This window comes from Corallococcus sp. CA054B (assembly GCF_003611625.1).
GTDB lineage: Bacteria > Myxococcota > Myxococcia > Myxococcales > Myxococcaceae > Corallococcus > Corallococcus coralloides.
In genome coordinates, this window is sequence record NZ_RAVY01000032.1 from 1 (window position 1) to 56,585 (window position 56,585).

Genomic DNA, 56,585 nt, shown 5'->3' on the forward strand with positions numbered 1-56,585 from the left:
CCCCTGTCGTCGTCAGCGACGCGGACGCGCGCCGCCCCACCACCCAGGTGCCGCCGCCAGTCCCTCCGGACGACCTGATGGTGCCGCAGGAGGAGACGTCGTCCCTGCGCCGCTTCGCGCCCATCGCCGTGGGCGCGGCCGTGCTGTTCGCCGCCGTGGGCGTGGTCATCGCCACGCGCGGGGATAAAGAGACGCCTCCGCCGGTCGTCGCCGTCGCCACTCCGCCGCCGCCCGCCCCGAAGGTGGAACCCACGCCGCCCGCGCCCGAGGTCGTCGCCGCGCCCGAGCCGGAGCCCACTCCCGCGCCTGTCGTGGAGGAGCCCCCTGTCGCGAAGCCGGTGCCGCCCACCGTCAAGGCCGTGGCCGTGAAGACCGTCCGCGACGTCCCCGCGCCCAAGCGCACGGAGTCCGCGAGCGAGTCCGCCGTGCGGGCTCAGATCATGGCCGCCGTGAGCCAGGTCGAGAGCAGCCCCCTGTACGCCGACAACAAGGTCCACAAGGGGCTCACCCGGCAGGCCGCGCGCAACTACCTGGACCGGCAGCTGAAGCGGCTGGAGAACGCGGACGACGCGGCGGGCCGCACGGAAATCCTCAGCGAGATCCGCGACTGGAAGCTGCAGTACCTCAAGTAGGCTCCACGCCATGACCGCGCCCCCAGGTCCTGCGCTGCTCGCGGTGGACCTGGGCCTGCGCTGCGGGCTCGCGCGCTTCGGCGCGGACGGGCGGCTTCAGTGGTACCGCTCGCAGAACTTCGGCACGCACGCGCGGCTCAAGCGCGCGGTGCCCGCCGTGCTCCAGGATGTGTCCCCGCTCGCGTGGCTGGTGCTGGAGGGCGGTGGCCCCATCGCGGACGTCTGGGAGCGCGAGGCCCTGCGCCGCGCCCTGCCCGTGCTTCGCGTGGCCGCCGAGGACTGGCGCCACCGGCTGCTCTACGCGCGGGAGCAGCGCAGCGGCTCACAGGCCAAGGACGCCGCGGACACGCTCGCGCGGCGGGTCATCGACTGGTCCCACGCGCCCCGCCCCACTTCACTGCGCCACGACGCCGCGGAGGCCATCCTGCTGGGCCTGTGGGGCGCGCTGGAGGTGGGCTGGCTTCCGCAGGTGCCCGCGGAAGTCCGGCGCTGACCGCCCGCTACTTCACCGACAGGCACGCCACCGGCTGCGCGATGGCGTTGCGCGCGCGCTCCTCGCTCACCAGCGCGTAGCCCGCCAGGTCCTGCAACAGCATGTCGCGGTTCTGGCGGATGAGGCTCGCGTTCTTGCAGGCCCTGATGTCGCCGTAATAGCCATACGGAGGCAGCGCCAGCTGGAGTTCCGCCAGCTCCGACAGCTGGAGTTCCCCCAGCTCGCGGTGGAAGAGCTTGCGGGCCGCGTCCTCCACGCCGATGACGCCGCGCTCGAAGCGGATGATGGACAGGTCATAGGCCACGAGCTGATCCTTCTGGAAGAAGGCGTGCAGCCGGTGAGCGGCCACGGACAGCTGCAGGTCCCCTTCGATGCCCATCTCCCGCGCGATGCGGATGGCCAGGCGCCGCTCGCAGGCGCCGTCCCCGGGGGGCGCCTTGCCCAGCGTCACGCCGGCGAACAGGCGCCACGCCCACGCGCGGCCGTCCTCGCGCGGCGTCTGGAAGTAGGTGGGGCACTCCATCTGGCGGATGTAGAGCGCCACCAGGTCCTTGGGCATCCGCGAGAAGTCCGGCCGCGTGAACGTCACCGACGAGCGATCCCGGATGCCCTGGTCCATCCGGCCCGCCAGGACGCTCATCCGGTCGCCCTCGATGCGATGGCGCAGCTGGCTCTCGACGTCGAACTCGCTCTCCAGACGCGGCAGCTTGCTGGCCGTGTAGAGGTACGTGATCGGAATCACCACGCCGGCCAGGCCGACGAGGAACATGAACAGCCAGAACACGGTCTTCACGGGCAAGACTCTAGCAGGGCAGGCACGCGCCAGGAGGACGGGTTAGAAAGTCCCCATGAGCGACTGGCACACCGCCACCGTCACCGCCCGCACCCCCGCGGCGGATGGCCTCACCGATTGGGTGCTCGACATTGGAGGCACGCCGCTCGTGGGCTCGCACGCCCACCCGGGGCAGTACGTCCAGCTGCGCCTTCCCGGTGGGCAGCCGGGCATGTTCGCCATCGCCTCGCCGCCCGCACCCAATGGCACGCGGTGGGAGTTCCTGCTCAAGGACGAAGGCACGCTGCCGTCCGCGCTGCTGCACCTGCCCCTGGGCGCGCATGTCGAAGTGACGCGGCCGGCGGGCCCCGGCTTCCCCATGGAGAAGGCGCGCGGCCGCAACCTGCTGCTGTTCGCCAGCGGCTCCGGCATCTCCGCCATCCGCCCCGTCATCGCCGCCGTGCGCCAGGAGCGCGACGCGTATGGGCAGGTGACGCTGTACTTCGGCGCGCGCACGGCGAGCGGCTTCGCGTACCAGCACGAACTGCAGCAGTGGATGGCGGACGGCGTGCGCGTGCTGTGCACCGTCAGCCGCCCCGGCGCCAGCGGGTGGCAGGGCCTCACCGGCTACGTGCAGGCCCACCTGGGCGAGGAGCGGCTGGAGCACGCCATCGCCTTCGTGTGCGGCCCCTCGGACATGGTGCAGGACGTGATGGCCCAGCTGGCCCAGCGCGGCGTTCCGCGCAGCGCCGTGTTCCTCAACTACTGAGCCGCTCGCGTCTCGACGGTGGGGGACGCGTAGCGCACGCCCACCACCACTGCCGAAGGGTCACTCTCCTGGCTTCCGGTGGCCTTCTGCGGCGTCCAGGCGGCCACGCCCACCTGATGCCCTTCCGGGGAGAAGCGCACGCGCCGCACGGACCAGCCGAACTCCAGCTCGCCCTTCGCTTCCGGCGCGCCCTCGGCGAAGAGATACACGCGCCGGTCCCATCCGCCCGACACCAGCGAACGCCCATCCGGCGCGATGGCCGCGGTGGACACCACGCCGTGGTGCAGCTCCCACTTGTGCAGCACCTGCCCGGAGGCCGCGTCCACCAGCGCGCCCGCGTTCCACGGGCCCTGGGGCTCCTGGATGCCCTTGCGCTCGCGCTCATACACCGTGCGGTTGCGCTCCGCCTTCTGCTGGCTGAAGGCCACGCCCAGCCGCTTTCCCCGCGCGTCCACGGTGACGTCGTTGACGTGCGCCGGGAAGGTGAAGTCCAGGCGCGGCGTGAGCGTCCGCGCCGTCGTCGCGGTCGCCCCTTCCGGAACGCCGCCCTTGAGCGTGAGCACGGCCTCCGCCGTCGTCTCGTCGAAGACCGTGTCCACGCGCTCGGCGAAGGGCGCGCCCAGCACGCCCTGGCTGCCCTGCGGCACGCACGCGTCGCACACCGCCACGTCCACGCCCGGCAGCGTCAGCTGCTTGAAGCGCAGCGTGCGCCCGCGCGACAGCCGCGCCACGGTGCTGCCCAGCGCGCCCGGCACGGTGACGGTGTCCTTCAGGGACGTCGCGTCGATGCCGGACGCCGTGGCCGCCGCCGAGGTGAGCACCACCACCGGCGTGCGCGAGTCCAGCGCCAGCACCACCGGCGGCCCGCTGTCCACGCGGCCCTGCACCGCCGCGAACCCGCCGCGCCGCTCGAAGTGCGTGCGCGCCACGTCCGGCTTCAGCACCTGCTCCGGCGTGTCCGACGCGCGCACGTGCTTGTCCCAGCCGCCCGAGTACAGCGTCCCGTCCGCCGCGAACGCCAGCGCGCTCACCGGCCCCGCGTGCAGCCGCGCCTCCGCGCCGAACGAGAGCTCCGGCACGGACAACAGGGACACCAGGCCCTGCGCGCTGCCCACCGCCAGCCACTTGCCGTCCGGATGGAAGGCCACCGACACCAGCGGCTCCTCCGTGGCGAGCGCCCCCACCTGCGCGCCCGTCGCCGCGTCGAAGAGCTGCACCGCGCCGCTGCGGCTCACCGTGGCCACGCGCGCGCCGTCCGGCGAGAAGGTCACGCCCTCCAGGTCGTACTGCTGGATGTTGACCGACGGATCCGCGCGCATCATCGGCGCGCCGGAGCCCCCGGCCTTCGCCAGGTCCCAGATGGAGACGTGGTACGCATTGTCCCCCAGGCGCGTGTACGCCACGCGCTGGCCCTTCGGCGCGAAGTCCAGCGCCCAGATGAAGTCCTTGCGGTTGAGCACGGTGGGCTCCCCGTCGAAGCCCTCCACCGCGCCGGAGAGGAAGCCTCCGGGCGTGGACTCCAACCGGCCCTGCGTGTCCGGCGCCAGGCCTGCGGCCGTGTGCGCGCAGCCCGTGAGCGTCAGCACGCCCGCGAGCACGAAGCCCCCGGTGCGAGGGCTCATGAACCCGAGCCGCGGACGGCGGCCTTCTCCTTGTCGACGTTGATCTCGTTCACGCCCTTGTTGTCCACGGACAAGAGGAACAGCTGCTTGTCCGCTTCACGCTTGTCGTTGAACGAGGTGCGGCCGGTGGCGCCGTCGAAGTCCTTCAGCCCCGCCAGGGCCTCGCGCATCGCAGCGCGCGTGTTGGGCCGCTGCTTGTCCAGCACCTGCCGCACCATGCGCGCCGAGTCGTAGCCAATGGCCTCCAGCAGGCCCGGGTCGCGGCCCGTCTCCTTGTACGCGTCGCGGTAGCTCTTCACGAACTTCTGCGTCGCCGGCCGCTGCGAGTCCACGAAGAAGCCGTCCACGTACACCGAGCAGGTGACGAACTTGCCGCCGCGCTCCAGCAGCTCCGGCAGGCCCGAGCGGCCCTTGGGGCTGGACCACTGGTTGGTGCCGAAGAGCGTGACGGTCTTCAGGTCCTTCTTGCCCGTCGTCTTGCGGATGCGCTCCAGGTCGCGCGGGTCGCACGCGTTGGTGACGATGTCCTCCACCGCGAGCGCGGGCGTCACCAGGCTCACCCGGCGCCAGTCGTCCGGGATGAAGAGGCCCTCGAAGTCGATGATGGGCTCCACGCCGCTGCGGGCCTTCTCCATCGCCTTGCGGCGGCGGTACGCGTCCGTGATGTTCTCCCCCTGCACGTCGCGCACGGCCTCCGCGTAGTCGCCGCGGTCCTCCAGGTAGTAGCGGCCCACCAGGCGCTTGGCCTCGCTGGTGAACGTGGTCTGGTCGTAGGAGTACGACTCCGCGCCGCGCACCACGCCACCGCGCGACACCACGTCGTCCCAGAACTCGTTCGCCAGCTCCACGCCGTAGGGGATGTTCGGGTAGAGCACCGCGAAGCGCTTGTAGCCCTTCACGTTCATCGCGTAGTCCGCGATGGCGCGCGCCTGCGCGGAGTTCGTCAGCATGTTGCGGAAGACGTACGGGCCAATGTCCGTGATGCCCTCCTGACGGCTCAGCGTCAGCAGCGGCACCTGGAGTTCCTCCGCCAGCAGCGCCGCGCGCTTGGTGTCATCCACCAGCAGCGGGCCCAGGGCCGCGATGGCGCCGTCGTCGAAGGCGAGCTGCTCCATCGCCGTGCCCGTCTTGTTGACGTCGCCCTGCGTGTCCTTCACCACCAGCTCGATGTCGCTGCCCTGCAGGCCCAGCTTCACGCCGCGCAGCACCGCCTCACCGATGGGCTGGTAGCGGCCCGTCATGGGCAAGAGCACCGCCACGGTGCGCGGACGCACCTCCACACGGCGGGTGGCGCGCGCGAGCAGCTCCCTGGCCTGCGGCGCGAAGGTGCTGTTGGGCGCTTCCCGCAGGAACGTCTGGAGCGTCTCCTCCAGGCGGGTCCAGTCGCGCAGGTGGTAGTAGATGCGCGCCAGCTTGAACTGGAGCACCGGCCACGCGGGGTTGGACGTGGACAGCCCCTCCTGCACGCGGGCGATGTCAAGGAAGCTGGCGCGGCCCTCCACCAGCTGCTCCACCTTCTTCACCGCGGCGGCCTTCTCCTCCGCCGACTGCGCCTCTCCCGCCTCCTTGACAGCGGAGGACAGCGCCTGCGTGTACAGGCCCGCGCCTTCCGCCGCGCGCGCGGCCTCCTTCAGGAGCTGCTCCTTCTCCGCGCCCTCCGCGCGCTCGGCCAGGCTGGTGAGCGTCTGGTACGCGTCGCGGTAGGCGCCCACCTCCATGGCGGAGATGGCCAGCTTGTGCTTGGCGTCCTCGGCCTGGGCGTGGAGGGGGTTCTCGAAGAGCAGCTCGTTGAAGGTCTTGCGCGCGTTCGCGTAGTCCTTCGCCTCGAAGTAGAGGACGCCCGCGTTGTAGAGCGCGTCCTGGCCGGCGGTGGTGGCGGGGTACGCCTTGCGCACGGACAGGTAGGCCTCCGCGGCCTGCTTCTTGTCCGGGTTTCCTTGCGCCTGCGTGCGGGCCTGCGCGAGCGCGGCGTTCGCGGTGGCATCCTGCTTCACCTCCACGCGCGGCCGGTTGGGCTGGGTGGAGTCGCCCCCGGAGGTGTCGTCCCGGCTGTCGGTGCGGGAAGGCGTCTTGGGGCAGGCGGTCAACGTCAGGGCCAGCGCGGCGACGAGCGCGCGGCGCGATGCGGAGAGGACTTCCATGGCGAAGTGCATAGCAGCGCGGGTGAGGCTCCGTCGACACTTGAGCGGGGGGAAGATTCCCCTGGAACGTCCGCTTCAGTGCACCGCGCATGCCCGCGTGCGTCACCGAGGGGAGCCCCTGCCCTCCCCCCGCTTCGTGCGGCCCCGGAGCCACGCCTTCGCGCGGCCCAGGACGCACGCCCGGCCACCTAGCCGAAGAGCTCCTTCACCTTGTCGAAGAAGGACTTCGACTGGGGATGGGTCTCCTCGCCGGACACCTCCGCGAAGCGCTCCAGCAGCTCGCGCTGCTTGGAGGACAGCTCCGTGGGCGTTTCGATGATGACGCGCACGTGCTGATCTCCCCGCTGCTGGCTGTGCAGGTGCGGGATGCCCTTGCCGCGCAGGCGGAACACCTTGCCGGACTGGGTCCCCGCCGGGATGGTCATCTTCACCTTGCCATCCAGCGTGGGCACGTCGATCTTCGCGCCCAGCGCCGCCTGCGTGAAGGACACCGGCACCTCGCAGAAGACCTCGTACTCCTCGCGCTGGAACAGCGGGTGCTCGCGCACGATGACCGTCACGTACAGGTCGCCCGCGGGCGCGCCCCGGTCTCCCGGCTCCCCCATGCCCGCCAGCCGCACGCGCGTGCCGTTGTCCACGCCGCCCGGGATGGCGACCTCGATGACCTCTTCGGACGGCGTCTTCCCGGAGCCCCGGCACTTGGCGCACGGATCCGGAATGGTGGCGCCCGAGCCGCCGCAGTCGCCGCACGGACGGGACACCGCGAAGAAGCCCTGCGAGTAGCGCAGCTCCCCGCTGCCGCCGCACGCCGCGCACTGCCGGGGCGCCGCGCCGCTCTTGCTGCCAGAGCCGGAGCAGGTCTCGCACTTCTTCGGACGGGGGATGGTCACCTTCGGGCGGCAGCCGAACGCCGCCTCCTCGAAGCTGATCTCCAGGTTGTAGCGCAGGTCCGCGCCCCGGCTCTGCCGCTGCCGGCCACGCCCGCCGCCACCCCCGAAGATGTCGCCGAAGATCTCCCCGAAGATGTCGTTGATGTTGACGCCCTGGAAGCCGCCGCCCGCGTCCCCGAAGGGATTGCCCGCGTGCCCGAAGCGGTCGTACTTCGTGCGCCGGTCCGGATCGCTCAGGACCTCATAGGCCTCCGAGGCTTCCTTGAACTTCTCCTCGGCCTCGTGGTTCCCGGGGTTGCGGTCCGGGTGGTACTGCAACGCGACCTTCCGGAACGCGCTTTTCAGGTCCTGCGCCGTAACGTTCTTCTGGACGCCCAGGACCTCGTAGTAGTCGCGCTTCTGCCCTGCGGCCCCTGCCATTGAATCGAACCCCTGGAAATTGCTGGCGTTTTCAAGCTGCGTAGAGAATCGGAGTCACTATAACGCAGCGAAACACGCCAGCAATCCAGGCCCGGGTCCAACCCTTCGTGAAGCAGGGGTTGTGCGCTACACGGTCCAGACGCGGTTGACCGTCAGCTCCATGCGAGCAAGCCGGCGCTTGAGGGCCGGGTCCACGGGACCGTTCATGGACCACTTGGGGACCACGAAGTGCAGCTCCGCGTTGTAGAGCTTCGCGGCGCTCGCCAGCAGGCTCCAGCGGTTCTCCGCGGTCGGATCATCCACCATGCCCGGGGTGACGATCTCCAGGATGATGGGCGTGCGGGCGGAGTCGGACTGGCGACAGGTGAAGTCCGGCCGGTGATCTTCAATGGTGCCGGAGAGCACGGGCGGCGGCATGAAGCCAGGGAGCCGGGCCTTGATGTCCGAGTAACCGATGGTGCGGAAGTACTCGGCCATCAGCCAGAGCAGACGGCGACGCTCTTCGTCATCCACGACCGACTCGCAGCCGGGATTGAACAGGACTTCTTTCTCGGAGTTGGTTTCCATGGCGCATCTCAAGCTGTCCGCGTGTGTGGGATGCGGCAACGCAGGCGGGCGCGAGCGCTCCCTGACCGGCCGTGGGGCGGGCGGGCATGCACGCGCGCTTCCCACGTCCCTTTGGCTTGGACTGCACCGTCGCCTCGGTGACAGAGTGCGCCCCCTCCGTGGCACCCCGTCCCTCCGCGCACGTCTATCGCCGGCTCCTGGGCTACCTGCGCCCGTACCGCCGGTTGCTGCTCGCGGGCACGCTGGCCTCGCTCACCGCCGCGGCCGCGACCGCCGCGTACGCGTGGATCGTCGGGCCCCTGCTGCGCGCCGTCCTCACCGGCGCCCCCGTCACCGTCGCGGGGATGACCCTGGCGCCGGAGGCCCTGCTGTCCCGGCTGCCCTTGCTGGTCGTCGCGGTCGCACTGGTGAAGGCCACGGCCCAGTTCCTCCAGGGCGGCCTGATGCAGCGCTTGGGCCAGCGGGTGATGGCCGACCTGAGGGGCTTTCTCTACGGCCGGCTGCTCGCCCAGCCGCCGGCGTTCTTCGAGCAGCGGCACTCTGGAGAGCTTGTCTCCCGGTTCACCTCGGACGTACCCCTGGTGGAGTTCTCTGTCACCCAGGCGCTGTCATCGTACGTAAGGGATGGGCTGCAGATTTGCGCACTGCTGGCGACCTGCTTCCTCATCGACGCGAAACTCTTTCTCCTCACGTTCGTCGTCGTGCCCGTGACGGTGGTGCCGGTGAGCCGCTTCGCGCGGTCGCTCAAGAAGGTGGCCACCCGCTCGCAGGCGAACCTGGGCGCGCTCAGCGCCATCACCGCCGAGCAGCTGCAGAACCTCCCCGTGGTGCAGGCCTACGGCACGGTGCCCCGCGCGCTGGAGTCGTTCGACGCGGAGGCCGAGGCGTACCTGGCGGAGATGCGCCGCTCGCTCTTCATCCGCGGCGCCTTCAGCCCCACGGTGGAGCTGCTGGGCATCGTCGGCGTGGCGGTGGCGGTGGCGTGGGGCGCCCGCGCGGTGTCCATGGATCCGACGCTGGCCGGGCGGCTCTTGTCCTTCATGGCGGCGGCGCTGCTGCTCTACCAGCCGGTGAAGTCGCTGAGCGGCACGCTGTCCCAGGTGCTCACGGGGCTGGCGGCGGCGGAGCGCCTGTTCGCGCTCGCGGACTCGCCGGTGCCGCCGGACGTGGGCGCGGAGGCCCCTCCCCTGTCGCGCGCCCTGGAGCTGTCCGGCGTGCGCGCCACCTACTCGGATGGACGCGAGGCCCTGAAGGGCGTGGACCTGACGATTCCCGCGGGCGCGCGCGTGGCATTGGTGGGGCCGTCCGGCGCGGGCAAGACGACGTTGTTCTCCGTGCTGTTGGGCTTCCTGCCGCCCAGCGGCGGTGAGGTGAAGTGGGACGGCGTGCCGCTGTCCTCGCTCAAGGCGTCCAGCGTGCGCGCGCAGCTGGCGTGGGTGCCGCAGGAGCCGGTGCTCTTCTCCGGCACCGTGCGCCACAACCTGCGCCTGGGCCAGCCGGACGCGGCGGACGACGCGCTGTGGGAAGCGCTGCGGCTGGCGCACGCGGAGGACTTCGTGCGGGCGCTGCCCGGCGGCCTGGATGAACCCGTGGGCGAGCGGGGCAGCCGCCTGTCCGGAGGGCAACGCCAGCGGCTGGCCCTGGCGCGCGCCTTCCTGCGCCGCCCGTCCCTGCTGCTGTTGGATGAGCCCACGAGTGCCCTGGACGCCACCAGCGAGGCGGCGGTGGGCGCGGGGCTCCAGGCGCTGATGAAGGGCCGCACGGTGCTGGTCATCGCGCACCGGCTCAGCACCGTGCGCGACGCGGACCTCATCGCCGTGGTGGAGGGCGGGCAGGTGGTGGAGGCCGGCACGCACGAGCAGTTGCTCGCGCTGCGGGGCCGCTACGCGCGCCTGTTGGGCGAAGGCGCCGTCGCCGCCTGAACGCCGCCCCGCGGGGCCATGGCCTTCGCTCGCGAAGGGGTGTTCATGGGCCCCGTGCCCATTCGCTCCACGCCATTGCCGACCTTGCGCGACCAGGCACGCCCTGCGAGCCTTTCGCCCTGGCCCATGCCTCAGACGCCGCCCCGCGAACGAGAGCCCCTGTCGCTCAACGCGCTCCTGCTGGTGCCCGCCCTGCTGCTGGCCGCGGGCGCGTGCGTCGCGGTGGCCGCCCGGCACTTCGCGCTGGCCGCCGCGTTCACCGGCACGCTGGTGCTCGTCCCGTTCGTCTTCCGGCTGTGGACGCGGCCCTGGTACCGGGGGCTCGTGCTGCGCGGCCTGGGCCTGTTCATCGCGGGCATGCACGTGCCCATGCTCGCGGGCGGAGTGCTCGCCTACGGGCGCATCGGCTGCGAGGGCGCGGACTGCGGACAGACGCTGCTCTGGAGCATCGTGCTGGCTCCCGTGGCCGGCGCCGTCTGCTCTGTCGTGTACTGGCTCGTGGGCCGTCCCCCCGTCTGAATTACAAGGAATCACGGACCCCCTATCCTCACTGGAAATGCTTGTTCCAGTCAGACCTCACGTCGCGCCCGGGCCGTTCGTCGTGGCGTTGGCCGTCCCCACCATGGTGTGCGTGCTGGGGGGCACGCTGCCGGTGCTCCTGGGCAGTCCCGCCGGACTGGTGAGCGTGGTGACCTCCGCGGGCCCCTTCGCGGCGTTGCTGGTGCTGACGCTGGTGGTGGAGGTGCCCCTGCTGATGCTGGCGACGGGCTCCACGCTGCTGGGCCGCACGGTGCCGCTGGCGGTGATGGTGGGCATGGCGACGGTGCCGTGGACGCTGGGGCTCCTGGGCACGGAGGTGGCGCTGGAGCGGATGCAGGTGGCGCTGCCCATGGTGTCCGCCACGGACGCGGGCATCGCGTTGACGGCGGGGCTGGGCAAGGCGATGGCCCCGCGGCTGCTGGGCGCCTGGGCGAGCGCGGTGCTGCTGGGCGCGCTGTCGGTGGCGCTGGGCATGGCGCGCTACAACACCGCGCGGGCGGTGCGGGACCACACGCGCCGCAGCCTGCTGTTGGGCAGCCTGGTGTCCGCGGCGCTGGCGGGCATGGCGGTGGTGGGCACGCTGGAGGCGCACCACCTCTTCACGCTGCTGTCGCGGCTGTCGCGGGCCCCCGGCGAGCTCCGCCCGGACCTGATGGCGGAGGGCATGGCGCAGGCGGCGCGACTGCGCACGGTGCGCTGGAGCTGCTTCTCCTGCCTGCTGGTGCTGGGCTTCGCCTGGCTGATGACGTACCGCGCGGCGGAGGCCCGGCGGACCCGCGCGCTGGAGTGGGTGGGCGGCCTGGTGCTCACCGCCGCGGTGGCCGTGCTGCTGGTGCTGGACGCGCACCCGCTGCACACCACGCTGGGCCCGGAGCGCGTCACCACCGGCCGCAGGACGTCCGGCCCCGTTCCCACCGACGCGGACGTGACACACCTGATGGGCGAGCGCTCGCCCGTGCGGCTCAGCTTCCCTGAGACAGCACGAACAGCATGATGAGCCCCACCACGACGGCGAAGCCGAAGACGGCCACCATCACCAGCCCCTCCGACTTGCGCACCACCGGGGGCAGGACCTCGTTGGGCAGCGGCTGACCGTGCCGCAGCAGCACGGGCTCCGGCTCCGGGGCCGCGTGCGGCGCGGACGCTGAAGCGGGAGTGTCTTCGCGCGGCGGCGGTGCCACCGGCGTGAAGGTCACGGTCCGGGTGGCGACGGTGTCCCGCGTGCCGGGGTCGCGGCCCGGCGGCTCCGCCAGGTGCTCGGGCGACGTGACGCTGGACATCTCCAACCCCTCGCGCGCGAGCGCCAGCACGCGCTGCATGTGCAGGATGTAACGGTCCTGGCCTTCGTAGGTGGCGAGCGCCTGCGCGGCGCGCACCAGCCGCTGCGGCACCAGCTCCGGGTCCGCGCGCACCTCCGTGGACACGGGCCGCGCCTCGCCCGCTTCCACCCGGCCGGTGCGCACGCCCTGGCCGCTGGCCCAGATGCAGTGCTCATCCAGGAGCGTGAGTTCCTGGCGGCGCACCCGGCCGTCCCCGTCCACCAGCGACATCAACTCCGCGCCCTGGGGAGACAGGTGCCAGACGGTGCGCAGGCCGTTCTCCCCCAGCGGGCCTTCCACCGCGCGAGCGCGGTAGAGCTCCTGCATCGCGGACTTCAAGGGGTCGGACGAAGTTTCCACGGCCATGACTGCCGCAGAGTAGGGGCGCCGCGCCCGAAACGGAAGCTGCGCCCGCCATGGCGTGATTGCCCCGTGCGCGGATGCCCGCCTTGTGCCTACCGTCCATTCCACGATGAGCCGCTCCAAGAACAGAGCCCCCGACTTCGTCCGCCAGTTCGAGGGTGTACAGACGCTCGACGGATTGCTGGAGCTGTCTGGCAGTCCCTGCGACACCTCCGACGTGCTCGAGCGCATGCGCGAGGCGCGCACGGAAGGCGCCGATGCCAGCCAGGTGATTCCCACCCTCTTCGAGGGGGAGCCCCGCTTCCCGGACCCGGAGCTGGCGCGCCGCCTGTACCAGAACCTGCTGGGCCTCTGGGACGCGGTGCTGGAGGGAAAGGCGGTGCGGCTGGAGGACGGCCCCCGCCCGCCGCGCCCGAAGAAGGAGCGGCTGCAGCCGCCCGCGCCCTTCCATCCGGACGAGCCCTCCGGCGAATTCGTGGAGGCCGCCTGGCGTTATCTGGAGGACGACGACAAGGCGCGCACGCGGCTGATGCATGCCTTCGAGAACCGGCAGGACGGCTTGCTGGGTGCGCTTGACGCCGCTGGCCTCACGGACGAAGGTTACGGGGTCGCCCGTCACCTGCTCTTCGAGCTGCACGCCATGCTGGAGCTGGGCTGGCCGCCGGGGCTCTCGGCCGTGGATGCCAGGGCTTTGGACAGGGAACCGGATGCGCCGCCCGCGCCGGATGCCCTCCAGGAATACGTGACGGAAGCGCTGTTCGAGGCGGAGCAGGACGAGGAGCACCCCCTCGCCCCCGAGGAGCTGGCGCAGGTGCGCACCCTCGTCCGGCGGGGACTGGCGGCGCTGTGGCGCGCGCGCAAGGGGAGATGAAGATGGCCCGAGACGACAACGACGGTGGTGGCTTCACCGGCAAGCGCAACAAGTCCTACCGCGAGCTGGACGCGCAGCGCGGCAAGAGCAAGTACCACTCGCGCCAGGACGACCCGGCGCAGCAGAAGCTGGAGCGCAGCGCCAGCTACCAGAAATACAAGACGGCCGCGGACGCCCTCTTCACCGGCGGCGAGCTGCCGGAGGGGCTCGCGAAGACGTTCGACCCCGAAGGCAAGCGCAAGGCCCAGAAGGACGCCCTGCGCAAGGTGCAGGAGTCGGAGACGCGCGCGGACTGGGTGAAGGGCGTGGTGGACTACCTGGAGAAGTATCCGGACATGCCCGAGGACGCGTACTTCCTCGACAGCCTCCTGGACCACCCGCGCGAGCGCATCGTGGACAAGGCGCTGGCGAAGCTGGAGGCGCTCCACGAGGCGGGCACACTTCAGAAGAAGCTGCCCAAGAGCCTGGATCAGCGCCTGAAGTCCATCGAGCTCACCGGCCTGGACCCCGACATGCAGGGCCGCGCCAAGGCGCTGCGCGAGAAGCTGCGCACCTGATCAGCGCGCGCGCTGCTGATGGATGAGCACCACGTCGCGCTGCCCCTCCTCCTTGGAGGGCTGGTGCGAGAGCCGCAGCTCCGCGCCAGGCCGCGAGTACAGGCCGGGCTCGTCGCCGCGCTTCCACCCGGCCTTCGCCAGGGCGTCGTCGTAGAAGGCATCCACCTGCGGCCCCGTGAGCGGCACCTGGAAGGTGAGCGTGCGCGACCCTTCCGCGTTGACGCGCAGCACGCCATTCGCCCGCGGCGGCAGCGGCGCGAAGTCCCCAGCGGCTTCCGGCGGACGCGCCAGCGCGTGGTTGGCCTCCCCCAGGTACAGCGTGGTGGTGCCATCCGGCTGCGGCATCATCACCACGGTGTAGGTGATGCGCCGCTTCGGATCCAACGCGGTGAGCATGGCCGCGTTGTTCGCGTACTGCGCCTGCTCCTTGCCGGGCGGCACGTAGAGGCCGCCGTCACGGAACGCGTCCGCGAAGCGCTGCACCAGGTCCCGGATGCTCTCCTTCACGTGCACCGCGCGCAGCGCCACCGGGATGCCACCCGCCTCCACGATGTCGCTGGCCTCCACGTGGGCGATGACCTGGAGCCGGGGCCACGCGAAGCGCGGCGCGGCCTGCTGCACGCCCGCGTCCGGCACACCCGCGTCGGGAGCCCGCGCCCGGGCGGACAGGCCCAGCAGCAGCGAGAGCACCGCGCCCGCCACGCGCCCGCCCGACATCAATGCGGCACGCCTCCCAGCCATTTGTTGCGCCGGCCGTCGTTCCGGTAGGTGGGGGACAGGTTTTCCGCCACGAAGGGGGTCGTCTCCCAGACGGTCTGGTTGCCCGCGTGCGACGCGCCGATGCTCTGCTCGTAGTTGCTCTCCGCGCCGCGGAAGCTCATGAAGAACTGGTCTTCATTCACGCCGCCCGTCGCGCCCACGCCGGCCATCAGCGCGGTGCCCGCGTTCCCGCCAGCGCCGTTCTCGCGGTACACCCGTTGGACCCACCCGTAGTAGTCCACGTTCGCGCAGGGCGCTCCGGTGTTGGTGCTGAGCGGGCACTCACGGCCCTCCGCCAGGGAGGACAGGCCCCAGTCATCCAGCAGCATGAAGAAGCGCCGGGTGCAGCGCCCGCCCGACGCGCGCCCCGCGGCGCACACGCGGAACTGGTCGCTGGCGAGCCGGTGCGACACCTTGAAGAACTCCGGCTCCATGAAGTTGCCCAGCCGCTCCGCGCGCAGCGTGGTGGAGGCGTTGCAGGAGATGCCGTCGGACTGGGTGGCCATGGCCGCATCCAGCGCGCCCGTTTCGCCGGTCGTCGCGTCCTGCGGACGGGTGCCCAGGATGTCCACGGGGCTGCCCGCGGGCCGCGTCGGCTCACAGTCCACGTTCACCCGCGTGGCGCGCGCGATGGCCAACTGGAAGGTCATCGCGCCGCTGGCGTGGCTGGCCCGGCCGTCGAAGTCCTGGTAGCGCCCGGAGGCCTCCGAGGACGCCAGCGCCTCCGCGTTCGAGCGCTGGAAGACGCCGGCCTGCGGGTTGTGCATCACGTGCCCGGTGGCCTCCCACAGCGCGAAGTTGGCGGCCTCCTGCACCTTGAGCGTCAGCGCGCCCACCTCCGCGAAGTAGATGCCGAACAGGAGGATGGTGACGAACACCATGGAGCCCAGGGCCGTCTCGACGAGCGCCTGTCCCCGGCGCGACCTGGCAGCGAGCGCGCGCATCAGTACTTCCCTCCCGTGCTGCTGCCGCCCCGGTAGCCGACGTTGTCCAGCCGGCGCAGCGCGTCCGCGTGCTCGGAGAAGCCCGCCTGCTGCAGGCTGTTCGCGGGCTTGTCGTCGCGGGCGCCCTCGGTGCTCACCAGCGTGGCGCGCCAGAAGGGGTTGAGGAAGTTGGGCGGCTCCTCCCATCCGCCGCCCGCCGCCGCCGGCCGGGGCCGGTGGTAGTAGGCGAGCCCCGCGGCCAGCGCCACCTGGTTGCGCTGCACGTCCTCGCGGCCCGTGGGCTGGATGCGCCCGAGCGGCGCGGCGTTGTCGAACTCCGTCTCCTGGTTCGCGAACTTGAACGTGAACAGCAGGTTCCAGGGGTCCGGCTTCGCGCGGCGTGCGTCGCTGGCGTAGTCGCGCAGGAGCATCGCGTACAGCTTGGGCTGGCCGTAGTCGTTCTCGTCCGCGTTGCCGTGCAGCAGCCCCGCGTTGAAGCCCACCGAATAGGGCCAGATGCCGGGGCACACCACGCACGCGCCCAGCGTGTGGCGCTCGTCCACGGTGGTGTTGTTCTCCGCGCCCTGGCCCGGCGGCGGCTTGTTCGCGCCGTAGACGTGCTGGTCCTGGTGGGACTGGCGCTCGTCGGACATCACCCACGCGTCCGTCGCCACGGCGGTGATGGGGCTGCCGTCCGGGCAGGTCTCCGTGATGGCGCGGCCGTGGTCGTGTGCCCACGAGTTGCGGCCGGAGATGGTCTGGTAGGTGGAGGAGTCCATCGACGCCGCGCTGGCGTAGTGCTTGAAGCCCGGGTTGTGCGCGGCCGCGCCCGAGCCGAAGCCCGCGCTGCCGCTCGGGCGGTTGTGCACCCAGGTCCAGCCCAGGCTGCCCATGGTGGCGTTGCGCGTGGCGGTGCCCTGCCCACCACCGGTGGGCATCACCGCCCCGGAGGTGTCCGGCACCGTGCCGGTCTTCTCCTGCTGCATCAGGTCGTCGTAGCTGGAGCCGGAGGACGCGCCGCCGGACACCTCCGCCAGCGACTTGTTCGCGCCCTCGGGCGGAGCGAAGAGCTCCGGGTTGATCTCCTTGGCGATGAGGTTGGTGAGCCCCTGGTTCGCCAGGTGGGTGCCGATGAGCCGGTTGTAGATGGACAGCTCCGCGCGGAACATGGCGCCCGCGCGCCCCTGGAGCGAGATCACCTGCATGGCCGCCGCCTGGTCCAGGCCGGACCACGCCATGTCGTTCACGGGGCACGGAGACGTCTGCCGCGCGGCGTACTGCTGGCTGCCGTAGCTGATCATCGACTGCGTGCCCGCCATGGCCACCATGTGGGCGATCTGGGCGCGGTTCATCACCGCGATGGCGTTGAACGTGCGCGCCGTGGACACCGCCTGGCTGTAGGCCGCCGCGTCCGCCGCCATCTGGATTTCGACGCGCTCCTTGGCGCGCATGCCGAAGCCCAGCGTGAGCAGCACCATCAGCGTCAACAGGAGGAACGTCAGCGAGAACAGCACCAGCGCCTGACCGCGCGCGCCGGACTTCAGAAGCCGTGCAGGCTGCATCCGGCACCTCCATTGAAGTTCGACGCCTTCACCGGGGTCATCATCCGCATGGCCGCGTGGACCTGGATGGGGAACAGGTAGTGCCCCTGCGCGTTCCAGCGCAGCATCCGCTCGCCCAGGTCCCCGCCGGGCCAGTCATCCGGCCCCAGCTCCACGTCCGTGTCCGCCCACCAGTCGGACTCCTTCTGCGCCGGGTTGAGCGGGTTCGTGTTCGTGTAGTTCTTCAGGTGGAACTGGGCCAGGAACATGCGGCTCATCACCCAGTCCGCGAACGGGATGCGCATGTAGTACCAGGCGACCATGCGGATCTCGAGCGTGCGCCGCTGCATCTCCGCCGCCGAGTCCGTGGGCACGTCGAACAGCAGGTCCTCGTCGCCCGCGAGGCCGCGCACCCAGCCCACGTCCGGGGACTCGCGGACGATTTCGACCATGGGCCCTTCGGTGAAGAGCGTCCCCCGCGAGCCGCGCACGCGCAGGTAGTTGCGCTTGCGTTCATCAAAGGCGTTGGCCAGCTGCGCGGGCGTGCGCGTGTGCTCCACCGTGGGCAGCATCGTCACCAGCGCCGCGTGCGTCATCGCCTCGCAGCTGGCGTGGTTGAGGCTGCCCGCGCGCACCGCGCGGTACACCGCCACCTGCGCCAGGATGCGGCCCTGCAGCAGCATGAAGAGCTGCAGCGTGCCCAGCACCATGAACACCGCGAGCGGCATGCACAACGCCGCTTCCACGGCGGCTTGACCGGACTCGTGCTTCCGACGCTGGGGGTGGGGGAAGGCCATATGAGGGGAGGTTGCCTTCCTCCTAGATTCTCGATGATTGGGGAATCGGTCAAATGGCCGGAACGCCATGGAACCGATTCCATACTATCAGGATGGTTTGGCTCAGCGGTTGAGGGTGAACCCGCAGGCCGCGTCCAGCACCACCTTCGCCCCCGCGAGCGCCTGGAGCAGGCGTTCGTAGTGATGGCGCTCCGCGTCAACCTGGGCCTCCACCGCCTCCGGGGCCAGGCCCTGGTGGGAGAGGGAGAGGAGCAGACGGGCGGCGGCGGAGTCGCGCTCGGCCTCGATGGCGGCCCGGGCCTTCTTCGCGGACCGGCCAAGCTCCGCCTCGGCGGCGGCCTGGGCCACGGGCAGCGCGGCGTCCACGAAGGCGCCGAAGCCGGGGAAGGCCTGGTGGACCTCATCCCCCTTCAGGGCCTTGCCGTCGGCTTCCAATGCGGCCAGTACGGAAGTGTCGGCCACGGGGCCCTGGGGGCCCTCCACCACGGCCACGGGCAGGAGGGTGCGCGCCAGGAAGCGGGCCAGCTGGCGGCTGGGCACGCGGGCGCCGGGCGAGGTGTCCTGGGGCTCCGGCAGCTGGACGTGGAAGAGCAGCTCCAGGCCGCGCGCGGGCTTCTTCACACCGCGCTTCTCGATGTGGCGGAAGCCGCTGCGGCCGTAGGGGCCGTCCTTGAGGAAGCCGAACAGCGCCTCCACCAGCGGGTGGCCGGTGGCGAAGTACTCCAGCTCCTCCGCCTCCACGGCGGTGTCGCGCCAGAAGGTGCCCAGCACGGTGCGGTCCTGCATCACGTCGATGCCGGGCAGGCCTTCGACGTTGAGCGCGTGGCCGAACTGGAAGGCCACCTGGAAGGCCTCCACCTGTTCGTCGGTGTCCACGCCAATGCCCACGCGGCGCGCCAGCTCCGTGACGGTCTCCTCCAGGCGCTCGTCCAGGTCGCGCGCCACGCTCCACAGCCCGTCCTCCAGCGGCGGGGCCTCCTCGTCGGAGTCCTCGTCCCCGGGCTCCGGCGGCTCCTCGCCCATGCGCTCCTGCGCGCGCGCCACCAGCCGGGCCACGGCGGGCTTGTCGAAGCTGCGCACGTCCAGGAGCGGGTCGTACGCGCGCTTCACCTGCTCACGCGCCGCCTCCACGCGGGCCTTCAGCTCCGCGGCGTACTCCACGCGCGCCTCGCGGGGCAGCAGGGCCAGGTCCGCGATGCGGTCCTCCACCTCCTCCAGCACCGCGTCCAGGCCGCCCACCGTCTCACCGAAGACGCCCACGGCGTCCGCCAGCAGCATCAGCACGTCCGACGCGAGCGTGCCCGCGGGGTCGAAGACGTGGATCTCCACCGGGTGCGTCTGCCCGATGCGGTCCAGGCGGCCGATGCGCTGCTCCACCGTGGAGGGGCTCCACGGCAGGTCGTAGTGGACCAGGTGGTGCGCGAACTGGAAGTTGCGGCCCTCGCCGCCCACCTCCGTGCACAGCAGCACCCGGGGGCCCTCCGGGTCGCGGAAGCGCGCCACCTGCCGGTCGCGCTCCACGAGCGGCAGGTCGCCGTGGTAGCCCAGCGCCTCCACGCCCTCGCGCGACAGCTCCGACTGGAGCGAGTCCAGCGTGTCGCGGCTCTCCGTGAACACGAGCACCTTCGCGCGCGGCTCCGCCTTCCAGATGCCGCGCAGCACGCCCACGAACGCGATGAGCTTCGCGTCCCGGCCGGTCAGCTTGAGGTCCGCGCCCTTCAGCGCCGGGTTGGACTTCACCGCGCCCGTGAACGCCGCGGGGCTGGACTCCAGACGCCTGAGCACGTTGGCCAGCGGCGCGCCTCGAAGCGTGCCGTTCGCCAGCGTGGCGAGCGCCGTGTCGCGCGCCTTCAGCTCCTCCGGCGTGAGCTGCACCGGGTGCCGGTGGAGCCTGCGCGTGGAGAAGCCGCCCACCACCGCGCGCCGGTTGCGCACCAGCCGGTCCGACAGGCTGTACGTCTCCGCCAGGTGCGCGAGCAGCGCCTCCTTCTCCTTCAGCGTCTGGAGCCGCGCGTCCTCCGGGAAGCGCTTCGCCAGCGAGGCCACGGAGGCCTTCGCGTCCTTGCCCTCCATCAGCGCGCGCACCGCGGTGGACAGCTCCTCCTGGCGCTGGAGCCGCGCCTCGAAGCCCTTCACGGACGGCGCGGTGGTCGCATCGATGAGGGTGAGCAGGCCGTGGTACTCCGCAGGGTCCAGCTGCATGGGCGTGGCGGTGAGCAGCAATAGCCCCCACGAGTTCGCGGCCAGCCCCTTCGCGGCGGCGAAGGCCTTCTCGCCCTTGAGGTGGTGCGCCTCGTCGATGATGACCAGGTCCCAGAAGGCGTCCTCGGCGGCCACCTCTTCGCGGTGCTCGCGGGTGCGGCTGAGCAGCTCCAGGCTCGTCACCACCAGCGGGAAGCGCGCCCACGGAGAGACGTCCGGCGCCTCCTTCAGCGACTGCTCGTAGCGGTCCGAGTCCATCAGCGTGAAGAGCTGGTTGAACTTGTGGAACAGCTCCACCAGCCACTGCACGGTGAGGTGGCTGGGCGCCACCACCAGACACCGCCGCGCCAGGCCCACCAGCCGCAGCGCGCTGAACACCATGCCCGCTTCAATCGTCTTGCCCAGGCCCACTTCGTCCGCCAGCACGAAGCGAGGCCGGCGCGCGGACAGCACGCGCTGCACCACGCCCACCTGGTGCGGCTTCACCATCACCCGGCTGGCCAAGAGCGCGCCCAGCGCGTCACCCCGGCGCTCGTCGTCCAGCACCAGCGCCTGCTTGCGCAGCATGAACGCCTTCGCGTCCCCCACCCGCCCGTCGCGCAGCGTGGACAAGAGGTCGGAGCGCGGCGCCAGCGCGCGGACCTCGGACTCCGGCAGCTCGTCCTCCTCGCCCGTGTCCTCGAAGCGCACCACGTAGCGGCGCAGTCCGCGCGCGCCCGGCTCCTCGCCCAGGATGGTGGCCTTGCGTCCCTTCGGCGTCTGGATGGGCTCACCCTTGGGCAGCTGGTACGGCACCAGCGCACCGCCGCGCGTGGACACCAGCACCGGCGCATCCTCGCGGGACGGGAAGGCGATGAGGGCCTTGGCCCCCTGCTCCTGCAGCGACACCAGATGCCCCACACCCCATTCGGGCTGCGGGAGGTAGCGGACCTTCAGACCTTCGACGAGAGACGCCATATGCCGTGCGACACCTGGGTGACGAGGAGGGGGGGGCGCTGCATAACGTCCCAACGCCCGGAAGGCCATTTCGCAGGCACCTCCATCCCTTCCAACCCCTTGAATCCAGGCCCGAGTTCCCAGAAAGGCGCCGGGCAGCGTCCACCATCCGACAGCCCCGCCGCGTCCTGCCCGCCAGGAATTTCCCATCCTCGCGGGTAGGGTCCATGATTCCATGACAAACAGGTAAAAACAGGGTTATAGGATACCCTGCCCGACAGTGCGATGTCGCTCACCCCACCTTTTCGGTGATGTTGAGCGTCCTTCTGCACAGAAGCGCTCGGTGCCGTCGGGGGGGAGTGCCACATGCTGCGACGTTGGACCTTCGCTCAGCGGGTCGGGGCAGGTCTGTCCGCGTGCCTTCTGGCCGGACTCATCCTGCTTGCCACCCTGGTGTCCACGGCCCACACGCTCAGGGTGGACGACGGGGCCCTCGGCCATCACATCGCCGACATCCTCGCGGGCCTGCTGGGCCTGGGCGCCCTGGTCGCGCTGGTGATGGTGCTGCGCAACGCGCTGGGCCCCATGCACGCGGAAGCGGTGCGGAGCGAGCAGCGGCTGCACCTGTTCATGGATGGCGTGAGCGACTACGCGCTGTGCTTCCTGGAGCCGGATGGCACGGTGTCCTGCTGGAGCACGGGCGCGGAGCGGCTCACCGGGTGGACGTCCTCCGACATCGTGGGCCAGCGCGTGGAGGTGCTGCACGTGCCGGATGCCGTCACGCACGGGCTGCCCGCCTCCCACCGCGAGCGGGCCGCGCGCGAGCGGCGCCTGCAGTCGGAGGGCTGGCGGATGCGCAAGGACGGCTCGCGCTTCTGGGCGGAGACGCTGCTCACCGCGCTCTACGCGGAAGGCGGCACGCTGCAGGGCTTCGCGGAGGTGACGCGCGACATCACCGAGCGCAAGCGCACCGAGCGCATGCAGGCGCTGCTCGCGGAGGCCGGCCGCGTGCTGCAGCCGCAGGCCGGCGCCAAGGAGCTGGGCAACGCGCTCACCCGCCTGTGCGTGCCGGAAGTCGCGGACGCGTGCGTGCTCTACCTGCCGGACGGCCAGGCCGGGGTGCGCCCCGGCGCGGTGGCGTGCGCGGACGCGGCCACCCAGGCGCGGCTGTGGGAGCCGCTGATGCGCAGGCCGTCCCTGGACGAGCCCGGCCCCGCGCGCGTCATGCACACCGGCCGCGCCGAGCGCTTCGCGGAGGTGGACCCCGGCCGGCTGCCCTCCTCCGTCAGCGACAGCAGCTGCGCGGAGCTGTGGCGCGCGCTGGGCGTGCGCTCCGCGCTGAGCGTGCCGCTGGTCGTGGACAACCGCGTGCTGGGCGCGCTGTGCCTGCTGTCCACGCGGCCGCACCGCCACTACGGCGCGGTGGACCAGGCCTTCATCGAAGAGCTGTCCGCGCGCGCCGCGCTGGCGCTGGACAACGCCCGCCTGCTGGCGGCGACGCAGAACGCGCTGGAGCTCATTGGCGTGGCGGCGCACGACCTGGGCACCCCGCTGAGCTCCCTGCAGCTGCGCCTGCGCCGCGTGCGCCTGCAGTGCGCGCCCGCGCACGCGGAGGACCCGCGCCTGCGCGAGGGGCTGCTGCTGGCCGAGGACGAGACGAAGCGGCTGGGGCAGCTGGTGCACAACCTGCTGGACCTGTCGCGCCTGTCCGGCGGCCGGCTGGTGCTGGAGTCCCGCCCCATGGACCTGGCGGAGCTGGCGCACGAGGTGGCCGCCCGCCACGAGGACCAGGCCGCCGCCGCCGGCTGCGCCCTCACCGTCCACGCCCGGAACGCGGCCCGCGGCCGCTGGGACCGCCAGCGCCTGGACCGCGTCCTCACCAACCTGGTCAGCAACGCCCTCAAGTTCGGCCGGGGCCAGCCGGTGGAGGTGCATGTGAACGTGGATGAGGACTCACACCGGATCCAGATGTCGGTGCGGGACCACGGCGCCGGCATCCCCGCGGAAGCCCAGCAGCGCCTGTTCACCCGCTTCGAGCGGGTCACGACGGACAGCCGCGCGCCGGGCTTCGGCCTGGGCCTCTACATCGTCCGCCAGCTCGTCGAAGCCCACGGCGGCACCATCCGCGTCCACTCGCGGCTGGGGGAAGGCTCGGAGTTCACTGTCGAACTCCCGTTCACCCAGGAAGCACAGGAGGAAGTGGGAAACACGATTCGAATCTGACCCTCCCGGGTGGGTTGCGCCCCACAGCCCCTTCCCATCCAGTCACGAACAATCCGAGTTCGCCTCTGAGTAGAATTATTCTCAGAAGTTGAATCGCTCTGTTGATTGTGGATATTCTCCGTGTGGCTAGAACTGCTCGTTTCCGGCAAAAGCCGGATTTGAGAGTGACCCTCCGCCAGCGTCCCCCCGACGCAAGGGCACCCGGGTCCACTGGCCGCGACGCTGCTCCGGCAGCTGTCCGCACATACGCGTTCGGAGGAGTCCCCTCATGGGTGGAGCTGTCACGATTCGGGAGCGGTGTTCTCGCACTTCCCCCCGCCTGTTCACGGCGGGCCGCGCGAGCCTGCTGGCCACCCTGGCCAGCCTGACGGTGGCGTGCGGTGGTCCGGAGTCCACGGAGCTGGCGCCCTCCGCCGTCGAGGAGTCCCCTGTCGAGCCGCAGCTCGCGGTCCAGGGCCAGGACCTGTCGCTGGGCGACATCCTGGGTGGCGGCAACCGCGCGCCGGCCGTGGGCCTGGCGCTGGAAGTCGACAACGGCAAGGGCGTGCCCATCAAGGTGAAGGCCGGGCAGACCTTCTGGGTGAACCAGATTGACCTGCGCGCCTCCATCACCGCGTCCAAGGACGAGGGCGTGGACGGCCTGCGTCAGAACAGCGACTTCCTGGCCATCGGGTGGGCAGGTGTGCGCCTGGCGGACCAGGAGTTCGTGGGCCTGTCGAACCCGGACGGCACCTTCACCCGCCGCCGTTTCTACCGTGACGCCGCGTGGATGAAGGCGACCAGCCTCTTCACGGTGGAGCCGGTGGACGCGCGCGGCGTGCTGACGGGCGCCCCGGTGCTCCTGAACATCGGCAGCGACGACACCCGCCGCACGGAGCGTGACGACTTCTTCATCCGCCGCATGCGCGCCATCCAGTGGACGCGCGACTGCCGCTCGCTCACGGACTGCAACGGCGCCACGGCCTATGAGGAAGAGGCCCTGGTGGAGCTGCGCAACGCGTACGAGCACGCGAAGAAGCAGACCATCACCTTCAACTCCCGCACGGCCGGTCTGCGCCTGCGCTGGAGCCTGCGCCCGTTCGCCCCCTACTACATCCCCGTCACCCAGGTGTCCCAGCCGGAGTTCAGCTACGGGTTCGGCATCGACATCAAGCCCCTGACGGCGCCCCGCAAGGACGGCACGTATGCCCCCGGGTCGCAGGTCACCTTCCAGATGACCCTGAAGGACGGCAAGGGCAAGCGCCTGCACAAGGCCGGGAGCCTCCCAACCTACAATGAGGTCGCACCTCCGGGCGCTCCCGGCAGCCCGGCGGGGATCCAGTACTATCAGGCCTTCTTCAACCCCACGACGACCTACTATCGCCGCAAGCACCAGGAACGGATGATGATGACCCAGCTCATCGGGCCGGCGCAGGACATCCAGCCCATCCGGACCATCGTCGACCTGGAGGCCTTCCTGGACGACTCGCAGGACGTGCAGACCATCGCCACCCCGGCGCGCGACGGCGTCTATGCGCAGTTCATGACCTTCCCCCCCTCCAACAAGCTGTTCGGCGGCGCCTTCTTCCCCAACGACGGCCGCTGGGACGCGCCCGTGAGCGACACCTGGACCTACACCCTGCCCGCGGACGTGAAGCCCGGCACCTACCTGGTGACCGCCAAGGCGCGCCGCAATTACCTGGGCGAGGACGTCCCGGCGTCGCGCACCATCGAAATCCAGGTGGGGACGAAGACGCACACCAGCGCGGCCCTGACCACGGGTCCGTGCAACACCTGCCACAGCAAGGGCGGCGAGCTGGGTGAAGTCCTGCATGCGAACGACAACCGCGCGGCGTGCGCGTCGTGCCATGCTCCGCTGGGCTTCGAACTGGAAGGCCCCATCTTCGTGCGCACGCACTTCATCCACTCGCGCTCCAACCGCTTCGACGCGCCCCTGGAGAAGTGCTCGTCCTGCCACCTGAAGCAGGAGACCACGCAGCGCACCAGCAAGGCCGCATGCCTGTCGTGCCACAAGAGCTACCCTGAGAGCCACGTGGAGAAGTTCGGCCCCATCGAGAGCATGTACGTCGGCGGGGGCCGCGAGTCGTTCCAGCAGTGCACCGGCAGTTGTCACAAGACACACCCCGGCGCCGGCTTCTAGCCGCCGCCGGTTCGCACGGAGGTCCTCATGGCGCACGTGAAGATGCAGACGGCTCGTTCCACCCTCACGGATCCGGTCGCCGTCGCCGAGGACCTCCTGCGCCAGTTGCACGGCCCGCCGCCGAAGCTGGTGACGCTGTTCGCGGCCCGCCAGCGAGACCAGCGCGCGCTCAACCGCGCGGTGCGCGAGCGGCTGCCCAAGGACACCCGGCTGGTGGGCGCCACCACCGCCGGAGAGCTGGACAACAACGGCATCCACGAGAACAGCGTGGTGCTGGGCGCGCTCTCCGGCGACTTCGAGGTGGGCCTGGGCCTGGGGAGCGGCCTCACCGGGGACGCCATCGCCGCGGGCGCGCAGGCCATCAAGCGCGCGTGCGAGGAGCTGGGCGTGCGCCAGCAGGACCTGGACGCGCGCCGGTACGTGGGCCTCGTGATTGACGACGGCTTCCGTTACAAGAAGGAAGAGCTGCTGCTGGGCATCCTGGAGAAGAACCAGACCCTGGTGCTCGTGGGCGGCGGCGCCAGCGACGCGGAGACGGACCCCGCGCGCCAGTCCGCCCTCATCCACGTGGACGGAGAGGTCGCCGGCGACGGCGTGCTGGTGGCCCTGTTCAAGACGAACGCGCCCTGGGCCGCGCTGCGCTCGCACTGGTACGTGCCCACCGGTGAGCGCATGACCATCACCAAGGTGGACGAGACGCACACGCGCGCCCTGGAGATCGACGGCCAGCCCGCCGCCCGGCGCTACGCGGACATCCTGGGCGTGGAGAACATCGCGGACCTGGAGTTCGGCCGGCCCGGTGGCTTCGCGCTACGCCCCACCGCGCTCAAGGTGGGCCGCGAGTACTTCATCCGCGCCGCGTGGCGCCCCCTGGAGGACGGCTCCATCCTGTTCGCCAACCTCCTGGAGGAGGGCAGCGAGCTGGACCTGATGAAGGCCGGCGACCTTGCGGGCATGACTCGGGACTTCTTCCAGGAAGAGCTGCCCAGGCGTGTACAGAACCCCCAGGCCGCCCTCCTGTTCCACTGCAGCGGACGCCTGTGGTACGCGCAGGCCCAGGGTCAGCTGCCGAAGCTCTCGGAATCCTTGAAGCTTGCACCCTCCGCGGCTGGGATGAACGTGCAATTCGAGATCTACTCGGGCTTCCACATCAACACCACGCTGACCGTGCTCGCGTTCGGCTCCAACTAAGTCCCCAGACCATGGCCCAGCACCCGTTCGACGTGGCCCACGCCGAGGCGCCTCTTGGTTACACCCTGTCGCTGCTCCTGGTGGGCAGCGAGCGTGAGACGCGCGCCATGCGCGACGCGCTGGAGAAGGAGGACATCCTCTCCATGCTCACGCTGGAGCCCGTCAGTACACGGGAAGCCCTGGAGCAGGCGCTGGAGCGCCCCTGGGCCCTGGTGCTGGTGGGGTCCGAGCTGCCCGGCATGAGCTGGGAGGACGTCCAGGCCGCGTGGGTGAAGCGCGGCCGGGAGACGGCCTTCGTGGTGAGCGCGCCCACCTGGAGCGCGGACACGCTGGCCGCCGCCATGCGCGCCGGCGCGCGCGACTACGTGAGTGAGGACCGCTACGGCCACCTGCCCTTCGTGGTGGCGCGCGAGCTGCGCCTGCACGCCGAGCGCGCCCAGCACCAGATGACGGGCGTGGAGCTCAAGCGCACCAACTACCTGCTCAGCAACATCATCGACGCGCTGCCCTTCGTGCTGTTCGTGAAGGACGCGGACACGCGCCGGCTGACGGTGGTGAACAAGACGTTCGCGGACGCCTTCAAGGTCACCAAGGAGTGGCTGCTGGGGAAGCTGGACCACGACTACTTCCCCAAGGAGCAGGCGGACTCGTTCATCGCCATCGACACGGAGATCCTCGAGACGCGCAAGATGAAGACGTTCGAGGAGGTGGCCCGCGCGGACGGCGTGGACCGCATCTTCGCCACGCGCAAGATTCCGCTGCTGGACGACCAGGGCGTCGCGCGCTTCGTGATGGGCGTCACGGAGGACATCTCCGAGCGCAAGCAGAACGAGGAGGCCCTGCGCGCCTCCCGCGATGAGCTGGAGGCCGCCAACAAGCAGCTGGCCGCCAGCCTGGAGGAGATCAAGAAGACGCGCGCGGTGTCCGCCCGCTCCCTGGCGAGCTACCAGCAGCGCGCGCTCCAGATGGAGATCATCCGCCAGCAGAACGAGGACCTGGACCGGCTGGCCCAGGAACTCTCCGTCGCCAAGCGCAATGAAGAAGAGCGCGCCCGCGAGGCAGAAGGGGCCGTGCGCCTCAAGAGCGAGTTCCTGGCGAACTTCAGCCACGAAATCCGCACGCCGCTCAACGGCATCATCGGCTACTGCGACCTGCTCATGCGCGAGGAGGGCAGCCGCCTGACGCCGCACGGCCGGCGCGACCTCAACGTGGTGAAGACGAACGCCAAGACGCTGCTGGCGCTCATCAACGACATCCTGGACCTGTCCAAGATTGAAGCGGGCCGCGTGGAGGTCGTCACCGAGCCCGTGGACGTGCAGGAGCTGGCCGACGAGTGCATGGCCACCGTGAAGGAGTACCTCAAGGGCAAGGACGTGGCCCTCACGGTGAACGTGGACAACGACGCGAAGGAGATCCGCACCGACGCGCTGAAGCTGCGGCAGATCATGCTCAACCTCTTGAGCAACGCGGCCAAGTTCACGGACACGGGCGAGGTGGCGCTCACCGTGGTGCCCGCGGGCAGCGGCGAGCTGTTGATGACGGTGGAGGACACCGGCGTGGGCATCCCGTCGGATCAGCTCCCCTTCATCTTCGAGAAGTTCCGTCAGGTGGACGGCACCACCACGCGCAAGGTGGGCGGCACGGGGCTGGGGCTCGCCATCGTGCGCGAGCTCACCCGCGTGCTGGGCGGCACGGTGGACGTGAAGAGCACGCTGGGCCGCGGCTCCACCTTCACGGTGCGGCTGCCGGACGTGCTGGCGACCACGGTGGGCGCGGACAGCCCGCACGCCACGGAGCGCCTGGTGCCCTTCCATGACGTGGCCCAGAAGCTCGCGCCCATGGCGCGGCCGGGCAGCACGGTGATGGTGGTGGACGACGACGTGCTCATCCAGCAGCTCGTCACCGGCCAGCTGGAGCCCGCGGGCTTCCGGGTGGTGACGGCCAATGACGGCATCGCCGCGCTGAAGCTGGCCCGCGAGGTGAAGCCACAGGCCATCCTGCTGGACATCCACCTGCCGCGCATGGACGGCTGGTCCGTGTTGAGCCAGCTGAAGAGCGACCCGGCGCTGGCGGCCATCCCGGTCATCTTGGTATCGGTGGAGGAGCAGCGCGCCCGCGGCTTCAGCCTGGGGGCGTGCGAGTACCTGGTGAAGCCGGTGGAGCCGGAGCGCCTGGTGGACGTGGTGCAGAAGAGCCTGGCCTCCGCGGGCGCTTCCGCCGCCACGGGCGACGTGCTGGTGGTGGACGACGACGCGGCCACGCGCGAGCTGGTCAGCCGCAACCTGCGCCGCGCGGGCTTCTCCACCAACGAGGCGCGCAACGGCGAGGACGCGCTGCTCAAGGCGCGCGTGTCGCCGCCGTCGCTGGTGGTGCTGGACCTGATGATGCCGAACCTGGACGGCTTCGAGGTCCTGCGCCGGCTGCGCGCGGAGAAGCTGTCCGTGCCGGTGGTGGTGCTCACCGGCAAGACGCTGTCCACTGAAGAAGAGACGCTCTTGCGCGACGGCTTCGCGGGCTTCGTGCGCAAGGGCGGCCACGCGCTGGAGGACGTCATCTCGCAGGCCAAGGGCCTCTTGATGTCCCAGCGGGCGGCGTCCGCGGGGAAGCTGCCTCGCGTGCTGTACGTGGAGGACAGCGAGCAGAACCGCGACATCGTCCGCAGGTACCTTGGCGGACTGTATGACCTCATCGAGGCGGAGGACGGCGAGCAGGGGCTGGAGCGGGCCCGCAACGACGCGCCGGACCTCATCCTCATGGACCTGTCCCTGCCGCGGCTCGACGGCTGGGAAGTCACCCGCAGGCTCCGCGCGTTGCCGGATGGGCAGAACGTGCCCGTCATCGCCGTTACGGCGCACGCGGGTCGCGAATACCAGGACAAGGCGCAGGCGGCCGGTTGCACGGCCTACATGACCAAGCCCCTGGACCGCGATCAGCTCATCGAGACGATTCGTCAGTACCTAGGGAGAAGCCATGGCTGAAGCAAAACCGCGCGTCCTTGTCGTGGACGACGATCCGGACCTGCTCGACCTCGTGCAGCGCTCGCTGAGCGCGTACGGGTTCGATGTGCAGACCCACACGTCCGCGTTGGGCGTGTCCAACATCGTGCGCGCCTCCGAGCCGGACTTCGTGCTCATCGACGTCAACTTCCCCGCCCTCAAGGGGGACAAGGTGGTGGGCCTGGCGCGCCAGTACGCGCCCCCCGGCACCCGCTTCATCCTCTACTCCGCCTCGGATGAGGCCAAGCTGCGCTCGCTGGCCATCGCCTCCGGCGCGGACGGCTACATCTCCAAGAGCGTCCAGGGCGCGGAGCTGGCGCAGAAGCTCAACGCCATGCGCCTCAAGCCTCGCCCGGCGTCGCCCAACCGGAATCCCTCACCGGTTGAGAGCTGACCCACCCCCTGGGTGAGCCCGACCCCTCGGGCCACCCCGTACTCCGGACGGATGGGAATCTCAAAAATCGATAACCCGCATGCCCTGTATGCCTTGAAGTTCACAGAAAGGGCTGTAAGGTAGTCGCTTCTAGAGATTTACGCGCTCACTGTTCTTTCCTGACTGGGGCGCGCCTTACCCACCACGAACTGCCTGCGTCCCCCCGGAGGCACCTTGCACACGTCCACCGATTACAGCCACGCGGAAAAGCTTAAGCAGGAGCTGACTCAACCCCTGTTCAATGTGATGTTGAAGAGGTGGGTTGGGAAGGGCGAGCTGGACTACGAGCGCTACCTGCACACGGACACCCTGCTGGCGCTGCAGTCTCCGGAAGGTGAGCTGGTCTCCCACGACGAGCTGATGTTCCAGATCGTCCACCAGTCGCAGGAGCTGTACCTGAAGCTGGCGTCGCGGGAGATGGTGGAGGTGGTGGCGGAGATGGACCGCGACGCGCTGTGGGCGGTGTCGGCGCGGCTGGTGCGGGTGCAGAAGATCCTCTCCGGCATCAGCGCGGAGATGGCCATCCTGGAGACGATGACCCCGGCCGAGTACCAGGTCATCCGCCGCAGCCTGGGCAACGGCAGCGGCCAGGAGTCGCCGGGCTACAACACCTTGCGCCACGCGGCGGACGGGCTGGAGTCCGCCATGGAGCGCATGCTGGCGCGTCGCGGGCTGACGCTGTTCCAGGTCTATTCGGCTGGGGGGCCGAAGGACCTGCAGCACGTCTGCGAGCAGCTGGTGACGGTGGATGAGAGCTTCCAGGGGTGGCTGTACGCGCACTACCAGCTGGTGCGCCGGACGATTGGCATCGACCGCACGGTGAAGGCGCTGGACGGGCTGCCTTCCCAGGTGCTGCAGGCGCGCATGACGCTGCCGCTGTTCCGCGCGCTGTGGGACGTGCGCGTGGAGCTGACCGCGGGCTGGAAGCGCGAGGGTGGCTACACGCCGGGTGAGTCGCGCACCGGCGGCGGCTGCCCGATGGCCGCGATCAACGCGATGAAGGACACGGCGGTGCACGCGCCGGTGGCCCAGGCGCAGGCGGCGCACGCGCATGTGGCGGCGCACGCTCCCGTGGCGCATGCGCATCACGCCGCGATGGCGCACGCGGCCCCGGCCCATGCGCAGGAGGCGCGCACCGGCGGCGGCTGCCCGATGCACGCGCAGCACGCTTCGGGAGCTCACGCTTCGGCGGCCCACGCGTCCGCGGTCCACGCTCCGTCGGCCCATGCATCCGCGGTCCACGCGCACTCCGCCCCGGCCCACGCGACCGCGGCGAATGCTCAGCACGCCTCGGCGCCTCACGTGCCCGCGGCCCACGCCCAGCACGCCTCGGTGGCTCACGCCGTCATGGCGCATGCAGCGGAGGCCCACGCGCATGAAGCGCGCACCGGCGGCGGCTGCCCGATGCACGCTCAGCACTCGGCGGCGGCCCACGCGCCGGTGGCCCATGCTCCGGCCGCCCACGCACAGCCGGCTCCGGCTTCACACGCTCCGCACGCGGTGGCCCACGCTCCGGCCGCCCACGCACAGCCGGCTCCGGCTTCACACGCTCCGCACGCGGTGGCCCATGCTCCGGCCGCCCACGCACAGCCGGCTCCGGCTTCACACGCTCCGCACGCGGCGCCCCATGCTCCGCACGCGGTGCACGCGCCGGTGGCCCACGCCCAGCATGCCTCGGTGCCGCACGCGCCCGCTCACCATGCGGCGGCGGCTCCCGCGCCGGTGGCGCACGGGCCGCATGCGGCGCCTCACGCTCCGACACCTCACGGGCCTCACGCGCATTCACACGCAGCGCATGTGTCGGCGTACGCCCACGCCCAGGAGCTGCGGAGCCAGTCGTGACCGTGGCGGCACTCCCGGGAGCCCTGCGCGCGGAGTACCCGCTGCTCCAGACCTGCACGTACCTCAACAGCAACTCCACCGGGGCGCTGCCCAGGGCCGTGGAGGGCGTGCTGGCGCAGTACTGGAACACGATGCGCGCGTGGCGCGATGACACCTGGGACACCTGGCTGTCCCAGATGCAGGCGTACGCGGACGGCGTGGCGGAGCTCATCGGCGCCCCCGCCGGCTCCGTCGCGCTGGACACCAACCTGAGCGCGCACCTGTCGCGCCTGGCCTCGTGCCTGGAGTTCACCGGAGAGCGCCGCCGCGTCGTCATCACCGACCTGGAGTTCCCCACCGTGCCCTTCATCTGGAAGGGCTTCGCGCGCTACGGGGCGGAGCTGGTCGTCGTCCCGTCGAAGGACGGCCGCGTGGACGAAGCCGCGCTGGAGGCGGCCATCGACGAGCGCACGCGCATCGTCTGCGTCGCGCACGGCGCCTTCGCCACCGGTGCCGTGCTGGACGTCGCGCGCATCGCGAGGGCGGCGCACGCGGCCGGAGCGCTCATCGCCACGGACGCGTACCAGACCGTGGGCACCGTCCCCGTGGACGTGCGCCAGCTGGACGTGGACTTCCTCATGGGCGGCGCGCACAAGTGGCTGGGCGGCTCCGAGGCCGCCTTCCTGTACGTGCGCCCGGGGCTGCTGCCCACGCTCCGGCCCGCGGTCACCGGCTGGCTGGCCGGCGCGTCCCCGCTGGGCTTCCAGCAGACGACGGACTACGCGCCGGACGCGCGCCGGATGATGGGCGGCACGCCCGCGCCGCTGATGGTGCTGCTGTCCCGCCCCGGCCTGGAGCTGCTCAAGGGCGTGGGCATCCACGCCGTGCGCGAACACTCGCTGAAGCTCACCGGCCGGCTGATGGCGCGCGCGGACGCCGCGGGCCTGTGCGTGGTGACGCCGCGCGAGCCGGACCAGCGCGGCGGCGTGGTGGCGCTGAGCTTCCCCGGCGACGCCCAGGTGACAGCGCGGCTGGTGGCGCGCGGCTTCATCTGCAGCCACCGGGGCTTCCTGCGCGCCGCTCCGCACTTCTACAACACGCCCGAGGAAGTGGACGCCTTCATGGACGCGCTCCTCGAAGAGCAGCGCAAGGAAGTCGCATGAGCATGCCTCCCCTCACCCGCGAGGCGCCGTCGCCCCGCGCCCTCTTGCACCTGCTGTTCAACGGCGCCCGCGCGCTGGACGTCGTGGAGACGGCCCTGAACCTGGGCCTGCTGGACGCGCTGGAGCCCGGCCCGGTGACGCTGGGCGAGCTGTCAGCGAAACACGGCCTCGTCCCCAAGCGGCTCTACAAGTTCCTCGACTGCCTGGAGAGCCTGGGCCTGGTGCAGCGCGAGCAGACCAGCGACGCGCTGGAGGCGGCGCGCTACCGCGGCGTGCCCGGCCTGCGCTCGGCGGCCGAGGCCGTGCTGGGACCGAAGTCGCTGGAGCGCGACCGGGAGAAGTACGACTGGAAGGCGCTGCACGGCCGGCTGCCGGAGACGCTGCGCGGCCAGCACTCCATGTCCGCCACGTCGTTCGACTGGCCTCCACGCACGCCCGAACAGGTGGAGGGCTTCGAGGCCAGCATGGCCGCGGGCCTGGGCCCCATCCTGGAGACGTTCCGCGCGCACGCGGCCACCCTGTGGCCTTCCGAGTCGCGGCTGCTCGACGTGGGCGGCGGGGACGGCACGCTCGCGGAGCACCTGCTGCGCCAGCACCCGGCGCTCTCCGTGGATGTCTACAACCTGCCCGCCACGGAAGCCCTCGTCGCGCGCACGCGCGAGCGCGCGGGCCTGTCCGACAAGCGGCTGGGTTTCGTGGGCGGTGACTTCCTGAAGGAGCCCCTGCCCCGGGGCTACGACGCGCTGTCGTTCGTGCGCGTGCTGCATGACTGGCCCGCGGAGGTGGCGCGGTCGCTGATGCAGGCCGCCTTCGCCGCCCTGCCCTCCGGCGGACGCGTGCTCATCTGCGAGGAGTTCCGCACCCCGGAGCGGCTGGCGGCCCAGTTCTTCTGGTCCTACTTCCTCATCGGCGTGGACACGTGCGTGAGCCGGCTGCGCGAGGTGGAGTTCTACCTGGAGGCGCTCACCGCCGCGGGCTTCACGCACGCGCACGTGCTCCCCGGCCCCTTCGAGCTGGTGGTGGCCACGAAGCCCTGAGCCTCCCCGGGACGTCCTGGCCTGCCCCGCCGGCCCTGTCCTACGCTGGACACCCAGCCCCCTCCGGCAGGTCACAACGGCAGGGGTGATGTTCAGACTGTGTCTTGGCCAGACGCGGTAACCAGCCACACGCAGACGGGAGGAGCCTGTATGCCAGGTCCCCGGTCACGAACGGGGTTGAATGCGGTAGGGCAGGACCACGGGTGGGAAGAAGCGCGGGAGTCCGAAGCGCAGCGTGGTGGAAGACCGGCGGCGCGCACGCATCTGGAGCGTGAGGTGATGGTGCCGGTCGATGATGCCGTCCTCGTCCGGGGACGGCTGGCGGTGCCCTCGGGGGCCCGGGGCGTGGTGGTGCTGGCGCGCGGCAGCGACAGCAGCCTCCAGAGTCCACGGCTCGCGCAGACCGCGCGCCTGTTCCAGGCGATGGGGCTGGGCACCTTGCTGATGGACCTGCTCACCCGCGAGGAGATGGAGGAGCGCAGGACGCGGCAGTTGCGCTTCAACGTGGGCCTCCTGGGCATGCGCATGGCGGGCGCGGCCCGGTGGCTGCGGCGCGAGGGCCCCACCGCGGGCCTGAACGTGGGCTACTTCGGCGCGCACACCGGCGCGGGCGCGGCGCTGTCGGCCGCGGCCTTCCGGCCTGATCAGGTGGAGGCCGTCGTGTCGCGCGGCGGTCGTCCGGATCTGGCCGGCGCGGTGCTGCCCAAGGTGCAGGCCCCCACCCTGCTGCTGGTGGGCGGCGCGGACACGCTGGGCCTGGACATCAACCGCCGGGCCTACGAGGCGCTCCGCGCCGACAAGCGCATGGACATCATCCCGGGCGCCACCCACCACTTCCAGGAGGACTCGGAGCTGGAACAGGTGGCCGAGCTCGCCGGGGAGTGGTTCCTCCAGCACCTGGGCGACCCCCGGGAAGCGCTGGAAGACGGCGCGGAGGAAGCCGCGCCGCCTTGAGGCCAGCGCCTCAGGCCAGCACGGGACGGGTCACGCCCAGCTCGCACGCCAGCACCGCGAGCTGGGCGCGGTTCTCCGGCCCCAGCTTGCGGTAGATGCTCGTCAGGTGGGCCTTCACCGTGCGCTCGGTGATGCCCAGGTGCGCGGCGATCTTCAGGTTGTCCGCGCCGGCCGCCACGTAGCCCAGCACCTCGCGCTCGCGCAGCGTCAGCCGCGACAGCGCGGAAGCCGGCATCTCGAGGTCGTCCAGGTGCATGGAATGGGCCTGGAGCATCTCCACGGGCAGCAGCCGCTCGCCCCGGGCCACGCGGCCCACGGCCCGCACCACGTCATCGACGCCCACGTTCAGCTTGCACAGGTAGCCCGCCGCTCCCGCCTGGAAGCAGCGCTCCACCACGTCCGGCTCCCGGTGTCCGGACAGCACCAGCGCGCGCACCTGCGGATGGAAGTCATGCAGGTACTTCAGCGCGTTCAATCCGTCCTCCGCGCCCTCGCGGCCCACGTGCTCCAACCGCAGGTCCACCACCGCCACATCCGGCGCGGCCGCGCGCACGTTGGACAGGAACGAGCTCGTTTCCGCGCACCGGGCCACCACCTTCATGCCCGCGCTTTCGAGCAGGGCCACCAGGCTCTCGCGAAACACCTGCTGATCCTCCAGCAGTGCGACGCGGATCTCCCGCCCCGTTGAGTTCAATTCCATGGATGACACCCTTGCCTTCCCATCTCTGGACATCACCCCCTGGGAAGGGTCATCCACCCTATGCCATCCCGCTGGCCCCTGTGAAACCACTCCCCGCATGAGGGCGGCGAAGAAGAAGGCCAGCGAACGTTTTGTCATCCGAGACCCGGACGAGGAGTGTGTCCGACAGTGTTTCTCCGAGAGAGGGATACCGGTCTTGCCCGTTTCACCTCCGCTGGGTTACGTCCTTTCGCATGGCGACCAAGCCTCCACGAGACAGCGAGCTCGAAGCCATCCTGGAGAAGGTCCGGCAGGTGCGGAATTTCGACTTCCGCAATTACAAGCGGGCCACGTTGCAACGGCGTATCGAGCGGCGGATGCAGGCCACGCGCTGCCGGAGCCGGACCGCCTACCTGGCGCTGCTGGAGCGGGACCCCACCGAGGTGAGCACGCTCGTCTCTTCGATGCTCATCAAGCTCACGAGCTTCTTCCGGGACAAGGAGGTCTGGCAGGCGCTGGAGCAGTGCGTGGAGGAGCTCGTGCGCCAGCGTCCGGACACGGAGCTGCGCATCTGGAGCGCGGGCTGCGCCACCGGCGAGGAGGCGTACTCGCTGGCCATCATCGCCGCGGAGGCCATGGGGCCGGGCTACCCCGGCGCCGAGCTGAAGGTGTTCGGCACGGACGTGGACGAGGACGCCATCGCCACCGCGCGCCGGGGCATCTATTCGCCGGAGCAGTTGGAGAACGTCTCCCCGGAGCGGCTGGCGCGCTTCTTCGTGCGCACCGGCAACACCTTCACGGTGCGCAAGGAGATCCGCCGCGCGGTGGTGTTCGGCGTGAACAACCTGGTGTCGGACGCGCCGGTGTCGCGCATCGACATCATCCTGTGCCGCAACGTCTTCATCTACCTGGACTCGGAGCTACAGAAGCGGGTGCTGGCGCGCTTCCAGTTCGCGCTGCGCCGCAACGGCCTGATGGTGCTGGGCCGCTCGGAGCTCATCCCCTTCGCGGCCCGGCTCTTCCGGCCCATCGACCTGGCCCGGCGCATCTACCGCAAGGACGGCCAGTCGGAGGTGACCAGCACCACGCAGGACCGGCTGCCACCGGAGCCCACGACCCTGCCGCGCCTCCTCGACCCCAGCATGGACTTCGAGCGCTCCTTCCTGCGCAACCTCCTGGACTCGCACCCCTGTCCGCACATCGCCACGGACAACGACGGCACGGTGACGCTGTGGAGCCGCGCGGCGGCGCGGATGTGGAACCGCTACGAGGGCGAGATGCTGGGCAGGAAGCTGGCGACGCTGGGCCTGCCCGGCCTCAGCGGCGACCTGCTCATCGAACAGAGCCAGCGCGTGCGCTCCGGCAACTCCGAGCGGGAGACAGCCGACGGGCTGATGGAGGTCGCCAACGGAGACCCCCTCGCCCTGCGCATCCAGGTGGTGCCCCTGCGCGAGGGGGAGGGAGGGCGGCAGGGCCTGCTGTACATCGTCCACGACATCTCCCACCTGCGCGGCGTGGAGCAGGGCCTGCGCGTGGCCCAGGAGGAGCTGCAGGCCATGCAGCTGCGGATGCAGTCCTCCACGGAGGAGCTGCGCGCGTCCAACGAGGAGTTGGAGACGACCAACGAGGAGCTCCAGTCCGCGAACGAGGAGCTGCAGACGACCAACGAGGAGCTCCAGTCCACCAACGAGGAGCTGGAGACGACCAACGAGGAGCTCCAGTCCGCCAACTCGGAGCTGGACGCCACCAACCGCGAGCTGGCGCACCGCACGCTGGAGATGGACGCGCTCACCTTCTGCCAGCGCACCATCATCCGCACGCTCTCCGCCGCGGTGCTGGTGCTGGACAGTGACGGCCGCATCACCACCTGGAACCTGGCCGCGGAGCGGCTGCTGGGCCTCACCGAGCGCGAAACGGTGGGCCAGCTCTTGTGGTCCCTGCACGTGCCCGCGCTCAAGCGCGCGCTGCTGCTCAAGCTGCGCCGCCACCTGCAGGAGAAGCGCTCACTGCGCATGGAGGGCATCCCCTACCAGCTGCCGCACGGGGGCAAGGGCAGCGCCACCCTGGTGGCCACGCCGCTCATCACCGACACGCACGTGCTGGGCTCCATCATCCTCTTCGAGGACACCACCCGGGCCACCGCGCTCCTGGAGGAGAACCGGAGCCTGCAGGAGAAGCTCAAGGCATGAGCCCGAGCCGCGAGCCCCCGCCCTCCGCCGTCCCGGGCCCCAGCGTCCGGGAGTCCCAGGGGCTCCTGCGCAAGTACCGCGAGCTCATGAAGAAGCACACGGCCCTGGTGCGCAAGCTGGGCGAGCACACCCGGCGCCAGGTCATCACCTTCAAGCTGTCGCGCTGGGCGTTGGAGACCAACGACAGCGCGCTCGCGGTGATGAACACCACCAGCGTGGTGCTGGCCAACAGCCGCTGGCACGTGCTGGGACGGCTGCGCGGTCCCTGGCGGCGCGAGGAGGACGGCTCGGAGCGGATGGCCCTGCGCGACGTGGCCCAGGCGGAGGCCGCGGCGGTGCTCGCGCTCACCGAAGGCGCGCGCGTCACCCGCTACCGGCAGGCGCGCGAGGCCCAGCCCCGGGTGCTGGAGGTGCGCGCCGAGCGCGTCACCGGCCACAGGCAGGTGCTGGTGCTCGCGCGCGACATCACCGAACAGGCGCGCGCCGAGGAGGAGCTGGCGAGCGCGCGCGCCACCCTGCTGGAGCGGGAGAAGGTGCGCGCCCTGGGGGAGCTGGCGGCGGGCATCGCGCATGACCTGCGCTCCACGCTCGACGCCATGCGGCTGCGGCTGGAGCTGCTCCAGCGAGACGTGGGCCCGGCCAGCCAGGGCCAGCAGCACCTGGACGCGCTCGCGCGCGTCGTGTCCGACGCGGAGGCGCGCGTGGACCGGCTCCAGGACTTCTCCCGCCGCAAGCCCGGCACCGTGCTGGAGCGCGTCCAGCTGATGGACGTGGTCCGCGACGCGGTGGACATCGTCCGGGGCGGCATCGAGCACCAGTCGCGCCAGGGCGGCCATCCCCTGCGCCTGGACGTGGAGCTGCCCGAAGGGCTTCCCCACGTGTGCGGTTCGGCCATGGAGCTGCGCTACGTCGTCATCAACCTGATCATCAACGCGCGCGACGCCATGCCCCGGGGCGGCGCCATCCGCGTGAAGGCCTTCCGGTTCGGGAGGGCGGTGCGGCTCACGGTGGAGGACGAGGGCACCGGCATCCCGGAGGAGCACCTGCTGAACATCTTCAAGCCCTTCTTCACCACCAAGGGCGACAAGGGCACCGGCCTGGGGCTGTCCATGGCCCACGGCGTGGTGACGCAAGCGGGCGGCACGCTCACCGCGGCCAACCGTCCGGAAGGGGGCGCGGTGTTCACGCTCACCTTCCCCGCGCTGAAGGCCGCTCCGGCGCGCGGCGGAGCGCGCTGACCCCGGGACCTTCAGCCCATCTGCTCCTTCTCGTCGGAGACGTCGGCCTCCAGGGACGCGGCACCGGCCGGGGAGGCCGCGAGCACCGCCTGGCGCAGCAGCGACACCTGGGCCTCGGCCGTGCGGGCGCGCTCCTCGAAGCGCAGCGCGGAGTGGTTATGGCTGCGCTCCCGGGCCTGCGCGGCCAGCCGGCGCGACAGGGACGCGCTCTCCTCCAGCGCGCGCAGCGCGGCCCACATCGCGCCGTCCAGCTGGTTCTGCTGCGAGCCGGACAACGCCTCCGCCGTGTACGCATGGCCCGTGCGGCAACGGAAGCGCAGCAGGCCATCCTCCTCCAATTCGAAGAGCACGCCGCCGCAGTCGGGACAGCCGTAATACGACGGCTTCGCGTACTCCACGGGCGAGGGCGGGTCGTCCATGGAGGGGATGTCCACCTTCATTGCCTTCACCTCCGTCTCCACCTGCCGCGACCGCCTGCGCGAGCGCGGCGCGACGGGCGTGGCCACCAGCCGCGTCAGCAGCGCGCCCATCTCCTCCAGGGGCACGCAGTGGTCCACCGCCACGTACTCCAGCGCGCTCCGGGGCATGTCCGGACAGAGCGCGTCGCGCGGGTCCTGCACCACCGCCAGCCCGCCCTCCCGCTTCACCGCCATGAGGCCACTGGTGCCGCAGTCCAGCGCGCCGGTCAGCACCACGCCCACCACGCGCGAGCCGTAGGTGCCCGCGGCCGAGCGGAACAGCGGATCCACCGCCGGACGGTGCCCGTTCTCCTTGGGGCCCTTCAGCACCCTCACGCGGTCCGGCTCCACCAGCAGGTGTCTGTCATTGGGCGCCACGTAGATGCGGCCCGGCGCCAGGGCTTCCTCGTCCCGGGGATGGTGGGCCGGCAGCGGACCGGAGCGCGTGAGGATCTCCGGCAGGTAGCTGCGGTGCTGGGCCGGCACGTGCAGCACCAGCAGCACGCAGGCGGCCAGGTCCCGGGGCAGCTGCCGCGCGAGCGTGGTGAGTGCCTCCACGCCCCCCATGGATGCGCCGATGACGATGATGTCGTGACGTTGCACGTGGCTCGTCTCCCTGTCGGCGCGCCAGGGGAGTCGGACGCGTCTGTCTCAAGCTAGGCAGGGCCCCTGTCCCGTGCAGACCCGGGGATGGCGGGACGCGCCCCCGCCGCCTGGCCAGCGCTCAGGCGCCTTGCGCTCCTGGCGGCGGACTGGCGAGCCCCTCGATGGGGGACAGGTGCGCCTTCTGCGAGGACACCTGCGCCTCCGCTTCCGCCCGGCCCGCCTCGGCCTCCGCCCGGCGGGCCTGGGTCGCGTGGATGGAAGCCTCGCGCTCCATCAACTCCACGTGGATCTCCGCCCGTTGACCGTCATGCAAGGCCCAGGTCCGCTCGTATTCGCTCCCCCCCAGCCTGGCCACGGATTGATCCGCCAGCACCACGGCCTTCAGCGCCTGGGCCCGCCGCGCGCAGGCCTGGGAGAGCGCGGCGTAGGCCTCCGCCTGCGCCCGTGCCGCCAGGGACTCCAGCCGCCGCGCCTCCGCGCGGAGCTCCAGGGCGCGCTCCCGCGAGCCCGTCTCCTCCGCCTTCCACTGGGATGTCATCGGAGTCCTCCAGGTCGGGCGGACACCCACCTGTCGCATCGCGCGTGTTCACTCCAAGGCTAGGGACGAGCTTCCGGGCTGCCCACCCGCCAGGACGAGGCGTGTGGCTTGAACTGGAAATTTCCAGAAAATTCCAGGGAGGCTGGCCAGAAGGGAGGGGGTGGGTGATACTCGGGAAGTGCCCGGGTCACTGTCTTCCTGGGGCGGCATCCTGCCGACCGGGGCACCCAACTGTCGGTTCCAGGGGGAGCCACCATGTCGGATACCAAGATTCGCGTCCTCATCGTGGACGATGACCCGGACCAGCTCGCGCTGACGGAGCGCTCGTTGTCCTCGTACAACTTCGAGGTGCGGACGCACCGCTCATCCCTGGGGGTGTCCAACCTGGTGCGCACCACGGCGCCGGACCTGGTGCTCCTGGACGTGAACATCCCCGCGCTGAGCGGCGACAAGGTGCTGACCCTGGCCCGGCAGCAGGCCCCGGAGAACACCCGCTTCGTCCTCTACTCCGCCTCCGACGAGTCGAAGCTGCGCGCGCTGGCGCTGGCGGCGGGCGCGGACGGATACCTCTCCAAGAGCACGCAGGGCGCGGACCTGGCGCGCAAGCTGGAGCGGCTGCACAAGCGCCCGCGCGTCGCCGCCGGCACGTAGCGCTCCTTCGCTCACGCGAAGGCTCACTCGCCCACGAGCGTGCCGACCTCCAGGAACACCTGCCGGAAGTCGCCCTGCGCGCCCACGAGGCGCAGGTTCTGCGCCAGTCCGCCGGTGGCGCGGAAGAACATCATCGCCTCCGGGGGCGGCCGGATGCGCATGATGCGCGCGGCGTTGCGCGTGAAGTGGTTGCGCATGTCGCGGTTGATGTCGCAGGTGCCGTAGTCATACGGCGCCGTGCGCATGGGCCGCCCGGCGATGTGGAGCACCTCGCGCAGGAGCACCTCGGCCTCCGCCTCCGGCAGCTCCACGGAGAAGCCCACCTCACGGCACAGGCCCAGCACGTCCAGCGTCTCCAGCCGCAGCGCCTGCTGGAACATGCGGCGGTTGGCCGCGATGAAGCCCGGGCTGAAGCGCTTGATGGAGCCGAAGTCCAAGAGGCCCATGCGCCCGTCCGGCATCACCATGAAGTTGCCGGGGTGCGGGTCGGCGTGGATTTCGCCCGCGTCCAGGAACGGCCCATAGGTGGCGCGGATGAGCTGGCGCGCGACGCGGAAGCGCTCGGTGGGGTCCGGCGACGTCGTCACCCAGTCCTTGAGCGTCTGGCCCTCCAACAGCTCCAGCGTGAGCACGCGGTGGGCGCTGCGCTCCTCGATGACCTGGGGCACGTACAGGTCCGGCAGCCGCGCCACGCTCTTCGCGAAGCTCCGCGCGAGCTTCGCCTCGCGGCGGTAGTCCAGCTCCAGCATGAGCTCGTCGCGGAGCTCCTGGAAGTAGGCGGTGCCGTCCATCATCCGCGACGTCTTGGACACCGTCTTCACGACGAGGCCCAGGTTGTCCATGTCGTGGCCCATGGACACGTCGATGCCGGGGTACTGCACCTTCACGGCGACGGGGCGGCCGTCGTGCAGCACCGCGCGGTGCACCTGACCGAGCGACGCGGCGGCGAGCGCGTCCGGGGAGAACTCCTTGAACAGCGCCTCCGGCGGCGCCCCCAGCTCCTCCTGCACCACGCGCGACACCTGCGCGTAGGACATGGCGGGGGCCTGGTTCTGCAGCCGGGCCATCATCTGCCGCACCTCAGGCGTGAGCAGGTCCGGGTCCATGGAGAGGGCCTGGCCCAGCTTCATGGCCGCGCCCTTCATCTCCCCCAGCGTGGCCACCAGCTTCTCCGCGGTGCCCAGGCTGAGCAGCTCCGTGGGGCTCGTCCCCGAGAGCTTTTTCGCCCCCGTCTTGAGCACCTCCGAGCCCACGTGCATGGAGAGGCCCGCCAGCTTGCGCAGGCGGTTGAAGCGCCCCTGGGGCGGCAGCTTGTCGTCGGGTTCGGAAGCCATGGGAGAGGAGAGGATTAACGAAGACTCCCCTTCCATACGCAAGACGCCCCCAGGGTGGATTCGAGCCCGGCTCCTCTACCGGGGAGCGGCCGAGCCCCGCACCCGGGCCCGGAGGAAGCGCCAGCGCTTGAGCCCCTCCAGGTCCAAGGGGTCCGCGCGGACCGCCAGCTCATAGGCGGCGAGCGCCTCCTCCAGCCGGCCCACGGACGCGAGCGCGTCACCGGACAGGCGGTGGACGGCGGCGCGGCCCTCGCGGCCGGTGTTGCCCGCGAGGAAGCGGCGGCGGCACTGCTCCAGCATGGTGGCGGTGAGGCCCGCGGCGAGGCACCGCTCGATGCCCTCCACGTTGCCCAGCGTGGCGTCGTACTCCACGCGCCGCTCCACGTGGCCCAGCGTGTGGAGCGCCCCGGCCACGCGCTCCAGCGCGCGGTCCACCTGGGCGCGCTGGCTGTCCGACAGCGGGCGGGCCTTGAGCAGCTCCAGCGCCCCGCGAGCGCGCTGGGCCGCGGTGCGCACGGACTCCAGCGTGGCGTCGCGCGGCAGCTCCAGCACGGCGTAGGGGTCCCCGGCGAGCCGCCGGCGGAACCCCTGGAGGACGGCTTCCGCCTGCGCGTCCTCGGGCGTGGGGATGGCGGCGGTGGCGGCGCTCTGCGCGGACGTCGCGCGCGGGGCGTTGCGAAGCTGGGCCAGCTGGGCCTGGAAGGCGGGGCTGGCGTCGCGCAGCTGGACGCCGAAGCCCGGGGGCATGTTCCACGCCTGGGCCTGCTCGGCGGTGACGTGGCGCACCACCTGCGCGGTGCACGGCAGCTCGCCGCCGGGCAGCCGCAGCAGCAGCGACACGTCCGACAGGAGCGCGGGAGGCGGGGTGGCCAGCTGGAAGAAGAGGCCGGAGCGGCCCACCCACTCGCCCTTGAGCTCCACGGGGGCCTGCGTGCCCTGGCCGCGCAGCAGCGCGGTGAGCGGCGGGGCGGTGGGCGCGGGCGGCGGCGCGAGCGACGCCTCCAGGGCCGCCCTCAGCTCCGCGGCGGAGGCGAAGCGGTGCTCGGGCCGCTTGGCCAGCGCGCGCAGCAGCACCTTCGACAGGGCCTCCGGCACGGCGGGGTTCAGCTCGTGCGGCGGGACGGGCTCCTTCTGCAGGTGGCCCACCAGGATTTCGGCGGCGGTGCGGCCGTAGAAGGGCACCTGGCCGGTGAGCAGCAGGTACGCGAGCACGCCGGCCGCGTAGAGGTCGCTGCGCGCGTCCACGATGCCGTCGCCGCACTGCTCGGGGGCCATGAACTCCGGCGTGCCCAGCAGGACGCCCACTTCGGTGGTCATCTCCCCGGCGGGGCGGGACAGCAGCTTGGCGATGCCGAAGTCGAGCAGCTTCACGCGCTGCTTGCCGCTGGGGCTGGGGACGAGGAAGACGTTGGCGGGCTTCAGGTCGCGGTGGACGATGCCGTGCGAGTGCGCGGCGCCCAGGGCGTCACACACCTGGGCCATCAGGTCCACCACCAGCGCCGGGGCCATGGGGCCGCGGGCGAAGTTGGCCAGGCTGTCACCCTCCAGGTACTCCATGACGAGGTACGGGCGCCCGTCGCGCGAGTCCAGGTCGTAGAGGGTGACGACGTTCTCATGCTGCACGAGCGTGAGCGTGCGGGCTTCGGAGAGGAAGCGCGCGACGAGCTCCGGGGCCTGGGCCAGGTGCGCGTGGAGCACCTTGATGGCCACGCGCTTCTGGATGAGCGCGTGCTCCGCGAGGAACACGGTGCCCATGCCGCCGCGGCCCAGCTCGCGCACGATGCGGAAGCGGCCGAACTCCTGGCCCACGAGGGAAGGCACCACGGGCGTGGGAGACGACATGGGCGTGGGCGGAGCAGGCAGCGACGCCGCGGGTCCCGGCGGCGGCGTGCCGGCGTAGAGAATCGTGCCGCCGTTGAGGTCCAGCCCGCGCATCAGCGTGGGACACGCCTCCGCGTCCGAGTGGGGCTGACCGCAGGAACAGATGAGAGGCGACTGGGCGAGCACGAGGGACCGGTAATCAGGGAAGGCGATGCGGGGGTGAGGACAGCGTCAGCGGCCGATGCGAGCGGTGTGCCAGGAACCGGGGTTTTCCGGTTCGCGCGGCCGGGCGCGCCAACCGGTTGATCCGCTTCGCTTTTCCGACACTCGGATGCGGCCTGGGTCCCAGTTCATCGGCAGACACCCCTCGCTTTCGGGGAGTTTTTACAGCCCCGGGACGGAACAGTTTTCCGTCCACCACATCCCAATACGTTCGGTCCGCAAGACCTTGAACGACTTCCGCTCCGCCTTCCCCTCAACCGCCCTGCCGCACCGCGAAAGTCCCTTCAAGATGACAGCACGCCGTGCGGGTTTCCAGTGCGCAGCGACACGAACACCCATGTTGGAAAACATCTCGTTCAGTCTCGAAGTAAGCCGTGATTGCGCGGCTGGCTGAGGGAGCCTGGAAGGCCCTGTAGCGCGAGAGGAACGTACGGATCCGACTGTGTCCGGAGCCCGACAAACCGGCCTGGGATGAAGTGTCCTGCGAGGATGGCGGGGGTTTCCGGGCTTCTGGCGGGACGCGGCTGCGTGCGGTGGGGACGCGGGTTCCGTCACCCGTCCTGCATCAGCGTCTTCAGCCAGAACCAGCGCCCATTGGAGCGGAGCGCGCCCGCCAGGAACTCGGAGAAGGAGCTGGCGATCCGCGGGCACTGGGACGGATCCGGGAAGCCTTCGCGGAAGCCGTCACGCAGGGGATAGCGGCCGTCGTGCTGCTGGCTCACGTCGAGCAGGATGTAGTTCCCATCGCGGACCTCGCAGAGGGCGTACCAGGACGCGGGTCCTGCCTGGTCCGTGTCGTCCTGACTCATGACGATCCGCGCGCGGCGGAGTTCCGATAGCGGAGGGAAGGAGAACGCGGGGTCGACGCGGTCGAACAGGTCCGCGCCGTCGCAGTGCAGGTAGAAGGCGCGGAGGTCCGGGTCCAAGCGCCATCCGACGCGTTGCTCGAAGGCATCAAGTTGCGCAGGAGTCGCGGGAGGGCGTGCGTGGTGGAGGCGCGAGACCTCTTCGAGCAGGGCGCTCATCGACATGGGGTTACTCGCCATAGGGATAGCTCGGCCCAACGCCGGTCCACGGGGGCTGGTTCGCGTAGCACTGGGCATACAGCCCGTTCAGGGTCTGATGGATGTCCTTGGGGAACGGGATGATGTTGTCCCAGTCCGTGGGGTTGCCACCATGGCTGAGATCCCGGTGCGGCGGTGCGCTGAATGCGTCCTTCCTGATAGGGAGCAGGGATGCCCCTCCACGCCGCAGGGTACTTCCGTGAGTTCGACCCGGAGTCCGATGAGGGACCTTCGCTCGTGGAGTCGCGAGGGAAGATTCCGGAGGAGGAGCGCTCTCGGATCGGACGCTATCTCGCGTCAGGCGTCGTCTTCGCGGTCAGTTCGGGGCCGCTGAGTGACTGGTTCACTGGCGAGAAGAACATCGCGCCCCACCATGCGCTGACGGATGGCGTCTGGCACTGGCGGGCGGATCTTCCGTACTACGTCCTGCGCTACGGCGTGGCGCTTCCGGATGCGTTCCTGCGGCGCATGCAGGACCTGGACTGGAAGTGCCCGGTCCTGTCGCGGCAGGAACTGCACGCGCTGTCGGAGCAACTCGCGTTCGAGGGCGCGGTTCAGCAGAAGCTCAGGAAGAAGCAGGGGAAGGAGGCGCGGGTGCGGCGGGCACTGGACCGGCAGCAGACCAAGAAATGATTGCGCTATGGCGACACAGGCTGGACGTCTGGCTTTACGTCCGCGAGCAGTCCGAGCACTTCATCCCGATACGGCAATCCCGCCTGCGCCCCCAGCCGTGTCGTCGCGATGGCGGCGGCGGCGTGCGCGAAGCGCGCGGCGGTGAGCAGTGGCTGGGACTCCGCCAGGGCAACACAGAGCGCCGCGGAGAACGCATCCCCCGCTCCGGTGGTATCCACCGTGTCCACCGGCAGCTCCGGCAGCCATGCCTCCTCCTCCCGCGACACGAGGAGACTGCCTCCGGGCGCCGCGATGATGGCCGCTCCCACTCCGCGCATCAGCAGGTTGCGGGCGGCCCGCCGCGCGGAAGCACGGCCATGCACCGGGATGCCTGTCAGCGCCCGGGCCTCGGCGGCGTTGGGCCGGATGACGTGCACGTCCTCCAGCAACACCTCCGGCAGCGGCACGGCGGGCGCGGGATCCAACACCACCCGGACACCGGCTGCTCGCGCCAGACGGACCGCTGCCTGGACCGCGTCCAGCGGCACCTCCAACTGTACGAGCAACACCTTCGCGGTGGCGATCCGCTCCGTGCTCCGCAACACATCCCGGATGGAAAGTCTGCGATTGGCGCCCGGCGAGAAGAAGGTCTGCTTCCTCCCCTCTCCATCCACCATCACCAGCACCGCGCCCGAGGGCGCACCCGGATCAGGCACCACCCCATCCAACGCAACGCCTTCCCGTTCCAGCGACGTCACCTGCCTCAAGCCGCGCCCATCCGAACCCACCCGCGCCACCAGCGAGGCACGCGCCCCCAGCCTCACGGCCGCCACCGCGCCGTTGGCCCCCTTTCCTCCGAGCGCCTCCTGGAAGACGTCGCCCTCGGCGCTGCCTCCCGGCTCCGGAAATGACGGCCCGCGCACCAGGTAGTCCGTGGCCACGCCTCCCACCACCGCGATGCGCGGGCTCATGCCGGGGCCTCGCCGGACGGACGCTCCCGTGCGGCCGTGGCCAGGTGCTGGAGGAACCAATCCCGGGCCAGCCTTGCCGCCTGCTCCAGCGTTCCCGGCTCCTCGAAGAGATGGGTCGCCCCGGGGACAATCTCCAGCCGCTTGTGCGTGCGCAGCGCCTCCAGTGCTTCCTGGTTGAGCGCAATCACTTGCGTGTCATCCCCACCCACGATGAGCAGGGTGGGCGCTCGCACCGCCGGCAGCACCGCGCCCGCGAGATCCGGTCGGCCGCCCCGGGACACCACCGCCTGGATGGCTTCAGGCATCCGCCCCGCGGCCACCAGCGCCGCTCCCGCTCCCGTGCTCGAACCGATCAGCCCCAGCGGCTGGCCCCCCAACCCCGGCACCTGCGCCAGCCACCGCGTGGCCCCCACGAGCCTCCCCGCCAGGAGTTCGATGTCGAAGCGCAGGTGCCGCGTCAGTCGCTCGGCCTCCTCCTCCCCCGGCGTGAGCAGGTCCATGAGCAGTGTCGCCAGCCCCGCCTGCTGCATCACTCTCGCGACGTACTGGTTGCGCGGACTGAAGCGGCTGCTGCCGCTGCCATGCGCGAACAGCACCACGCCCGAGACCCTCTCCGGCACGCTCAGCGTTCCGTCCAACTCCACGCCGGGCTCCGCCTCCAGCCGCACCGCGTGCTCTGAAATTCTGTGCTCAGCCATGTTTCAACCCTCCGCCGGACTCACGGCGCCACCGGGGCAGCCCCTTCCTCTTGTGCCGCGCGCGCCAGCAGCTCGCGCACCTCGTCGTCGGTGGTCTGCGTGAAGTCCTCGAACCATTGGCCCACCGCGTAGAACGGCGCGGGGGTGTGGACGCAGACGACCGCGTCCGCTTCGCGCTCGAACTCCGCGCACGTCTCCGGCGCGCCCACGGGCACGCCCACCACGATGCGCGCGGGCTTCTGCTGACGAAGCGCCCGGAGCGCCGCTCGCATGGTGGAGCCCGTGGCCAGCCCGTCATCCACCAGAACCACCGTCCGCCCTTCGACCCGCGCGGGAGGCCTGCCCTCGCGGAAGAGATGCTCCCGCCGGGCCAGCTCCCGCGTCTCACGCTCCGCGGCCGCGGCGATGGCCGACTGGGGAATCCCCAGCCTTCTCACGACGCTTCCGTTGAGGACCGTGACGCCCCCCGTGGCGATGGCCCCCATGGCCAGCTCCTCGTGCCCCGGTGTGCCGAGCTTGCGCACCATGAACACGTCCAGCGGCACCCCGAGAATCCGAGCGACCTCGAACCCCACGGGCACACCGCCGCGCGGCAGCGCCAACACCAACAGGTCACCCGCTCCGCCGAGCAGGACGCGGAGCCGTTGACCCAATGCACGGCCGGCGTCGACGCGGTCTCTAAACATTTGCATGACGTGCCCCCACCTCTTGAGGTGGAAGACCTGCCCGATGGCAGCAAGGTCACCCTGCCCGCCCGCTCGCATCACGCCCGAGTGACTGATTCCGCGATCAACCATTAACAAACATTTACATCGGCCCCCGCGCACATAACGCGGAGCGTTACCTGCCTATGGTCTGTTCCGCGTCAACCCCCGCAGGAGTGCGTCAAAACCCAACGCAGGGAGTCCCCATGTCGAAGGTCTATGAAGCTCCGGGTCAGAAGGGCAGCAAGGTCGAGTACAAGAGCCGTTACGGCAACTACATCGGCGGTGAGTTCGTCCCGCCCGTGAAGGGCCAGTACTTCGAGAACATCAGCCCCGTCACCGGCCGCCCCTTCTGCGAGATTCCCCGCTCCACGGCGGAGGACATCGAGAAGGCGCTCGACGCCGCGCACAAGGCGAAGGACGCGTGGGGCCGCACCGCCGCGGGCGAGCGGGCCAACATCCTGCTGAAGATCGCCGACCGCATGGAGCAGAACCTGGAGATGCTCGCCGTCTCCGAGACGTGGGACAACGGCAAGCCCATCCGCGAGACGCTCGCCGCGGACCTGCCGCTCGCCATCGACCACTTCCGCTACTTCGCCGGTTGTATCCGCGCGCAGGAAGGCTCGCTCAGCCAGCTGGATGACAACACCGTCGCCTACCACTTCACGGAGCCGCTCGGCGTGGTGGGGCAGATCATCCCGTGGAACTTCCCGCTGCTCATGGCCGCGTGGAAGCTGGCCCCCGCGCTCGCCGCCGGCAACTGCGTGGTGCTCAAGCCCGCGGAGCAGACCCCCGTCACCATCCTCAAGTTCGCGGAGCTGGTGGGCGACCTGCTGCCCCCGGGCGTGCTCAACATCGTGAACGGCTTCGGCATCGAGGCCGGCAAGCCGCTCGCCAGCAACAAGCGCATCGCGAAGATTGCCTTCACGGGTGAGACGACCACCGGCCGCCTCATCATGCAGTACGCCTCCGAGAACATCATCCCCGTGACGCTGGAGCTGGGCGGCAAGTCCCCCAACATCTTCTTCGAGGACGTCTTCGCCAAGGACGACGACTTCGCCCAGAAGGCGCTGGAGGGCTTCGCCATGTTCGCCCTCAACCAGGGCGAGGTCTGCACCTGCCCGTCCCGCTCGCTCGTGGCCGAGCGCTTCTACGACGAGTTCATCGCCAAGGCGGTGGAGCGCACGAAGCGCATCGTGCAGGGCAACCCCCTGGACATCACCACGCAGATTGGCGCGCAGGCGTCCAATGATCAGCTGGAGAAGATCCTCAGCTACCTGGACATCGGCAAGAAGGAGGGCGCGAAGGTGCTCACCGGCGGCGGGCGCAAGGCGCTGCCCGGCGCGCTGGCGGAGGGCTACTACGTGGAGCCCACCATCTTCGAGGGCCACAACAAGATGCGCGTGTTCCAGGAGGAGATCTTCGGCCCCGTCGTCGCGGTGGCGAAGTTCAAGGACGCCGAGGACGCGCTCGCGATGGCCAATGACACGCTCTACGGCCTGGGCGCCGGCGTGTGGACGCGCGACAACAGCACCGCGTACCGCATGGGCCGCGGCATCCAGGCGGGCCGCGTCTGGGTGAACTGCTACCACCTGTACCCCGCGCACGCGGCGTTCGGCGGCTACAAGCAGTCCGGCATCGGGCGTGAGACGCACAAGATGATGCTCAATCACTACCAGCAGACGAAGAACATGCTCGTCAGCTACGACCCGAAGCCCATGGGCTTCTTCTAGGGACGCCCCGCATGTCCGTGCCGCGCGTCGAGGTCACGCCGGCCGCCGAGGCCCTCATCCACAAGATGCAGGGCCTTCACGGTCCGCTCCTCTTCCACCAGTCCGGCGGCTGCTGCGACGGCAGCGCGCCCATGTGCTTCCCGCGCGGCGACTTCCGTGTGGGACAGGAGGACGTGTACCTGGGTGACATCGTCCACACGCCCTTCTACATGTCCGGCCCGCAGTTCGAGCTCTGGCGCCACACCCACCTCACCGTGGACGTGGTGCCCGGTCGCGGCAGCGGCTTCTCCGTCGAAGCCCCCGAAGGCGTGCGCTTCCTCATCCGCTCACGCCTGTTCACGGACGACGAGTACCGCGCGCTCGAACAGGAAGGCCCCCCGCCCAAGGGGCCCCAGCACTGAAGACCGCACCCTTCGCCTCCCTCACAGCTCCGGGGGAGGCGGGGGCCGCGCTTCCGCCGCGTTCCGGGGCAGCCGCAGCGTGAAGGTGGCGCCCTGCCCCGGCTGGCTGTCCACGTCGATGCGCCCGCCCAGCGCTTCCACAATCTGGCGGCTGATGTAGAGCCCCAGGCCCATGCCGCCGTAGTGCCGCTCGCTCACGGCGCGCTCGAAGCGGCCGAAGAGGCGCGGCAGCGCGTCCGCTTCGATGCCGATGCCCTCGTCGCGCACCTCCACCCAGGCCTCGTCGCGCGCGTCCACGCCCGCGCGCACCGACACCGGGTGGCCCGCGCCGTACTTCGCCGCGTTGGTGAGCAGGTTCACCAGCACCTGGTCCAACCGCAGCGCGTCCCACTGGCCCGTCAGCGTGCGCGGCAGCTCCAGCTCGATCGGGCACCGCGCCTGGGCGAACACGTCCTCCAGGCGCTCCACCGCGTCGCGCGTCAGCTGCACCAGGTCCACCTCCGCGCGCTCCAGCGCCAGCTTGCCCAGGGACAGCCGGCTCACGTCCAGCAGGTTGTCCACCAGCGCCGTCAGCCGGAACACCTGCCGCTGCGCGGTGTTGAGCCTCCCCGTCACGGGCCCGGACGTGCCCGCCGTCTCCAGCGCACGGCCAATGAGGTTGTGCTGGAGGATGAGGCTGGTGAGCGGCGTCTTCAATTCGTGGCTCGCCACGGAGAGGAACTCGTCGCGCAGCCGCACCGCGGACTGGGCGTCGTGGAACAGGCGCGCGTTCTCCAGCGCCACGCTCAAGCGCAGCGCCAGCTCCTCCGCCATGGCCACGTCCGCGGACACCAGCGCGCGCTGGGGCTCGGCGGTGAACAGCGTGATGACGCCCAGCGTGCGGCCCCGCGCGCGCAGCGGCACCGACAGCACGGACGTGGGCGCCAGGCGGTCCACCAGCGCCCGGTGCGCAGCGCTCGAGGAGACGTCATCGCAGCGGCTGGCGTCCAGGCGCGACAGGAAGCAGACCTCTCCGGTGTGGAAGCACTGGAGCGCCGGGTGCGCAGGCCCCCGGCCCGTGCCTCCCAGGGCCTCATGGAGCCGCGCGTCGTGCTCGGGCACGCGGTGGGCCGCCGTCACCCGCCGCAGGGTGCCATCCGGCGCGGCCAGGTCCACCAGGCAGCCGGTGGCCACGTGGTCCACCACCAGCCGCGCCACCTCCGGCAGCGCCTCCTCCACGTCGTCCAGGCGCAGCGCCAGCACGCGGCTTGCGTCCAGCAACAGCTGAAGCCGCTCCTCGGCCTCCTTGCGCCGGGTGACGTCCGCCATGGCGCCGGTGAGCTCCGTCACCTTCCCGTCCGGCCCGGCGAAGGACTGCCCCACGCTGTGCAGCCAGCGCACGCCGCCGTCGCGGCGAATCACGCGGAACTCCAGTTCGAAGAAGCCCGGTGACTCGCGCTGATAGCGGTGGAACTCCGCCTCCACGTGGGGCCGGTCCTCCGGATGCAGATGCTCCAGCAGGTCCCCCACCGGCACCGCCGAGTCCACCGCCGGCAGGTCCAGCATGTGGTTGAGCGCCGCGTCGCGCAGCTCCTTGCCGCGCACCAGGTCCAGGCGCCAGGTCCCCATGTCGCCCGTCACCAGCGCCTGCCGCAGCCGCTCCGTGCGCTCGCGCAGCGCTTCGTAGAGCGCGGACCGCTCCAGCGCCTGCGCGCACTGGTGCGCCAGCGCCTCCAGGAACGCGCGCTCCGAATCCGGGAAGACGCGAGGCTCCGGCCACGCGAGCAGCAGCAGGCCCCGCACGCGCGTCTCACCCCACAGCGGCACCACCGCGCGTGCCCCTGCGCCCTGGCGGCGCGCGAGTTCCGCGTGCTCCGGGTAGCGCGCGATGAACTCCTCCAACGAACCGAACCAGCCCGCCTCGCGCCGGATGTCCAGGGCAACGCCATCCGACGGCCGGGTGAACGACGCCAGCGCGTCTTCCGGGTAGCCCAGGACGCGCAGCGGGCGCATGAGGCCGTCCTCCTCCAGCGCCAGCACCGCGACGCGCGTGGCGCCGCTCGCCTCCCACACCTCGCGCGCCAGCACCTGCGCCACCGCGTCCTCGGAGGCCGCGCGGGACAGGGCCGCCGTCACCGCCTGGAGCCGCGCCGTGCGCGCCTGGGCCTGACGGGCCTCGCCATACAGGAGCGCGTTGTCCAGGGACAGCGCGGCCCGGCGGGCCAGCTCGCGCGCCAGCTCCAGGTCGCATTCGCCAAAGCGGCCGGCCGTGCCGGACATCAATGACAGACATCCCAACACCCGGCCCCGCGCGACCAATGGCACCTGCATCACGGAGCGGCAGCCCAGGCGCCACGTCTCCCCCAGGGCCGCGTTGCCCCGTGTCAGCTCATGGAACGCCTCTTCGGGCACCTCTGGGATGAGTCGGGGCTGGCCGGTGTCCAGCACCTGCGCCACGCCCAGGGAGCCGTCCTCCCGCGGGGCCCAGCGTTCGGCAATGGCATACACGGAGGGCACGAGCGCGGGGTCACGGTGCGCCGCGGCCCGGCGGACCACCGTGCGTGACGGCGTGACCAGGTCCACCGCGCACCAATCCGCCAGTCCCGGCACCACCAGCTCCGCCAACTGGCGCAGCACCGTGGGTTCATCCAGCGACGACGACAGCACCTCGCCCGCGCGAGCCAGGAACGCGAAGCGGCCCTCCTCCCCGGAGGCTGAAGCGTCTCGGCCACCGGCGAGGGACACCGGAGCTCTCGGCGACGCGACCTCCGTGGAAGCAGGGGGCGCCGGCTCCAGCGCGACGGCCCCACCCATGCCATCGAGCGCGGACACGGGGACCGCGTCGTTCGCCGTCACGGCGGACGGCGGCGGTGGCTCACCGGCAGGCTCGGTCGAAGGCTCGATGGACGGTTCAGGCATGGAGCGCGGGCCACGGCGTCATGGGGATGACGCCTCACCAATGGGACGCTCCGGATAATGACGCCCCCCTGCGCGCCACAAGCCTTCAGTCCCGCGGGACTCCAGGCGAGTGTCCGGCAGGCAACCCGCCCGGCCCGCCCGCCTGCGCGCGGCGACTCAGCCCACCGCCACGTCCGGTGAAGGCGGGTTCCACCACACCGCCCCCTTCCCCTGGATGGCGGCGTGCGCCCGCTCCCGCACCGCCTGCATCCCCGCGGCGTCGAGCGGATGGAAGGCCGAAGCCGCCCGCAGCGCGGCGTCCTGTTCGTTCGGGAAGCCCATCCCCATCAACATCACGTCCGGATCCAACGTGAGCGTGTATTGCACGCACTCCGCCACCGACAGGTGCGGCAGCACCGGCGTGTCGCGCGCCTCTCCACCGGAGCTGACCTTGCCGCGCGGGCGCGCCTGGAGCGGCCGGCCGTAGCCCTCCGTGTCCCCCAGGAGCTTGCCCGCGCCGAACGTCTTGAAGGACACCACGCCCACTCCGTGCGCTCGCGCCAGGGGCAGCACCTCCGTCACGTAGCGCGGGTCCACGAAGGGCCCCAGCGGGAACATCACCACGTCACACCGCCCGGAGCGCACCGCCGCCACCAGCGCGTCCGGGTGGTGGCAGGAGATGCCCTTGAAGCGCGCCTGCCCCTTCGCCACGCACGCCTCCAACTGCTCCAGCGCGCCGCCCGGCCGGGCCAACGCCTCCCACTGCGCCAGCGACTTCACCGCGTGCAGCGCGAACAGGTCCACCGACGGCAGGCCCAGCCGCCGCAGGGACGCCTCCACCTGCGGCGCCACCGGCGCTTCCAGCTCGTCCACCTTGTCGATGACGAACACGCCCTCACGCCGGCCGCGCAGCGCCTCGCCCACCACCTCTTCGCTCAGGCCGTCCTCGTAGCCAGGCGCCGTGTCGATGACGTTGAGCCCCGCGTCCAGCGCCCGCGCGAGCGTGGCGACCAGCTCCTCGCGCGGCACCGTGCGGTCCGCCAGGTCGCCAATGCCCACCGCCGTCGCGGTGAAGCCCGTGCGCCCGAGCGCGCGGCGAGGGGTGAAGCGGGGAAGCGAGGTCGTGGTCACGAAGGAGTCCTCCCGTCAGGCCAAGGAGGAGAACAGCATCTCACCGCGCGCTACGCCCCGCGCGGTTCTTGTCCCAGATGGCTCCCAGGATGAGCAGGTAGGCCATCAGGCGGACGACATACAGGTAGTGGATGCGCTCGGCGTCCAGCGTCGGCGCCAGCAGCGCGCCCAGCAGGTTGTTGACGCCCATCAGCGTGAAGGCCAGGGAGAACAGCGCGAACAGCCGGTCCTTCGACTGGAGATAGAAGCGCAGGAAGAAGAGGGCGCACACCAGGTACGCCATCATCACCGCGCCATCGAGCAGGATCTTCATCATGGCGTCCCCCACCATTGCGTCAGGACACGTCCCAGATGAGGCCAAAGAGCAGCACGCCGGCCCCCACCAGCGATGTGATGGTGCGCTCCAGCGACAGGTCGCCCGCGGGGATCAACACCAGGTCCAGGAAGAGCAGCACGTTGTTCAGGGTGAAGACCGTGAAGCACAGGCCGCTGTAGAGCAACAGCTTCATCCGCGTGCGCCGCCAGGCCCGCAGCAGCAGCACCGCGCACGCCAGGCTCGTCAACGCGCACAGGATGTAGACCGCCTCAGCCATGTCCGTCGCCGTCCTTGTCCTTCTTGAGCACGAATGCGTCCGCGAAGCCCCTCACCCGATCCATGGGGCGTGAGAAGATGAACGAAATCACACTCACGCGGCGCGCCGAGTACGCCATCGCCAGCTCCGCCGTGGCCTGCACGTCCTCCGAGCGGCTGGGGCTGAAGCGGTAGGCGTCCTCCGCTCCCCCATCCTGGAGAAGCAGCCCTCCCGTCCGCAGCTCCGCCAGGCGGCGGGCCGCCGAGGCTTCGGTGATGCGCAGTTCCAGGGCAACCGCCGGCGCCGTCCACGCCCGCTCCGTCCGGGCGCGAAGCAGGAGGAGCACCTCCAGCTTCTCGATGGAATCGATGTGCGTCGTGAGGAAGCGCTGGACCCGTGGTGTGAGGCCGGCGTCAGTCACGTCTCCACCTATGGACCCAGATACTTTGTGAATCAACCTTTTCGGTGGGGGCGGTTGTTCACAGTTCCACACGAGCCTGGCCGTTTGTCTGGTCGGGGTGCGTCACGCCAGGGGGTGCCTGATTCCGCCTAGTTGCGAACGCGAGGGGCGGGGGCGCGGACGCGGACGTCCATGCGCGCGTCGCCAGCCACCATGCTGCTCAGGGCCTCGGGCTGGGACGGGGACAGGCGGGCCACGGCGCGCAGGGCGGCCACCAGGATGAGGGACTCCAGGCTGGAGGGCACGGCCAGCCCCTGGGGACCGGCCTTCACGGGCAGGGGCAGCCGGGGCGCGCGGCCGGCGGCGGACAGCGCGTCCACGGCGTAGGTGGGGCGGGCCTCCAGCGACACGGTGATGGCGGGCAGGGCCTGCGCCTCCTTGTTGGCGCCGTGCACCTGGAGCTCCAAGAGCCGCCCCAGCGAACCGGGGGACAGGTAGAGGGCCAGGCCCGAGGGGCCCTCGTCCTCGCCGTGGAAGACGCAGCCCTCGTAGGTGTGCTCGTGCGCGCCCGTCACGTCCACGGTGAAGGCCTGGCTGTCGTCCCAGTGCGTCCAGGGCTTCGCGTCCCAGAACTCGGTGGCGGCCTGCACGAAGAGCAGCGCCTTGTCGCTGCCCAGCCCGGACACACCCAT

General features: G+C 70.9%; 48 protein-coding genes and 1 pseudogene (1 of these 49 running past the window's edge). 23 read left to right on the forward strand and 26 right to left on the reverse strand.

Features of this window, described 5'->3' with window-relative positions; all coding sequences use genetic code 11:
- Both D7V80_RS10705 and D7V80_RS10710 read left to right on the forward strand, forming a co-directional pair.
- Window positions 1–632, forward strand: a pseudogene (locus D7V80_RS10705) (serine/threonine protein kinase); the annotation flags it as partial.
- A gap of 10 nt (window positions 633–642) precedes the next feature.
- Entirely contained in the window at window positions 643–1,125 is a 483-nt protein-coding gene (locus tag D7V80_RS10710) for a hypothetical protein (protein ID WP_120588055.1), read from the forward strand.
- A 7-nt stretch (window positions 1,126–1,132) separates the two neighbouring features.
- On the opposite strand, the gene D7V80_RS10715 is transcribed toward D7V80_RS10710, so the two are convergent.
- Entirely contained in the window at window positions 1,133–1,918 is a 786-nt protein-coding gene (locus D7V80_RS10715) for a transglycosylase domain-containing protein (protein ID WP_120588056.1), read from the reverse strand.
- Window positions 1,919–1,973: 55 nt separating this feature from the next.
- On the opposite strand from D7V80_RS10715, the gene D7V80_RS10720 reads away from it, so the two are divergent.
- Entirely contained in the window at window positions 1,974–2,666 is a 693-nt protein-coding gene (locus D7V80_RS10720) for an NAD-binding oxidoreductase (protein ID WP_120588057.1), read from the forward strand.
- Here the strand turns inward: D7V80_RS10720 and D7V80_RS10725 are convergent.
- The 4 genes from D7V80_RS10725 to D7V80_RS10740 all read right to left on the reverse strand — a co-directional run bounded on the left by D7V80_RS10725 (window position 2,660) and on the right by D7V80_RS10740 (window position 8,306).
- Window positions 2,660–4,288 carry a WD40 repeat domain-containing protein gene (locus D7V80_RS10725; RefSeq protein ID WP_120588058.1) on the reverse strand — a complete coding sequence of 543 codons (1,629 nt, stop codon included), beginning with the start codon at window positions 4,286–4,288 and terminating at the stop codon, window positions 2,660–2,662. The two genes, D7V80_RS10720 and D7V80_RS10725, sit on opposite strands and share 7 nt — an antisense overlap.
- On the reverse strand, window positions 4,285–6,429 hold the full coding sequence (locus tag D7V80_RS10730; RefSeq protein WP_233585252.1) for an ABC transporter substrate-binding protein: 2,145 nt from the start codon (window positions 6,427–6,429) through the stop codon (window positions 4,285–4,287). Before D7V80_RS10730 ends, D7V80_RS10725 begins: the two co-directional genes overlap by 4 nt.
- Before the next feature lie 188 nt (window positions 6,430–6,617).
- On the reverse strand, window positions 6,618–7,739 hold the full coding sequence (dnaJ, locus tag D7V80_RS10735) for a molecular chaperone DnaJ (RefSeq protein WP_014393483.1): 1,122 nt from the start codon (window positions 7,737–7,739) through the stop codon (window positions 6,618–6,620).
- Window positions 7,740–7,865: 126 nt separating this feature from the next.
- Window positions 7,866–8,306 (reverse strand): hypothetical protein, encoded by a 441-nt coding sequence (locus D7V80_RS10740; RefSeq protein ID WP_014393482.1) that lies wholly within the window; start codon window positions 8,304–8,306, stop codon window positions 7,866–7,868.
- 158 nt (window positions 8,307–8,464) lie between these two features.
- On the opposite strand from D7V80_RS10740, the gene D7V80_RS10745 reads away from it, so the two are divergent.
- From D7V80_RS10745 to D7V80_RS10755, 3 genes are all read left to right on the forward strand, one after another.
- Window positions 8,465–10,228, forward strand: a complete 1,764-nt coding sequence (locus tag D7V80_RS10745; protein WP_120588098.1) for an ABC transporter ATP-binding protein — start codon at window positions 8,465–8,467, stop codon at window positions 10,226–10,228.
- Window positions 10,229–10,354: 126 nt separating this feature from the next.
- The gene (locus tag D7V80_RS10750) at window positions 10,355–10,747 is read left to right on the forward strand and encodes a hypothetical protein (protein WP_014393480.1); all 393 of its coding nucleotides are present in this window, start codon (window positions 10,355–10,357) and stop codon (window positions 10,745–10,747) included.
- 82 nt (window positions 10,748–10,829) lie between these two features.
- The gene (locus D7V80_RS10755) at window positions 10,830–11,762 is read left to right on the forward strand and encodes a hypothetical protein (protein ID WP_147447037.1); all 933 of its coding nucleotides are present in this window, start codon (window positions 10,830–10,832) and stop codon (window positions 11,760–11,762) included.
- Here the strand turns inward: D7V80_RS10755 and D7V80_RS10760 are convergent.
- Window positions 11,731–12,453 carry a hypothetical protein gene (locus tag D7V80_RS10760; protein WP_120588061.1) on the reverse strand — a complete coding sequence of 241 codons (723 nt, stop codon included), beginning with the start codon at window positions 12,451–12,453 and terminating at the stop codon, window positions 11,731–11,733. The genes D7V80_RS10755 and D7V80_RS10760 overlap by 32 nt on opposite strands.
- Window positions 12,454–12,559: 106 nt before the next feature.
- Here D7V80_RS10760 and D7V80_RS10765 point away from each other — a divergent pair, with 106 nt between their 5' ends.
- Window positions 12,560–13,321, forward strand: a complete 762-nt coding sequence (locus D7V80_RS10765; RefSeq protein ID WP_120588062.1) for a hypothetical protein — start codon at window positions 12,560–12,562, stop codon at window positions 13,319–13,321.
- 2 nt (window positions 13,322–13,323) lie between these two features.
- On the forward strand, window positions 13,324–13,878 hold the full coding sequence (locus D7V80_RS10770) for a hypothetical protein (RefSeq protein WP_199738492.1): 555 nt from the start codon (window positions 13,324–13,326) through the stop codon (window positions 13,876–13,878).
- Here the strand turns inward: D7V80_RS10770 and D7V80_RS10775 are convergent, their stop codons facing one another.
- From D7V80_RS10775 to D7V80_RS10795, 5 genes are all read right to left on the reverse strand, one after another.
- Entirely contained in the window at window positions 13,879–14,595 is a 717-nt protein-coding gene (locus D7V80_RS10775) for a hypothetical protein (RefSeq protein WP_120588063.1), read from the reverse strand.
- Window positions 14,595–15,581 (reverse strand): hypothetical protein, encoded by a 987-nt coding sequence (locus tag D7V80_RS10780; RefSeq protein ID WP_120588064.1) that lies wholly within the window; start codon window positions 15,579–15,581, stop codon window positions 14,595–14,597. The genes D7V80_RS10775 and D7V80_RS10780 overlap by 1 nt, the downstream gene beginning before the upstream one ends.
- Window positions 15,581–17,122: a pilus assembly protein TadG-related protein gene (locus tag D7V80_RS10785; RefSeq protein WP_120588065.1), complete on the reverse strand. Its 1,542-nt coding sequence runs from the start codon at window positions 17,120–17,122 to the stop codon at window positions 15,581–15,583. Before D7V80_RS10785 ends, D7V80_RS10780 begins: the two co-directional genes overlap by 1 nt.
- A complete protein-coding gene (locus D7V80_RS10790; RefSeq protein WP_120588066.1) occupies window positions 17,101–17,898 on the reverse strand; it encodes a TadE/TadG family type IV pilus assembly protein in 798 nt (265 codons plus the stop codon). The genes D7V80_RS10785 and D7V80_RS10790 overlap by 22 nt, the downstream gene beginning before the upstream one ends.
- Before the next feature lie 102 nt (window positions 17,899–18,000).
- Window positions 18,001–21,057, reverse strand: a complete 3,057-nt coding sequence (locus D7V80_RS10795) for a helicase-related protein (protein WP_120588067.1) — start codon at window positions 21,055–21,057, stop codon at window positions 18,001–18,003.
- Window positions 21,058–21,402: 345 nt separating this feature from the next.
- Here D7V80_RS10795 and D7V80_RS10800 point away from each other — a divergent pair, with 345 nt between their 5' ends.
- From D7V80_RS10800 to D7V80_RS10840, 9 genes are all read left to right on the forward strand, one after another.
- Window positions 21,403–23,259, forward strand: a complete 1,857-nt coding sequence (locus tag D7V80_RS10800) for an ATP-binding protein (protein ID WP_120588068.1) — start codon at window positions 21,403–21,405, stop codon at window positions 23,257–23,259.
- Between the two features lie 268 nt (window positions 23,260–23,527).
- A complete protein-coding gene (locus D7V80_RS10805) occupies window positions 23,528–25,399 on the forward strand; it encodes a cytochrome C (RefSeq protein WP_120588069.1) in 1,872 nt (623 codons plus the stop codon).
- Window positions 25,400–25,426: 27 nt separating this feature from the next.
- Entirely contained in the window at window positions 25,427–26,590 is a 1,164-nt protein-coding gene (locus D7V80_RS10810) for an FIST signal transduction protein (protein ID WP_120588070.1), read from the forward strand.
- 11 nt (window positions 26,591–26,601) lie between these two features.
- On the forward strand, window positions 26,602–29,568 hold the full coding sequence (locus D7V80_RS10815) for a response regulator (RefSeq protein ID WP_120588071.1): 2,967 nt from the start codon (window positions 26,602–26,604) through the stop codon (window positions 29,566–29,568).
- Window positions 29,561–29,980, forward strand: coding sequence for a response regulator (locus D7V80_RS10820; protein WP_014393466.1), 420 nt, complete (start codon window positions 29,561–29,563; stop codon window positions 29,978–29,980). The genes D7V80_RS10815 and D7V80_RS10820 overlap by 8 nt, the downstream gene beginning before the upstream one ends.
- A 285-nt stretch (window positions 29,981–30,265) precedes the next feature.
- On the forward strand, window positions 30,266–31,861 hold the full coding sequence (locus tag D7V80_RS10825; protein ID WP_233585254.1) for a tryptophan 2,3-dioxygenase family protein: 1,596 nt from the start codon (window positions 30,266–30,268) through the stop codon (window positions 31,859–31,861).
- A 2-nt stretch (window positions 31,862–31,863) separates the two neighbouring features.
- A complete protein-coding gene (locus D7V80_RS10830) occupies window positions 31,864–33,003 on the forward strand; it encodes an aminotransferase class V-fold PLP-dependent enzyme (protein ID WP_233585255.1) in 1,140 nt (379 codons plus the stop codon).
- A complete protein-coding gene (locus tag D7V80_RS10835) occupies window positions 33,000–34,040 on the forward strand; it encodes a methyltransferase (RefSeq protein WP_120588074.1) in 1,041 nt (346 codons plus the stop codon). Before D7V80_RS10830 ends, D7V80_RS10835 begins: the two co-directional genes overlap by 4 nt.
- Before the next feature lie 279 nt (window positions 34,041–34,319).
- Window positions 34,320–34,994: a dienelactone hydrolase family protein gene (locus D7V80_RS10840; protein WP_014393462.1), complete on the forward strand. Its 675-nt coding sequence runs from the start codon at window positions 34,320–34,322 to the stop codon at window positions 34,992–34,994.
- Between the two features lie 10 nt (window positions 34,995–35,004).
- On the opposite strand, the gene D7V80_RS10845 is transcribed toward D7V80_RS10840, so the two are convergent.
- Window positions 35,005–35,694, reverse strand: a complete 690-nt coding sequence (locus D7V80_RS10845) for a response regulator transcription factor (RefSeq protein ID WP_120588076.1) — start codon at window positions 35,692–35,694, stop codon at window positions 35,005–35,007.
- Window positions 35,695–35,927: 233 nt separating this feature from the next.
- Between D7V80_RS10845 and D7V80_RS10850 the strand changes: the two genes are divergently transcribed.
- Both D7V80_RS10850 and D7V80_RS10855 read left to right on the forward strand, forming a co-directional pair.
- Entirely contained in the window at window positions 35,928–37,862 is a 1,935-nt protein-coding gene (locus D7V80_RS10850) for a CheR family methyltransferase (protein WP_120588077.1), read from the forward strand.
- Entirely contained in the window at window positions 37,859–39,100 is a 1,242-nt protein-coding gene (locus D7V80_RS10855) for a sensor histidine kinase (protein WP_120588078.1), read from the forward strand. The genes D7V80_RS10850 and D7V80_RS10855 overlap by 4 nt, the downstream gene beginning before the upstream one ends.
- Window positions 39,101–39,111: 11 nt before the next feature.
- Here D7V80_RS10855 and D7V80_RS10860 read toward each other — a convergent pair whose 3' ends face one another.
- Together D7V80_RS10860 and D7V80_RS10865 are read right to left on the reverse strand one after the other, a co-directional pair.
- The gene (locus D7V80_RS10860) at window positions 39,112–40,161 is read right to left on the reverse strand and encodes a chemotaxis protein CheB (protein WP_120588079.1); all 1,050 of its coding nucleotides are present in this window, start codon (window positions 40,159–40,161) and stop codon (window positions 39,112–39,114) included.
- A 121-nt stretch (window positions 40,162–40,282) separates the two neighbouring features.
- Entirely contained in the window at window positions 40,283–40,702 is a 420-nt protein-coding gene (locus tag D7V80_RS10865) for a hypothetical protein (protein WP_120588080.1), read from the reverse strand.
- A gap of 255 nt (window positions 40,703–40,957) precedes the next feature.
- On the opposite strand from D7V80_RS10865, the gene D7V80_RS10870 reads away from it, so the two are divergent.
- The gene (locus D7V80_RS10870) at window positions 40,958–41,353 is read left to right on the forward strand and encodes a response regulator (protein WP_014393456.1); all 396 of its coding nucleotides are present in this window, start codon (window positions 40,958–40,960) and stop codon (window positions 41,351–41,353) included.
- Window positions 41,354–41,376: 23 nt separating this feature from the next.
- Here D7V80_RS10870 and D7V80_RS10875 read toward each other — a convergent pair whose 3' ends face one another.
- The 3 genes from D7V80_RS10875 to D7V80_RS10885 all read right to left on the reverse strand — a co-directional run bounded on the left by D7V80_RS10875 (window position 41,377) and on the right by D7V80_RS10885 (window position 45,761).
- Window positions 41,377–42,687, reverse strand: a complete 1,311-nt coding sequence (locus tag D7V80_RS10875) for an AarF/ABC1/UbiB kinase family protein (protein ID WP_120588081.1) — start codon at window positions 42,685–42,687, stop codon at window positions 41,377–41,379.
- Between the two features lie 75 nt (window positions 42,688–42,762).
- Entirely contained in the window at window positions 42,763–44,622 is a 1,860-nt protein-coding gene (locus tag D7V80_RS10880; RefSeq protein ID WP_233585256.1) for a serine/threonine-protein kinase, read from the reverse strand.
- A gap of 659 nt (window positions 44,623–45,281) precedes the next feature.
- Window positions 45,282–45,761, reverse strand: a complete 480-nt coding sequence (locus D7V80_RS10885; RefSeq protein WP_120588083.1) for an SMI1/KNR4 family protein — start codon at window positions 45,759–45,761, stop codon at window positions 45,282–45,284.
- A gap of 204 nt (window positions 45,762–45,965) precedes the next feature.
- On the opposite strand from D7V80_RS10885, the gene D7V80_RS10890 reads away from it, so the two are divergent.
- A complete protein-coding gene (locus D7V80_RS10890; protein WP_120588084.1) occupies window positions 45,966–46,427 on the forward strand; it encodes a hypothetical protein in 462 nt (153 codons plus the stop codon).
- A 5-nt stretch (window positions 46,428–46,432) separates the two neighbouring features.
- Here D7V80_RS10890 and D7V80_RS10895 read toward each other — a convergent pair whose 3' ends face one another.
- Genes D7V80_RS10895 through D7V80_RS10905 form a run of 3 tightly spaced genes read right to left on the reverse strand, consistent with a single transcriptional unit; the run spans window position 46,433 to window position 48,767 of the window.
- Window positions 46,433–47,377: a ribokinase gene (locus D7V80_RS10895; protein WP_120588085.1), complete on the reverse strand. Its 945-nt coding sequence runs from the start codon at window positions 47,375–47,377 to the stop codon at window positions 46,433–46,435.
- Complete coding sequence (locus tag D7V80_RS10900; protein ID WP_120588086.1) at window positions 47,374–48,075, reverse strand: dienelactone hydrolase family protein; 702 nt, start codon at window positions 48,073–48,075, stop codon at window positions 47,374–47,376. Before D7V80_RS10900 ends, D7V80_RS10895 begins: the two co-directional genes overlap by 4 nt.
- A 20-nt stretch (window positions 48,076–48,095) precedes the next feature.
- Window positions 48,096–48,767 (reverse strand): phosphoribosyltransferase, encoded by a 672-nt coding sequence (locus tag D7V80_RS10905; protein WP_120588100.1) that lies wholly within the window; start codon window positions 48,765–48,767, stop codon window positions 48,096–48,098.
- 218 nt (window positions 48,768–48,985) lie between these two features.
- Between D7V80_RS10905 and adh the strand changes: the two genes are divergently transcribed.
- Both adh and D7V80_RS10915 read left to right on the forward strand, forming a co-directional pair.
- On the forward strand, window positions 48,986–50,512 hold the full coding sequence (adh, locus tag D7V80_RS10910) for an aldehyde dehydrogenase (protein ID WP_120588087.1): 1,527 nt from the start codon (window positions 48,986–48,988) through the stop codon (window positions 50,510–50,512).
- 11 nt (window positions 50,513–50,523) lie between these two features.
- A complete protein-coding gene (locus D7V80_RS10915) occupies window positions 50,524–50,913 on the forward strand; it encodes a DUF779 domain-containing protein (protein ID WP_120588088.1) in 390 nt (129 codons plus the stop codon).
- A gap of 21 nt (window positions 50,914–50,934) precedes the next feature.
- Here D7V80_RS10915 and D7V80_RS10920 read toward each other — a convergent pair whose 3' ends face one another.
- The 6 genes from D7V80_RS10920 to D7V80_RS10945 all read right to left on the reverse strand — a co-directional run.
- A complete protein-coding gene (locus D7V80_RS10920) occupies window positions 50,935–53,811 on the reverse strand; it encodes a GAF domain-containing protein (RefSeq protein WP_120588089.1) in 2,877 nt (958 codons plus the stop codon).
- A gap of 156 nt (window positions 53,812–53,967) precedes the next feature.
- Window positions 53,968–54,921 carry an aldo/keto reductase gene (locus tag D7V80_RS10925; protein ID WP_120588090.1) on the reverse strand — a complete coding sequence of 318 codons (954 nt, stop codon included), beginning with the start codon at window positions 54,919–54,921 and terminating at the stop codon, window positions 53,968–53,970.
- A 40-nt stretch (window positions 54,922–54,961) separates the two neighbouring features.
- On the reverse strand, window positions 54,962–55,237 hold the full coding sequence (locus D7V80_RS10930; protein ID WP_233585257.1) for a DUF5985 family protein: 276 nt from the start codon (window positions 55,235–55,237) through the stop codon (window positions 54,962–54,964).
- 19 nt (window positions 55,238–55,256) lie between these two features.
- Window positions 55,257–55,514 (reverse strand): DUF5985 family protein, encoded by a 258-nt coding sequence (locus D7V80_RS10935; RefSeq protein ID WP_120588091.1) that lies wholly within the window; start codon window positions 55,512–55,514, stop codon window positions 55,257–55,259.
- Window positions 55,507–55,914 (reverse strand): hypothetical protein, encoded by a 408-nt coding sequence (locus tag D7V80_RS10940; protein ID WP_120588092.1) that lies wholly within the window; start codon window positions 55,912–55,914, stop codon window positions 55,507–55,509. The genes D7V80_RS10935 and D7V80_RS10940 overlap by 8 nt, the downstream gene beginning before the upstream one ends.
- Before the next feature lie 128 nt (window positions 55,915–56,042).
- Window positions 56,043–56,585, reverse strand: the 3' portion of a protein-coding gene (locus D7V80_RS10945) for a hypothetical protein (protein WP_120588093.1). Its footprint extends 279 nt past the window's final position; only the last 543 of its 822 coding nucleotides appear in the window; its start codon lies off the right edge, out of view — the gene reads right to left on this strand; its stop codon occupies window positions 56,043–56,045.

Coding starts and splice junctions, on each gene's coding strand:
- D7V80_RS10710 (WP_120588055.1), top strand. CDS start 643: ATGACCGCGCCCCCAGGTCCTGCGCTGCTCGCGGTGGACCTGGGCCTG.
- D7V80_RS10720 (WP_120588057.1), top strand. CDS start 1,974: ATGAGCGACTGGCACACCGCCACCGTCACCGCCCGCACCCCCGCGGCG.
- D7V80_RS10725 (WP_120588058.1), bottom strand. CDS start 4,288: ATGAGCCCTCGCACCGGGGGCTTCGTGCTCGCGGGCGTGCTGACGCTC.
- D7V80_RS10730 (WP_233585252.1), bottom strand. CDS start 6,429: ATGGAAGTCCTCTCCGCATCGCGCCGCGCGCTCGTCGCCGCGCTGGCC.
- dnaJ (WP_014393483.1), bottom strand. CDS start 7,739: ATGGCAGGGGCCGCAGGGCAGAAGCGCGACTACTACGAGGTCCTGGGC.
- D7V80_RS10740 (WP_014393482.1), bottom strand. CDS start 8,306: ATGGAAACCAACTCCGAGAAAGAAGTCCTGTTCAATCCCGGCTGCGAG.
- D7V80_RS10750 (WP_014393480.1), top strand. CDS start 10,355: ATGCCTCAGACGCCGCCCCGCGAACGAGAGCCCCTGTCGCTCAACGCG.
- D7V80_RS10760 (WP_120588061.1), bottom strand. CDS start 12,453: ATGGCCGTGGAAACTTCGTCCGACCCCTTGAAGTCCGCGATGCAGGAG.
- D7V80_RS10765 (WP_120588062.1), top strand. CDS start 12,560: ATGAGCCGCTCCAAGAACAGAGCCCCCGACTTCGTCCGCCAGTTCGAG.
- D7V80_RS10770 (WP_199738492.1), top strand. CDS start 13,324: ATGGCCCGAGACGACAACGACGGTGGTGGCTTCACCGGCAAGCGCAAC.
- D7V80_RS10775 (WP_120588063.1), bottom strand. CDS start 14,595: ATGTCGGGCGGGCGCGTGGCGGGCGCGGTGCTCTCGCTGCTGCTGGGC.
- D7V80_RS10780 (WP_120588064.1), bottom strand. CDS start 15,581: ATGCGCGCGCTCGCTGCCAGGTCGCGCCGGGGACAGGCGCTCGTCGAG.
- D7V80_RS10785 (WP_120588065.1), bottom strand. CDS start 17,122: ATGCAGCCTGCACGGCTTCTGAAGTCCGGCGCGCGCGGTCAGGCGCTG.
- D7V80_RS10790 (WP_120588066.1), bottom strand. CDS start 17,898: ATGGCCTTCCCCCACCCCCAGCGTCGGAAGCACGAGTCCGGTCAAGCC.
- D7V80_RS10795 (WP_120588067.1), bottom strand. CDS start 21,057: ATGGCGTCTCTCGTCGAAGGTCTGAAGGTCCGCTACCTCCCGCAGCCC.
- D7V80_RS10800 (WP_120588068.1), top strand. CDS start 21,403: ATGCTGCGACGTTGGACCTTCGCTCAGCGGGTCGGGGCAGGTCTGTCC.
- D7V80_RS10805 (WP_120588069.1), top strand. CDS start 23,528: ATGGGTGGAGCTGTCACGATTCGGGAGCGGTGTTCTCGCACTTCCCCC.
- D7V80_RS10810 (WP_120588070.1), top strand. CDS start 25,427: ATGGCGCACGTGAAGATGCAGACGGCTCGTTCCACCCTCACGGATCCG.
- D7V80_RS10815 (WP_120588071.1), top strand. CDS start 26,602: ATGGCCCAGCACCCGTTCGACGTGGCCCACGCCGAGGCGCCTCTTGGT.
- D7V80_RS10820 (WP_014393466.1), top strand. CDS start 29,561: ATGGCTGAAGCAAAACCGCGCGTCCTTGTCGTGGACGACGATCCGGAC.
- D7V80_RS10825 (WP_233585254.1), top strand. CDS start 30,266: ATGTTGAAGAGGTGGGTTGGGAAGGGCGAGCTGGACTACGAGCGCTAC.
- D7V80_RS10835 (WP_120588074.1), top strand. CDS start 33,000: ATGAGCATGCCTCCCCTCACCCGCGAGGCGCCGTCGCCCCGCGCCCTC.
- D7V80_RS10840 (WP_014393462.1), top strand. CDS start 34,320: ATGGTGCCGGTCGATGATGCCGTCCTCGTCCGGGGACGGCTGGCGGTG.
- D7V80_RS10845 (WP_120588076.1), bottom strand. CDS start 35,694: ATGGAATTGAACTCAACGGGGCGGGAGATCCGCGTCGCACTGCTGGAG.
- D7V80_RS10850 (WP_120588077.1), top strand. CDS start 35,928: ATGGCGACCAAGCCTCCACGAGACAGCGAGCTCGAAGCCATCCTGGAG.
- D7V80_RS10855 (WP_120588078.1), top strand. CDS start 37,859: ATGAGCCCGAGCCGCGAGCCCCCGCCCTCCGCCGTCCCGGGCCCCAGC.
- D7V80_RS10865 (WP_120588080.1), bottom strand. CDS start 40,702: ATGACATCCCAGTGGAAGGCGGAGGAGACGGGCTCGCGGGAGCGCGCC.
- D7V80_RS10870 (WP_014393456.1), top strand. CDS start 40,958: ATGTCGGATACCAAGATTCGCGTCCTCATCGTGGACGATGACCCGGAC.
- D7V80_RS10875 (WP_120588081.1), bottom strand. CDS start 42,687: ATGGCTTCCGAACCCGACGACAAGCTGCCGCCCCAGGGGCGCTTCAAC.
- D7V80_RS10880 (WP_233585256.1), bottom strand. CDS start 44,622: ATGCGCGGGCTGGACCTCAACGGCGGCACGATTCTCTACGCCGGCACG.
- D7V80_RS10885 (WP_120588083.1), bottom strand. CDS start 45,761: ATGTCGATGAGCGCCCTGCTCGAAGAGGTCTCGCGCCTCCACCACGCA.
- D7V80_RS10890 (WP_120588084.1), top strand. CDS start 45,966: ATGCCCCTCCACGCCGCAGGGTACTTCCGTGAGTTCGACCCGGAGTCC.
- D7V80_RS10895 (WP_120588085.1), bottom strand. CDS start 47,377: ATGAGCCCGCGCATCGCGGTGGTGGGAGGCGTGGCCACGGACTACCTG.
- D7V80_RS10900 (WP_120588086.1), bottom strand. CDS start 48,075: ATGGCTGAGCACAGAATTTCAGAGCACGCGGTGCGGCTGGAGGCGGAG.
- D7V80_RS10905 (WP_120588100.1), bottom strand. CDS start 48,767: ATGCAAATGTTTAGAGACCGCGTCGACGCCGGCCGTGCATTGGGTCAA.
- adh (WP_120588087.1), top strand. CDS start 48,986: ATGTCGAAGGTCTATGAAGCTCCGGGTCAGAAGGGCAGCAAGGTCGAG.
- D7V80_RS10915 (WP_120588088.1), top strand. CDS start 50,524: ATGTCCGTGCCGCGCGTCGAGGTCACGCCGGCCGCCGAGGCCCTCATC.
- D7V80_RS10920 (WP_120588089.1), bottom strand. CDS start 53,811: ATGCCTGAACCGTCCATCGAGCCTTCGACCGAGCCTGCCGGTGAGCCA.
- D7V80_RS10930 (WP_233585257.1), bottom strand. CDS start 55,237: ATGATGAAGATCCTGCTCGATGGCGCGGTGATGATGGCGTACCTGGTG.
- D7V80_RS10935 (WP_120588091.1), bottom strand. CDS start 55,514: ATGGCTGAGGCGGTCTACATCCTGTGCGCGTTGACGAGCCTGGCGTGC.